This is a genomic window from Sellimonas caecigallum (genome assembly GCF_019754295.1).
Lineage (GTDB): Bacteria > Bacillota > Clostridia > Lachnospirales > Lachnospiraceae > Sellimonas > Sellimonas caecigallum.
In genome coordinates this window covers 403,700-461,370 of the sequence record NZ_VIRV01000001.1, presented here as the reverse complement: position 1 = coordinate 461,370, position 57,671 = coordinate 403,700, and the positions used below count along the sequence as shown (strand labels likewise).

Genomic DNA, 57,671 nt, shown 5'->3' with positions numbered 1-57,671 from the left:
GGAATATTCTTGAAAAATATCAGTATATCGATAAAAAAGAGCGGGCCTTTGTCACGAGGGTCGTGGAAGGAACGCTGGAACATCTGATAGAGATTGACTACATCATCGATCAGTTTTCCAAAGTAAAATCAGCAAAAATGAAACCGGTTATCTGTATGATCCTCCGGATTTCTGTCTATCAAATGAAATATATGGATCATGTTCCGGATTCCGCTGTCTGCAACGAGGCGGTCAAGCTGGCAAAGAAAAAGGGATTTCAAAGTCTGGCGGGATTTGTAAACGGAGTGCTTAGAAATATCGGGAGAAATCTTTCCAGCATTACATATCCGAAAGAGCCGAAAAGCCTCTGCTGGTCTGTTCAGTATTCCATGCCGGAGTGGATCATAGATAAATGGCTTTTGGCCTACTCTGAAGATACAGTAGAGACGATTCTGCAGGATATTCAAAGGGAAAAACCGACTTGTATCCGGTTCGATCCGGACAAGATTTCAAAAGCGGACTTAACAAACAGGCTTTTGGCCGAAGGAGTGGAAAAGGCAGAGGAACATCCGCTTTTGCCATATGCACTTCTTATATCCGGGTATGACTACCTTGGTTTTCTGGAAAGTTTTGAAGAAGGGCTTTTCTATGTGCAGGATGCAAGTTCGATGATGGCGGTGGAAAGTCTTCCTGTGAAATCGGGGGACTATATCATTGATGTGTGCGCTGCGCCTGGAGGGAAGGCGCTTCATGCGGCGGAAAAACTTGCTGGGACAGGTCATGTGGAGGCGCGTGATCTGACGGAATATAAAGTAGGGCTGCTGAAAGAAAATATCGAAAGATGCGGTATGAGAAATGTGGAGGCAGTCAGGATGGATGCTCTCGTGTATGATGAGGCATCTTGTGAAAAGGCGGATATTGTGATCGCTGATCTTCCATGTTCAGGTCTTGGAGTCCTCTCAGGGAAAAAAGATATCCGTTACAGGATGACAGAAAAGCAGACCACAGAGCTTTCACAACTTCAGAGAAAGATGCTCTCTGTCGTGAAAGACTATGTGAAGCCAGGAGGCTGTCTATTGTACAGCACATGCACGATTAACAGAGAAGAAAATGAGGAAAATACCGCATGGTTTCTTGGGGAATATCCGGAGTTTGTATTGGAAAAGGAAAAGCAGTATCTGCCGGGCATCGATCCGTGCGATGGTTTTTACCTTGCGGTACTGAAAAAACAGGAGTCTTAAAGATGGAAAAGAAAGATATCGGTTCTTATACATTGGAAGAGTTACAAAAAGAGATGGCACAAATCGGGGAAAAGCCATTCCGGGCAAAACAGATCTACGAATGGATTCACAAGAAGCTCGTCCAGTCTTTCGATGAGATGAGCAACCTTTCAAAAACACTTAGGGAAAAGCTTGACCAAAACTATGAGATCGCGCAGGTAAAACTCGTGGAGCGGCAGATTTCCCGGATAGACGGAACAAACAAATTTCTCTTTGAGTTAAGTGACGGCAATATGGTAGAAAGTGTGCTTATGAAGTATAAGCACGGAAACAGTGTCTGCATTTCGTCCCAGGTTGGATGTCGGATGGGATGCCGTTTCTGTGCATCTACCATTGGAGGGCTTGTGAGAAACCTGACTCCGTCTGAAATGTTGCGGGAAGTGTACGAGGTGCAGAAATTAAGCGGCGGACGTGTATCCAACATTGTCATTATGGGAACGGGGGAACCTCTTGACAATTACGACAATTTTGTCCGTTTTATCCGGATGGTAAGCGATGCGGACGGCCTCAATATCAGCCAGAGGAACATCACAGCGTCTACGTGCGGCATCGTGCCGAATATCCGGAGATTGGCGGAGGAACATCTGCAGATCACGCTTGCGCTTTCTCTTCACGGTTCCACACAGGAGAAGCGGAAAAAACTTATGCCGGTGGCAAATAAATACGATCTTTCAGAAGTGCTCGATGCATGTGATTTTTATTTCAGAGAAACCGGACGCAGAGTGACATTTGAGTACAGTCTTGTCCATGGAGTCAATGATACGCCGGAAGATGCAGCGGAACTTACGCGTCTTTTGAAGCATCGCAACTGCCATCTGAATCTGATTCCAGTCAATCCGATAAAGGAGCGGGATTTTCAGAAACCTGACAAAAAATCTGCCATGATTTTTCAAAATAATCTTGAAAAAAATGGGATTAATGTTACTATTAGAAGGGAAATGGGCTCTGATATTGATGGAGCCTGTGGTCAGTTGAGAATAAAACACAGACAAGAATAAGGAGATGTAAATGAAAACATTTTCAATGACTGATATTGGAAGAAGAAGGGAAATCAATCAGGATTACGTGTTTGCGACGGATCAGCCGATTGGAAATCTTCCGAATCTGCTTGTGGTGGCCGATGGTATGGGAGGACACCGGGCAGGAGATTTTGCTTCCAAATATACAGTGGAAGTTCTGGAGAAAGAAGTACGAAACAGCAAAGAGACGCACCCGGAAGCAATTATCGGAAGTGCGATTCAGACTGCAAATGAGAAACTGATACAGGAAGCAGAAAGCGACAGCAGGCTGGAAGGGATGGGGACGACACTTGTGGCTGCCACTATCATGGACCGCACTTTGTATTTCGCGAATGTGGGGGACAGCAGGCTGTATTTGATAAATAAAGAAATCCGACAGCTTTCAAGAGACCATTCCATGGTAGAAGAGATGGTAAGGCTTGGAGGACTGACAGAAGAAGAAGCAAAGCACCATCCGGATAAAAACATTATCACGCGGGCTATCGGCGTCAAGAAAAGGGTAGAGCCGGACTTTTTTGAATATCGTCTGAAAGGTGGAGATATCATTTTGATGTGCAGCGACGGGCTGACAAATATGGTAGATGACGACGAGATTTTCCAAATCGTAAAAAGTTCCCGCGATATTGTGGAAGCAGTAGAAAATTTGATACAGAGAGCAAATGAAAACGGCGGTGCAGACAACATAGGGGTAATTCTGGCAGAGCCGTATGCAGATGAGGTGAGTGTATGGTAAAAGATGGTATCGTATTAGGGGAGCGGTATGAGATCATAAGCAAACTCGGCGCCGGAGGGATGGCCGATGTCTATAAAGGCCGCGATAAGATGCTGAACCGGTATGTGGCGGTCAAAGTACTGAAGAAAGAATACCGGGAAGATGAGACATATGTAAAGAAATTTCGTTCGGAGGCACAGGCTGCGGCTGGTATCATGAATCCGAATATTGTCAATGTCTACGATGTGGGGCTGGATCGTGGACTGTACTATATGGTTATGGAACTGGTGGAAGGCATTACGCTGAAAGAATATATTGCCAAGAAGGGAAGACTGACGCCAAAAGAAGTCATCAGTATTACCCTGCAGGTATGTGCCGGCATGGAGGCGGTACATAAAGGGCATATTATTCACCGGGACATTAAACCGCAGAATATTATCATTTCCAATGAAGGGAAGGTAAAGGTTACAGACTTTGGAATTGCCAAAGCTGCAAGTTCCAATACGACAAGCTCTAACGCCATGGGATCTGTCCATTATACATCCCCGGAACAGGCAAGGGGAGGGTTTTCCGATGAGAAGAGTGATATTTATTCTATCGGTATTACCATGTATGAGATGATTACAGGACGGGTTCCGTTTGATGGGGAGACGACAGTAGCCATTGCTGTCAAACATCTCCAGGAGGAGATTGTTCCTCCTTCAGAGTATGTGGATATCCCGTATAGTCTGGAGCAGATCATCCTGAAATGTACACAGAAAAATCCAGATAAGCGTTATCCGAACGTGACGCTGCTCTCCCAGGATCTGCGCCATTCCCTATCAGATCCAGAAGGAGATTTTGTGAGAAATACGGCGGCAGCGGCAGCAGGGTCTGAGACCGTGGCTATTACCGATGCTGAGAGGCGGAAGATACAGGATCGTTATACGGGACGTTACGACGGTGAGTACGATGATGAGTATGATGATGACGAATACGATGACGAGTACGATGAACCATACGATGACCGTTATGATGATGAATATGATGATCGGTACGATGATGACGACCGGTATCATGCAAGAGGCAAAAAAGGCACAAAACCTCGCATGAGCAAGACGATGAAAATTATTATGATTTTGATTGCGGTTCTGGCTGTCTGCGCGGCGGTGTTCGGTATCGGAAAAGCGTTTGGCATATTTGGATCGGAAAGAACCCAGGTAGAAGAAAAAGAACAGGTTGATGTGCCGGATCTTTCTGGTCTTACAGAGGCACAGGCAAGGGATGCCGCTGAGAAGCGAGGATTTAAATTGAAAGTGGCAGGGGAAGAAGCATCCGATGAAGAAGAAGGAACTGTCATCGACCAGACGCCGGCATATGGAAAACAGGCTAAGAAAGGTTCTACTATCGAAGTGACGCTCAGCAAAGGCCAGGAGATGGTGGCAGTGCCGGATGTTGCAGGAGATGACATCAGCACAGCTACCCGTAAGATAGAAGATGAAGGCCTGAAAGTGGGTGGAACGGAAGAAGAATACAGTGATGAGTACGAAGAGGGCGAGGTCATCCGAACGAGTCCTTCCGCTGCACGGGAAGTGGAGAAAGGAACGGAAGTTACTCTCTACGTGAGCAAAGGGGAAAACCCATCTACCCAGACAGTGACGGTACAGAATTTTGTGGGAATGCCGGAAGATGATCTGATTTCCTGGGCGGACAGCAATGGAATTTCCGTATCCCGTTCTGAGACGTACAGCGATACGTACGAAGAAGGAATGATCATTTCCCAGTCACTAAAGAGTGGGGAAATTTCCAAAGGCACGACGATTTCGTACGTTGTCAGCAAAGGAAAGAATCCGGATGAAGGCAATAGCGGAACTGATAGCGGAGATGACAATAAGAATCCGGACAGCGGTAATTCCGGAACAGAGGATCCGGACGGCAACACGGGATCATCCTCTACGGATTCCAAAGGTATCTGGGAATCCAATATTGCAGCATGGGCATCTGAACACGGAATCAAAGATTATACGATTAAATATGAGAAAAGCTCATCCGTGGAAACAGGTAAAGTAATCCGGCATGAGACGGGAAGCGACGGAAAGACTGTCTTTTATGTGAGCAAGGGAGCTTAAGGCAGTGCCGGAAAAAATACGACAGGAGACTTTCATGCAAGGAAAAATTGTGAAAGGGATTGCCGGATTCTACTACGTTCACGTAGTAGGATCCGGTGTTTATGAATGCAAGGCCAAAGGAGCATTCCGAAAAGAAAAACGAAAACCACTTGTCGGCGACAATGTGGAAATCGACATTTTGGATGAAGAAGAAAAGACAGGGAACATCACGGAGATCCATAGGAGAAAGAACGAACTGATCCGGCCGGCTGTGGCCAACATCGACCAGGCATTAGTTGTCTTTGCTGTGACGAAACCGAAACCGCATCTGAACCTTCTGGATCGGTTTCTCGTCATGATGGAATGTAAGGAGATTCCTGTCGTTCTTTGTTTTAATAAAAAAGATCTGTCAGAAGACAGAGAGTGGAAAAAGCTGCAGTCAATCTATGAGACATGCGGCTATCCGACGATCTTTTCAAGCGCGGCAAAAGAAGAAAATATCGATATGGTACGGCAGGCTCTGCACGGAAAGACGACAGTGCTGGCAGGACCGTCGGGAGTAGGAAAGTCATCCCTCATTAACCTTCTCCATCCGGAAGCTGGCATGGAGACAGGGGATATCAGCAGGAAGATTGAGAGAGGGAAACACACGACAAGACATTCCGAACTTTTTCCGCTGGACGAATACTCTTATATTATGGATACGCCGGGATTTAGTTCCCTTTATGTCAACGATTTTGAAAAAGAGGATTTGAAGATGTATTTCCGGGAATTTGAGCCTTATGAGGGAGAGTGCCGCTTTCAGGGCTGCAGCCATATACATGAACCTGGATGCAGAGTCAAAGAGGCGCTGGAAGCAGGGAAAATCCCCGAAAGCCGTTATAAAAACTATCTGGAAATGTACAAGGAACTGGAAGAAAAAAGACGTTACTAGAGGAGGTAGACATGAAGTATATTTTGGCACCGTCTATTCTTGCAGCGGACTTCAAGTGTCTGGAAAAGCAGATGAAGATGACGGAGGAAAGTGGGGCAGAATATCTGCATTTTGATGTGATGGATGGAATGTTTGTACCTAGTATTTCTTTCGGGATGCCGGTACTGAAATCCATTCGAAACGCTACGGATCAGGTTATGGATGTCCATCTGATGATACAGGAGCCGATACGATATGTGGAAGAATTTGCAAAAGCGGGCGCAGATATCATCACAGTTCATCTGGAGGCGTGTTCAGATGTGCAAAAAACGATTGAAAAAATCCGGGACTGTGGAAAAAAAGCTGCCATATCGATTTGTCCAGAGACGCCGGCAGCAGAGCTGGCGCCGTATCTTGAAATGGTGGATATGATCCTGATCATGAGCGTACATCCGGGATTCGGAGGACAAAAATTTATTCCGGATTCCCTTCAGAAAATCCGGGATGTGAAAGCTATGGTGGAAGAGAAGAATGTAAAGACAGATATCGAAGTGGACGGCGGGATCTACACGACGAATGTGGAGGATGTGCTGGATGCAGGCGCAAATGTCATTGTGGCAGGCTCTGCAGTGTTCGGAGGCGACCCGGCTGCAAACACGAAAGCAATGATGGAGATTTTGAAAAAGTATGAGTAGGATTACGATTATCATAACTGGAGGGGATGTAAATGACGCATTTGTCTTGTCCGTGCTGAATGCCTATCCCCAGAAAAGAATCATCGGAGTAGATAAAGGGCTTGAGGTTCTTTACCGGAATAAGGTGCTTCCGGATTATATTGTAGGAGATTTTGACAGTATCAAAGAGGAAGTGATCAGATATTACAGAGATGAGACAGACGTGCCGATCCGGGAATTTAATCCGGTAAAAGACGCCTCGGACACAGAGATTGCGATCAGGCTTGCCATCACACTTGGATGTGACAAAATGATCCTTCTCGGAGCTACAGGAAACCGGCTCGACCATGTATGGGCAACAGTCCAGTCGCTGGAGATCGCAAGCTCCGCCAATGTGGAAGCAGAGATTTTGGACAGGCATAATCGGATTCGCCTCTTTGACGGAGGACAGGAGATTCATCTGAAAAAGGCAGAGGCGTTCGGCAAATATTTTTCCGTATTCCCATGGAATGGGGATGTGGAGCGTCTTACCATCAAGGGTGCGAAATACCCCCTGGAAAATCATTACCTGAAGCCTTGCGACAGCTTGTGTGTCAGCAACGAGATACAGGATGAAGAGGCGGTAATTTCCTTTGCATTCGGAAAGATCCTTTTGATGGAAACAAGAGACGAATGCGGGGAGCAGGAGACGGTGCGTTCTGCGCATGCCCTGTAATAGAACAAAAGAATGGAGAAAAATTGAGATGAAATTAGGAATTGTTGGATTACCAAATGTTGGAAAGAGTACGCTTTTTAATTCCCTTACAAAAGCAGGTGCGGAGTCGGCAAACTATCCGTTCTGTACGATCGATCCAAATGTGGGCGTCGTGACGGTGCCGGATGAAAGGCTGAATGTGCTTGCAGATATGTATCAGACAAGAAAAGTTGTGCCTGCAGTGATCGAGTTTGTGGATATTGCGGGACTTGTAAAGGGAGCGTCCAAAGGAGAAGGACTTGGAAATCAGTTTCTTGCAAATATCCGGGAAGTGGATGCCATTGTTCATGTCGTACGGTGTTTTGAAAACAGCAATATCGTCCATGTAGACGGAAGCATCGATCCGCTTAGAGACATTGAGACGATCAATCTGGAACTGATCTTTTCTGATATTGAGGTGCTGGAGCGCAGAATCAGCAAGGCAGTCCGCGCGGCTCGAAATGATAAGACTGTGGCAAAAGAACTTGACCTCATGGAACGGATCAAAGCACATCTGGAAGAAGGAAAGATGGCGGGAAGTTTCGACGATATCCGGGATGAGGAAGAGCAGGAGTGGATCGTAAGCTACAATCTGCTGACATATAAACCTGTTATTTTTGCGGCCAATGTATCAGAAGACGACCTGGCAGATGACGGAGCGTCTAATGAAGGCGTAAAAAAGGTTCGGGAATACGCAAAAGAGGCCGGGTATGAAGTCTTTGTTGTCTGTGCGGAAATCGAGCAGGAAATCGCGGAGCTGGAAGATGACGAAAAACAGATGTTCCTGGAAGACCTCGGATTAAAAGAATCCGGTCTCGAGAAACTTATCAAGGCAAGTTACAGCCTGCTTGGGCTGATCAGCTACCTGACGGCAGGGGAACCGGAAGTAAGGGCATGGACAATACGCAAAGGGACGAAAGCTCCGCAGGCAGCCGGCAAGATCCATTCGGATTTCGAACGTGGTTTTATCCGGGCTGAGGTCGTGGCATATGACGATCTCATTGCATGCGGGACAATGACAGCTGCAAAAGAAAAGGGGCTTGTCAGATCCGAGGGTAAGGAGTATGTAGTAAAAGACGGAGATGTGATTCTTTTCCGTTTCAACGTATAAAGAACAGGGGTTAGAAAGTATATGCAGAATGCGGTATTTTTTCCAAATCTCGGGATCTGGTTCGGGGATGTGCCGGTTTCCGTATCCGTATTTGGAATTTCTGTCTCATATTATGGAATCCTGATGGGGATCGCTCTTGCGGCGGGAATTGCAGTTACGTGCGTGAGGGCAGTGAAGACGAGACAAAAGGCAGAAGATTATCTGGAAATCGCCATTGCAGTCACAGCCTTCGGCGTGATTGGGGCAAGATTGTTTTACGCGGCTTTTGCCTTAGAGTATCTAAAAGATGACCCGGCCAGTTTTTTTCGCTTTTCCGAGGGAGGATTTGCCCTTTACGGCGCTTTGCTGGGAGGAGCGGGCGCTGTTTTTCTTATGTCCAGAATCAAAGGTCTCTATCCGCTTGTTGTGCTGGACACAGCTGCGCCGGGACTTGCCGTTGGGATTGCCATCGGCAGATGGGGAGACTTTTTTGCCAGAGGATCGTTTGGCGAGTACACAGACGGAATCTTTGCCATGCAGATTCCTGTCTCAGCTGTACGTGCGGCTGATGTGACGGAGATGATGCGCAATCATGTTGTGCAGATTGAGGAGACAAATTTTGTGCAGGTTCATCCGACTTTTCTGTACGAATCAGTCTGGTGTTTACTTCTTGCAGTCTGTATCTTCCTGGCATCGAAGAAGAGACAGCAGGATGGGGAGCTGTTTTTGATTTTTCTTTTGGGGTATGGCCTCGGAAGATTCTGGATTGAAGGGTTCCGGACAGATTCCCTTTTGATACCGGGTGTTGAAAGCCCTGTTTCCCAGGTTATATCTGTTTTTCTTGTCTTGTTTTCTGCCATGTATTTTATATACAAGCGTGCAGGACAGAATGGACACATCAAGCCGCGGGGAGGCGGGATGTTTGGCAGGTCGAAAAAACGATTTTTTGGCAAATAGATATCATCTCCGTGTGGTGTATGAAAAAAGGAACAAAATATCAAGGCCCCACACTGGACTTTTGAAAATATTCGGGATATAATAACTATATCTATGAATTTAGAAACATTTAAAGAACCTAAGGAGGAATAAAGAAATGGGAAGATCAATGAAAACCATGGATGGTAACCATGCTGCAGCTCATGCTTCATATGCATACACAGATGTAGCTGCTATCTATCCGATCACCCCATCATCCGTTATGGCTGAAGCTACAGATGAATGGGCTACCCAGGGAAGAAAAAATATTTTTGGACAGGAAGTACAGGTTACAGAGATGCAGTCCGAAGCAGGTGCTGCAGGTACTGTACATGGTTCCCTCGCAGCAGGTGCTCTTACAACAACATACACGGCATCTCAGGGACTTCTTCTTATGATCCCGAACTTATATAAAATCGCAGGGGAACAGCTTCCGGGAGTATTTAACGTTTCCGCACGTGCTCTTGCAAGCCATGCCCTTTCTATCTTCGGAGACCACTCAGACGTATATGCATGTCGCCAGACAGGATGTGCAATGCTTTGTGAATCCAGTGTTCAGGAAGTTATGGACTTGACACCGGTAGCACACTGTGCAGCTATCAAAGGACGTCTTCCGTTCATCAATTTCTTTGATGGATTCCGTACATCACATGAAATCCAGAAGATCGAGACATGGGATTACGAAGATCTCAAAGATCTCGTTGATATGGATGCTATCGACGCTTTCCGTAAACATGCGTTAAATCCGAATCATCCATGTGAAAGAGGATCCGCTCAGAACCCGGACGTATTCTTCCAGGCAAGAGAAGCATGCAACCCGTTCTATGATGCAATGCCGGCTATCGTTCAGGAATACATGGACAAGGTCAATGCAAAGATCGGAACAAACTATAAACTCTTCAACTACCACGGAGCAGAAGACGCAGAACACGTTATCATCGCTATGGGATCCGTTTGCGAGACAATCGATGAGACAGTAGATTATCTCCTTGCAAAAGGACAGAAAGTCGGAGTTGTAAAGGTACGTCTTTACAGACCATTCTGTGCTGAAGCACTTGTAAATGCGATTCCGGATTCTGTAAAAGTAATCTCTGTACTTGACAGAACAAAAGAACCGGGAGCACAGGGAGAACCTCTGTACCTGGATGTTGTCGCAGCATTGAAAGGAACAAAATTTGACGGCGTGAAGATCCTCACAGGACGTTACGGATTAGGTTCCAAAGATACGACACCGGCTCAGATCGTTGCCGTATATGAAAATACAGAAAAAGAAAAATTCACGATCGGTATTGTGGATGATGTTACAAATCTTTCACTTGAAGTGGGGGCTCCGCTTGTGACAACTCCGGAAGGAACGATCAACTGTAAATTCTGGGGACTTGGAGCAGACGGTACAGTCGGAGCTAACAAGAACTCCATCAAGATCATCGGAGACAATACAGATATGTATGCTCAGGCATATTTTGATTACGACTCCAAGAAATCCGGCGGTGTAACAATGTCACACCTTCGTTTCGGAAAGAAGCCGATCAAATCAACATATCTGATCAAAAAGGCAAACTTTGTTGCATGCCACAACCCGTCCTACATCAATAAATACAACATGGTTCAGGAACTGGTTGACGGAGGTACATTCCTTCTGAACTGCCCTTGGGATATGGAAGGACTGGAAAAACATCTTCCGGGACAGGTAAAAGCATTCATCGCAAACCATGACATCAAGTTTTATGTGATCGACGGTATCAAGATCGGTAAAGAGATCGGACTCGGCGGACGTATCAATACGATCCTGCAGTCTGCATTCTTCAAACTGGCAGCTATCATTCCGGAAGAAGAAGCGATCGATCTGATGAAGAAAGCAGCAAAAGCGACATATGGAAGAAAAGGCGATAAGATCGTTCAGATGAACTACGACGCTATCGATGCAGGTGCAAAACAGGTTGTACAGGTTGAAGTTCCGGAAAGCTGGAAGAACGCAGAAGACGAAGGATTATTCACACCGGAAGTCAAAGGCGGAAGAAAAGAAGTCGTAGATTTCGTTAAAAATATTCAGGCAAAAGTAAATGCACAGGAAGGAAACTCACTCCCTGTATCTGCATTTACAGAATACGTAGACGGAACAACACCGTCCGGAACAGCTGCATATGAAAAACGTGGTATTGCAGTAGATATCCCGCTGTGGCAGCCGGAAAACTGTATCCAGTGTAACCGCTGTGCATACGTATGTCCGCACGCAGTTATCCGTCCGGTAGCTCTCACAGAAGAAGAAGCTGCAAATGTACCGGAAGGAATGCAGACAATTCCGATGATTGGTATGCCGGATATGAAATTCTCTATCACAGTATCCGCTTACGACTGTACAGGATGTGGTTCCTGCGCAAATGTATGTCCAGGAAAGAAAGGCGCAAAAGCACTTGTTATGGGCAACATGGAAGAAAATGCCGGAGAACAGAACTTCTTCGATTTCGGAAGAGAAATCCCGGTAAAACCGGAAGTTGTTGCAAAATTCAAAGAAAATACAGTAAAGGGAAGTCAGTTCAAACAGCCGCTTCTTGAATTCTCAGGAGCATGTGCAGGATGTGGCGAGACACCGTACGCAAAACTTATCACACAGTTATTTGGCGACAGAATGTATATTGCCAATGCGACAGGATGTTCTTCTATCTGGGGTAACTCCTCACCGTCCACTCCATACACAGTGAACGCAGAAGGCAAAGGACCTGCATGGTCTAACTCCCTCTTTGAAGATAACGCAGAGTTCGGATATGGTATGATGCTTGCAAACAAAGCACTCAGAAATGGATTAAAGACAAAAGTAGAATCCGTTGCAGCATCCGAAGAAGCATCTGAAGAAGTAAAAGCAGCATGTCAGGAATGGCTTGATACATTCTCATGCGGAGCTACAAACGGAACAGCTACAGATAAACTTGTTGCTGCTCTTTCTGGATGCGAATGCGAAGTATGCAAAGATATCGTAAACAACAAAGATTTCCTGGCTAAGAAATCCCAGTGGATCTTCGGTGGAGACGGATGGGCATACGATATCGGATTCGGCGGACTTGACCACGTACTGGCAAGCGGACAGGATATCAATATCATGGTATTCGACACAGAAGTTTACTCCAACACAGGCGGACAGTCTTCCAAAGCTACAAAGACAGGTGCGGTAGCACAGTTTGCAGCAGGCGGAAAAGAAACGAAGAAGAAAGACCTGGCTGGTATTGCAATGAGCTACGGATATGTATACGTTGCACAGATTGCAATGGGTGCAGACTTCAACCAGACAGTTAAAGCGATTTCCGAAGCTGAAGCTTATCCGGGACCGTCACTGATCATCGCATACGCTCCGTGTATCAACCACGGTATCAAGAAAGGTATGAGCAAAGCACAGACAGAAGAACAGCTTGCAGTAGAATGCGGATACTGGAACAACTTCCGCTTCAACCCGGCTGCAGAAAATAAATTCACTCTGGACAGCAAAGCTCCTACAGGAGATTATCAGGAATTCCTGAACGGCGAAGTACGTTACAATTCTCTTGTAAGACAGAACCCGGAAAAAGCAAAAGCATTATTCGAAAAGAACGAACAGGAAGCAAAAGAGAGATACGAATATCTCAGCAAACTTGTTGCACTGTACGGAAAGACAGAATAAGAATAAATGTAAAAATGATGAGGCATGGGACTTGTTCCCATGCCTCTTTCCCTTTCCAGTTTCGAAATCTTTTGAGGTATTTTTCAAAAGAAGGAAATGATAAGGCATAAATATTGTGCTATAATTTAGAAAAACAAGAGTACTCGTTAGAAAACACAGGAGAAAAAGATGAATGCAGAAGAGATCGTAAAAAAAGATATGGAGGCACTTTACCTGGGGAATCTCAACACCGTTGAATTTGATCTGGATCTTCCGGACAAAGGGAAATATGGATCTGATATCAAGTGGCGTTCTGAACATGAAGTGTATCTGGGATCAGACGGAAAAATCAGGAGACCTTCTTATGGCATGGGGAACCGGACCTATTCTCTGTGGGGAACATTTTCCTTTGGAGCGGTATCTGCCACAAAAGAATATAAAGTATGCATCCTGGAGGATCATCCCCGTATCCGGGTAAAAGGAATAGAGCCCGTCAATTTGGAAGCGGAAGTGGGTAAAGAATTCTTTTTGCCGCCTTCTTTGATTGTGTACACCGAAGAAGGAGAAACACTCATGCACCCGGTAGTATGGGAAGGCGGAAGCAAGAGAAAATATGGACAACAAGGGAGACGGACAGAGACGGGCATTCTGGACGATCTGTCTTTCCAGGTTGAGGCACAGATAAATGTGAAGGAAAAACTGGAAAAAGAAAAGAAGGACACAAAGCCGAAAATGAGATACTTCGATCATGGGGAGGCTGTTTTGGAAGGAGACAACCGTCTGACTCAGGCACAGGATGAGATGAGCCGCTTTCTTCTTTCCAGGGACGATGATCAGATGCTCTATAACTTTCGGGAAGCGGCTGGCCTGGATACGAAAGAGGCAGAGCCAATGACAGGATGGGACGCTCCGGAGTGCAGCCTGAGAGGACATACTACCGGACATTATCTTTCTGCCCTGGCACTTTGCTATAAAGCGACGGGAGATCAAAAGACAAAGCAGAAAGCAGAATATATGATCCGGGAGCTGGAAAAATGCCAGGAAGCCATGGGAAAAATGCCAGGAATTCACGAAGGATTTCTGAGCGGATATCCGGAAGAACAGTTTGATAAACTGGAAGCTTATGTGCCGTACCCGGATATATGGGCTCCATATTACACGCTTCACAAAATCCTGGCGGGGCTTTTGGACTGCTTTGAGTTCATCGGCAGTGAAACAGCACTTGGCATTGCGAAAAAGATGGGAAAGTGGGTGTACGATCGTCTGTCCCGGCTTTCACAGGAGCAGAGGCTTAAGATGTGGAGTATCTATATTGCCGGGGAATACGGTGGAATGAACGATGTTTTGGCGAGACTTTACGCAATCACAGGAGAAACATATTATCTGGATGCCGCCCGTTTTTTTGACAATGAAAAACTATTTTTTCCAATGGAGCAGAAAATCGACGCCCTTGATAAGATGCACGCAAACCAGCACATTCCGCAGATCGTTGGGGCGATGGAAATATTTAAAGTGACAGGAGAAAAAAGATACTATGACTTATCGGAGTTTTTCTGGAATACGGTAACAAAGAGGAGGACATACGCCATCGGCGGTACAGGGGAGGGAGAAATGTTTCATTGCCCGGACTGTATCGGAAATCTGCTTTCCCATCACACAGCCGAGTCCTGTGCATCCTACAATATGCTGAAACTTACAAAAGAGCTTTATCAGTATGAAGGAAGCAAAGAGATGATGGACTACTATGAACGGACACTCTTCAACCACATCCTTGCGTCCAGAGAACATGGCGTAAGCGGGGAATCGGTATACTTTACTCCTCTGGCTCCGGGAGGGAAAAAAGTATTTGAACGGGAGAATTCCTGCTGTCATGGAACGGGTATGGAGAGCCATTTTAAATATGCGGATATGATCTATGCGGCGGAGAAGGATAATCTGATCGTGAATCTGTTTGTGGAATCCTCACTGAGGTGGGAGGAAAAAGATGTTTTTGTAAGGCAAAAGACAGACATGGATGTTCCAGGGAAAATACAGATTGAAATCGAAGCTGGAGCCGATTTTGAGATGAAAATCAGAGATCCGTACTGGAACAATGGAAAGGCAGATATCTGGATGGATGAAGCCAAATGGGCACAGTTGTGCGAAAAAGACGGATATTTCTGTCTGGATATTCCGCAGGGTGTCCATGAGATACAAATACAGTTTTTCTGCTCTATAGAGACAGAAAGCCCGCAGGATCGGGGAGATCTTGGTGTTTTCCGATACGGTCCGTATATTTTGGCGGCTGTTCAAAAGGAAAACGAGTATCTGAAATTCCGGAAGGGGGAAAGACCTGTCCGGGAGAAAGGGAGCAGATTTCGACTTCGCGGAATAGAATTTCGTCCTTTGTTTGATATAGAGGAAGAGAACTATCACGTTTACTGGAAAAAAGAAGATTGACAGGAAAGGTTTTGGATAAATTTGGAATATTTATTCAAAACCTTTTTTTGAGCTTTGAAAAACGAAATAGAAAAGAATAAAATAGATAAATTTATGAATAAATATTTAAAAAGTGACAACTTTAAACATAAAATAACTTTTCAATTACGTGAAAAAGTAGACAAAAAATGTACAAAAGTCTAGTGCAAAATAGACAAGTGTATTTTGTGTAAAAATAATAAAACAGAAAAAATAAGAAAAAATAAAAAATAAATATAGAATATTTGAAAAAAACAAAATAAGATAGACAATAATGAGGGAAAATTGAGAAAATTAAACGAAATTAATTGTCACGATATTGACAGGAGAGATAGAAAGGTGGTAATATAAATATACATTTTAGATAGGGGGGTAAAACGTGAATACACTGCAGAAAATCAGAAATTACATGGAGGAGCACGAACTGGACTCCTTTTTTGTAGCAAAACCGGCAAATGTGCGCTATATCAGTTCCTATACAGGAGAGGACTCTTATCTGTACATAACCAAATCAAAACAGTACTTTATTACGGATCCAAGATATACGGAGCAGGCGTCTAATGAATGCCCGTCTTATGAGATCGTGAATTGGCGAACACCAGGAAATACCATCGGGAAGACGGTCGGTCATCTGGGCGAATGCGAGAATATAAAAACCATCGCCTTTGAAGAAGACTATCTGACTTTCGCGTTTTATGAGTCGATTCGGAACAGTGTAAAGGCAGAAATGATTCCTACATCGAATGTGACGGAAGAATTTCGCTCTGTAAAGACAAAAGAAGAGGAAGGATATTTAAGGGCGGCGTGTGAGATTGCATCGCGGGCGTTCGAAAAGATTGTCAAAGATATCCGTGTTGGAGTTACTGAAAAAGAGCTGGCATCCAGGCTGTCCCACTATATGGTTATGGAAGGAGCAGATACAAAGCCGTACGGAGGGATACTGATTTCAGGGGCAAGGACATCTCTTCTTCATGGAATTCCGTCAAGCAAATCCATAGAATACGGAGATCTGGTTCTGATGGATTATGGCTGCCAGTATAATGGGTATCTGTCTGATATGACCCGGACGGTAGTAGTCGGAAAAGCATCCGAAGAACAGAAAAAAGTGTATGATCTTTGCAGGCAGATGACAGAAGATGTGGAAGCAGTCATCAAACCGGGAGTGACAGGCATAGAGTGTTATGAGGCATCCTTAAAAGCTATTAAGGATACGCCTTATCTGAAATATAATTACGGAGGCATCGGACATGGCATCGGACTTTTCGTCCATGAACTTCCGTTTATCGGAAGCAATTCCACCGCAGTTCTCCAGAAGGGGAACATTATGACGGTAGAACCAGGAATTTATATTCCGGGCTGGGGAGGGATCCGGATCGAAGATCAGGGACTTATCACAGAACAGGGGTATGAAAACCTGATAAGTGCTACACACGATTTGATAGAAATCTAAATCAAAAGGAGGCTTATTATGAAAAAGAAAATTTTGGCAGCATTGCTGGCAGCAGCAATGACAGTGACAATGCTTGCTGGATGCGGCGTTCCAGGAGGCGGAAAAGAAGAAGGCGAATCTTCAGAAAGCAATGAGAAAGTATTCCGTTATTCTACAAGAACGGAACCTACCAGTCTGGATCCGACGAAGAGCAACAGTATCCCAGACAATGAGATTCAGCATGCAATTACGGAAAGTCTTGTGCGGAACACCGGAGGAGAAGTATATCCGGGTGTAGCAGAGACCTGGGAAGTTTCCGAAGACGGTCTTACCTATACTTTCCATTTGAATCCGGATGCCAAATGGAGTGACGGACAGCAGATCAAAGCGCAGGATTTCGTGTACAGCTGGCAGAGACTGATGAACCCGAAAACAGCAGCTCCATACGCATTCATCGGAGAATACATAAAGAACGGTTATCAGGTTGAAAAAGGACAGATGGATCCATCTGAACTTGGGGTTGTCGCTCAGGACGATACGACGCTTGTCGTGACGCTGGAGCATCCGACAGCATACTTTTTGAGTATGATCGGAGCTCAGGCACAGTTTGCACCGCTTCGCCAGGATATCGTAGAAAAATACGGAAAAGATTTTGCGGCAGACGCAGAGAAAAATATTTATTCAGGTCCGTACAAACTGACCAGTTCCAAAAATCAAAAATGGGTATTTGAGCCAAATGAAGAGTACTGGGATGCAGATTCCATTAAACTTGACCGAGTAGAACTTAGCTATGTACAGACTCAGGATACAGCGCTTGCGATGTATGAGGACGGCGAACTTGATTATGTAGAACTTCCATCCGCAGCTGTCCCAACTTATGAAGGAAAAGACAACGTTTTCCGGAATGGAAATGTGGATTATTTTTACTTTAACTGCAGCAATCAGTATCTTTCCAACAAGAATTTAAGGCTTGCCCTTAACTATGCGCTGAACAGAAATGATTACAATGATCTTGTAAACAATGGTATTAGTGCACCAAGCGCTTCACTTGCTTTCAGCGGCCTGAAAGGTGTGGAAAAGACGTATGGAGAGGAATCCACGCTTCAGTCTTATCCGCTTGACGGAGACGAGGCAAAGGCAAAAGAATATCTGAATACAGCCTTGTCTGAACTTGGACTTTCCAATCCTTCCGACATTTCCCTTTCCATCACGACGACAGATGCGGAGACATCCAAAAAACAGGCGGAAGTATGTCAGGAAATGTGGACCAAGACGCTGGGAATCAATGTGACGATCCAGCAGGTAACATACAATGAAGTGCTTAGCAGACAGCAGAGCGGCGATTATGAGATCGCTTGGGGAGGCTGGGGATCAGACTACGATGATCCATACAGTTATCTGGAACTTTTCAAATCAGGCAGTTCTTATAACTACAGCAGATATAAAAATGATCAGGTAGATCAGCTTTTGGAAGCTTCTCAGCAGGAAGTAGACGCGAAAGCCCGTATGGATATGCTTCATCAGGCAGAACAGATTATTATTGACGACGGTGCATTCCTTCCGCAGGCAGAACGTGTAATCCATTATCTGCTGGATGATGACATGAAGGACGTAACATTCTTCTATTGCAGTGTCAACATCGATTGGGTTCACGCAGATGTAGAAAAATAATCATTCATGAAATAGAATGAAAGAATCGAAGACCGCTGCCCGGCAGCAGACTGGGCGGCGGATTCTTTCGCTTACGGTAGGAGGATGAGAAATGCTCAAGTATATTATAAAGCGTGTAATAGCAGCGGTTCTGACGATCTGGGTACTGATCACAATTGTGTTCTTTCTTGTGCGTCTGATGCCAGGTACGCCTTTTACGAGCGCAAAGCTGACGCCGGAAGTTGCGGCGAATATGGAAGCGTACTATGGGTTTGACAAACCGCTTATTGTACAGTATCTGGTGTATATGGGCAATTTGCTTCAGGGGAATTTCGGATATTCCATGAAATTTACAAACAGAACGGTCAACGATATCATCGGAGAAACATTCCCGTTTTCTGCGGATCTTGGGATCCGTGCTTTGGTACTTGCAGTATCCATTGGCCTTGTCCTGGGAATTATCTCTGCGAGAAACAGAGGAAAGAAACTGGATTTCTTCTGTGTCATCATCGCGGTGCTTGGAACAAGTATCCCGGACTTTATCATGGGTGCGGTACTCCAGTATCTTTTTGGTATCAGATGGGGACTTCTTCCGGTTGCAAAATACGAAGGGATCGAATACACGATTCTTCCGGCCTGCGCGCTGGCATTCTATACGCTGGCATCCGTCTCGCGTATCATGCGTGCAAGCATGCTGGAAGTTACGCAGCAGGATTATATTAAGACAGCCCGTTCAAAAGGGGTGTCAGATTTACGGGTAACGTACAAACATCAAATACGGAACGCCATCATGCCGGTTATGACGGTGCTTGGGCCGACAGTAGCGTCCGTACTTACAGGTACATTCGTATTGGAATCGATTTTTGCCATTCCAGGAATGGGAAAATATTACGTGGAAAGTGTTTCAAACAACGATTACTCCATGGTGCTTGGGATGACGATATTCTACGGTATTTTCCTTGTAACATGTAACTTGATTGTGGATATTTTATACGGTGTAGCCGATCCGCGTGTACGTATTGGAAAAAGGTAGGTAAGAGATATGGCAGAATTGAAAAAAGAATCATTTGTTATACGGGGAAAAGATGCTGTCCGGATGGAGAGCATCAGCAGGCCGTCTCTTTCCTTCTGGTCGGATGCGTGGAGACGACTGAGAAAAAATAAAAGTGCGTTTATCGGTCTTTGTATCGTTGTTCTGTACGCGCTCCTTGCAATCTTTGCACCTATGTTCAGCCAGTATACACAGTCGCAGATGGATGTAGATGCAAGACATGCAATGTTTTCGGCGGAACACTGGCTGGGATGCGATTCGACCGGGCGTGATATGTGGGTTCGTATCTGGATGGGGGCAAGAGTATCCTTGTCCATCGGTCTGATTTCCGCTGTACTGAATATGTGTGTGGGAGCCGTAGTCGGAGGCCTGTGCGGATTTTACGGCGGCAAACTTGACATGATCGTCATGCGTCTTGTGGATGTCCTTTATGGAATACCGAGTCTTATCATCACAATTCTTGTCATGATGGTTCTCGGAAAGGGAATTACCCCTCTTATTGTGGCAATGTGCGTTGTGGGATGGATTGGAACATGCCGTTTCGTACGAGGCGAGGTGTACCGCTTGAAGGAACAGGATTTTGTGTTGGCGGCAAAGGTTTTGGGTATTCCAGATATAAAAATTATTTTGAGACACATTATTCCGAATATTCTGGGACTGCTTGTGACGAATCTGTGTATGGCTATTCCGGGAGCGATTTTCCAGGAAGCCTTTTTAAGCTATATCGGGCTTGGTATCGTTCCGCCGGACTGCAGCTGGGGCGTTATCTGTAAAGAGGGAATTCAGTTCCTGAGATATTATCCGCATGAAATACTGGTTCCAGCCTTCTTTGTCTGCACGACGATGCTGGCGCTGAATCTTTTAGGGAACGGTCTTAGAGATGCGGTTGACCCGAAACTGCGAGGAACGGAATAGGAGGACTGAAAAATGTCAGAAAACGATAAAATACTGGAATTAAAAAATGTCGTGTACTCTTTCCGAACATACGGCGGGGAGGTAAAGGCTGTCCGAGACGTCAGCTTTGAAGTACGAAAAGGAGAAATTCTCGGTATCGTAGGAGAGTCCGGATGCGGAAAAAGCGTGACGGCACAGTGTATCATGCGTTTGAATCCGGAGCCGCCTGGATTTTTTGAGGGCGGAGAAATTTTCTTTAATGGAAAAGATATTTTGAAAATGAATAAAAAAGAGCTGCGCAACATCCGCGGACGGGATATTGGATTTGTATTTCAGGATCCGATGACATCCTTAAATCCCACTATGAGAATCGGAAAACAGATTGAAGAAGTTTTTCTCGGACGGACGGATATCTCAAAAAGTGAAGTGAAAGAAAAAGCGTTGGAAATTATGAAACTGGTAGGTATCTCAGATGTGGAAAAACGATACCGGCAGTATCCGCATGAACTTTCCGGCGGTATGAAGCAGCGTGTTATGATCGCCATTGCTCTTGTAAGCCGTCCAAGTCTGGTTATTTGCGATGAACCGACGACGTCTCTTGACGTGACGATTGAAGCACAGATACTGGATCTTTTGTTGGAACTGAGGGAAAAGCTTGGCACGTCGATTATCATGATTACCCACGATCTTGGTGTGATCGCCCGGATGTGTGACAGAGTCATTGTCATGTATGGCGGCAAAGTAGTGGAGAAAGGTACGGTCAGCGAAATATTCTATAATACGGCACATCCGTATACAAAAGGGTTAATGCAGTCCATTGCAAAACTGGACACGCAAAAGGGAGAAAAACTGAAACCAATCGAAGGGACACCTCCGGATCTGTTCTTCCCTCCGAAGGGATGCCCATTTGCGGCGCGGTGTGAGTACGCGATGGATGTGTGCAAAGACAATCCGCCTCTGGAATATCAGGTGTGCAAGGAACATGTGACAAGCTGCTGGCTGCAGCATGAGTATGCTCCGGATACGGATATCAAAAAGCAGGGCGCAGTAGCCATAGAGAAAGGAGAGGTAAAATAATGGATAAGAAAGAAAAGAAGCCTCTCGTTCAGGTTAAACATTTATGCAAATATTTTAAAGTGGGAAGACACGCCGATTTGAAAGCTGTCGATGACGTTTCCTTTGATATATACAAAGGCGAAACAGTCGGATTGGTAGGAGAGTCCGGATGCGGCAAATCAACGACTGGCCGATGTATGATCCGTCTCTATGAACCGACAAGCGGAGAGGTCATATACGACGGGAAAGATATTACGAAATTGTCAAAAGCAGAGAAGAAAGAATTCTGCCAGAAAGTGCAGATGATTTTTCAGAATCCATACGCATCGCTCAATTCCCGTATGACAGTGAAAGAGATTGTTGGGGAAGGGCTGAGACAACACGGTATGTCTGCAAAAGAAGCAGATGCCAGGGTTCAGGAACTGTTAGAGACAGTCGGACTGAATAAAGACCATATGTCCAGGTTCCCTCATGAGTTTTCGGGAGGACAGAGACAGCGCATCGGAATTGCAAGAGCGCTTTCCGTCAATCCGGATTTTATCATCTGTGATGAGCCGATTTCCGCCCTGGATGTGTCCATTCAGGCTCAGGTTATCAATATGTTAAAAGATCTTCAGGAATCAAGGGGACTGACGTATCTGTTTGTTGCCCATGATCTGAGTGTTGTAAAATATATTTCAGACCGTGTGATTGTTATGTATCTTGGAACGATAGTAGAGGAAGCGGAGACAGAAGAACTCTATGGAAATCCAAAACATCCATACACAAAGGCTCTTCTTTCAGCTATCCCGGAAGCAGATCCGGATAAGGCAAAGAACAATCGGCGAATCCCGATCAAAGGCGAGATACCAAGTCCGATCAACCCTCCGCAGTGCTGCAGGTTTGCAGAACGCTGTGAGTATGCAACGGAGAAGTGCTTTAAAGAAGTGCCAAAACTCCGGGAAGTTGCGCCAGGCCATAAAGTGGCCTGTCATCTGATGGACAAACAATAAAACAAGAAAGCAGATCCGATGATATCGGAGATGAAAAAAGAATAACAGAGTCAAAAGACACCTGCAGAAAACCTGCAGGTGTCTTTTGTGATTTCGGACGGAAATCATGAGGGCAGTCAAAGGGGAAAATCCTCCGATGGCAGGATATATCCTTTCTCCGGGTGCTGAAATGGATTTGGAACATTGACTGTCAAAAGCTTCACGATTTTATTTGTATGGTTTACCCAGTTGTGCTTTTCATTAGAATGAATCTGGATACTGTCTCCGGGATAAAGGATGTGCTGAGATGAGCCGAGCTGGATTGTGACGATTCCTTCCAGGACATAGATAAATTCTTCGCCGGAATGGCTGTACATCTCCAATTCCTCTTCGTCTGTGTTTGCCAGAGGCATAAGAAGAAAAATTCGGGGCAGAAAATCATACGCTTCGATATCGTGGCTCAAAAAACTCTGTATGATCTGTGGGCTGACCGGTATCGTTTTGCGCGAAAAACTGTGGACTACCGGATCTTCCTTCAGCCCCTCTTCCGTATCGCTGAAAAAGCTGTTGAAGCTTACCCCGAGAACGGAAGCAATTTTGTCCAGCGTATCGATTGCGATAGAAGACATACCGCGTTCCATCTGGGAAAGAAAGCCGATGGACAGATCGGTCATCTCCCCAAGCTGTTTTAAAGTTAACCCTTTCGCGGTGCGGAGAGATTTGATTTTTTCTCCAATTGCAAGATTTTGACTCATCGTCCATCCTCCTTCTTCTTTCTTGAAATACTGACAGTATAAAAGATTTTTATTTTTACGTCAAGATTGCCTGCGTCGGACCTGAATTTCATGATAGTGAAAAATATAACGATAAAAAAGGAAAATACTTCATAAAAGATAAAAAACTAACAAATTATAACAATAAAATACAAAAATAGAAAAACAAATTTTCATAAAAATGAAAAATAATATTGACAAAGGTGTGAAAAATGCTATAATAAATTCAGAAACTAGAACGCGGTCTATATAAGTTGCACAAAGAACAGGAGGTTTAGCCTTGAAAATCAGAAAGTCATTTCACACCATCGACACACATACGTGCGGGGAACCGACGAGAAATGTGATCGGAGGAGTCCCGCCTATACCGGGGAAAAGTATGGAAGAGAAAATGGAATATATGGCCGGGAAAGGAGACTGGATACGGAAGCTTTTGACATTCGAGCCAAGAGGAAACGAGGTAATGTCCGGTACGATCATTACGGAGCCTTGCAGGGAAGAAGCGGATTTTGGCGTATTGTATTTTGAAGTCGGAGGCTGGATGCCAATGTGCGGACACGACACGATCGGGGTCGGTACAGCGCTTGTGGAAGCTGGGATGGTGGAAGTAAAGGAACCTTACACTTACGTGACGCTGGATACAGCGGCAGGGCTTGTCAAACTGAAAATCGAGGTAAAAAACTGCTCAGCCGTGAATGTCACATTCGTCAATGCGCCGGCGTTTGTCCTTGCGCAAGATGCGGTTGTCGAGACGGAAAGATATGGGAAAATTCATATGGATATCGCGTATGGCGGAAATATTTACGCGATCATCCCTGCAGAACAGGTGGGGCTCCCTATTGATCCGGAACATGCATCAGAACTGGTAAAAGCGGGAAATTACCTGAAAAAAGAGATCAACCGCACCATACCGGTACAACATCCGACGCTGGCTTTCGAAAATCATGTGACTCATATTGAGTTTTATGAACCTTCCGGACAGCCGGACGGAGCGGTTCGAAATGCAGTGATTATCCCTCCGGGCGCGGTAGACCGTTCCCCTTGCGGCACAGGCACATCGGCAAAACTTGCCGTGCTGGCAGCCAAGGGACAGATAAAAAAAGGCGGGTCGTTTATCCATCAGAGTATCATTGGGGCACAGTTTTTGTGTAAATACCTGGACGACGCCGAAGTGGCAGGACGCCCGGCAGTTGTGCCGGAAGTGACCGGGAGAGCCTGGGTAACGGGAATCCATACTTTCCTGCTTGACCCGGACGATATTTTCCAGGAAGGATATCAGCTGGCTTAGCATAAGACGGAAGTGGAGAAGAAAGAAGGAGACGTCATGGAAGACAGAAGAGTGAGAGAGCATCCCATTCTGGGGATACAGGAAGAGAATTTTGTGGAAATCACAGTGGACGGGCAGACGCTTCGTGCAAAAGAAGGGGAGACGATCGCGGCGGCGCTGCTTGCAAATGGGATTCAGATCCACCGGTATACAGCAAAAAAACATGAGCCAAGAGGTATTTTCTGCGGTATCGGACAATGCACAGACTGTGTTATGACGGTAGATGGAAATCCGAATGTACGGACATGTATAACGCCGGTAAGGGCGGGGATGACGATTGAGACACAGCAGGGTTACGGAAAGCGAGGAACCGGAAGATGAAACGAGAAGTGGTAATTATAGGAGGAGGACCGGCAGGGCTTGCGGCAGCCATCGAGGCGGAAAGTCGCGGGTGCGACGTCCTTCTGGTAGATGAAAACCGGCGGGCAGGCGGGCAGCTGTTTAAACAGCTTCACAAATTTTTCGGATCAAAAGCTCACAGCGCCGGGGTGCGGGGAATAGATATCGGAAGGCAGCTTTTGCAGAAAACGGAAGAATTGAATGTGGAAGTATGGCTCAACAGTCCGTGCATCGGGATTTTCAGCGATAAACGGGCAGCCATTTTGCACAACGGTGTAACTGAGGTTGTGGAGGCAGAAAAACTGTTGATCTGTACCGGGGGAGCAGAAAACCCGCTTCGGTTCCCAGGTTGGACGCTGCCTGGAGTGATGGGGGCAGGAGCCGCACAGACGATGGTCAATGTGGGGAGAGTACTGCCTGGAAAGAGGATTTTGATGGTGGGTTCCGGAAATGTAGGGGTGATTGTGGCTTATCAGCTGATGCAGGCCGGAGCGGATGTTGTGGGAATTGTGGAAGGGATGCCGAAGATCGGCGCCTATGGAGTGCATGCGGCGAAAATACGTCGGGCCGGAATCCCGTTTTATCTTGGATATACGATCAAAGAGGCCAAAGGGACGGATAAAGTAGAGAAAGCTGTCATTGCACAGTTTCAGGGCGGAAAGATTGTGGAAGGGACGGAACTGGAAACAGATGTGGATGTGATTTGCGTGGCAGTCGGGCTTCGGCCGCTTTCCGAGCTGGCTCAGATGGCGGGCGTACGTCATGGGTTCGTCCCGGAACTGGGTGGATTTATGCCGCTGCACGATGAGAATATGGAATCCAGTGTACCTGGAATTTATGTGGCTGGAGATACGGCCGGAGTGGAAGAGGCAAGTACGGCAATGGATGAAGGAAGGCTGGCAGCCGCGGCAGCAGCACAGGCACTGGGACATTTTCCGGATGAAGAGGCAGAAAAGAGAAAACAGGAAATACGGGATCGCCTGGAATCTCTTCGCCAGGGACCGTTTGGAGAGAGAAGAATGGCGGCGAAAGAACGGATTGTCGGGAAAGGAGTTTGACATATGGGCACAGAAAAAGGGATTATCTATGATGGCTATCCATCTGCGGAGGAAATACGGCAGGCAAACGGATGGCCGGAAGAAGAGCGTTGGGAAAAAGGACCGGTAGCGGTTGTCGAATGTGTGCAGCAGATCCCGTGCAATCCTTGTGAGGGAGCATGTCCGTTTCATGCCATTCAGATTGGGAACCCTATTACAAATACACCGCGTGTCGATACGGAAAAGTGCGTGGGCTGCGGGATGTGCGTAGCGGCGTGTCCGGGTCTTGCGATTTTCGTGGTGGACAAGTCTCTCGGAAACGGGCTTGCAGCAGTCAGTTTTCCGTTCGAGTACGTGCCGCTTCCACAAAAAGGCGACCAGGTGGATGCGCTCAGCAGGGCAGGGGAGTTTGTCTGCAAAGCAGAAGTCATAAAAGTCATGAACCCGGAGAGAAACGATCACACGCCGGTTATCACATTGGCTGTTCCAAAAGAATATGCCGATCAGGTCCGGACGATGAGAAGGCTGCGGCTTCCGGAGAAGGGAGAAGGATTTCACAAGGCAGAAAAGGACGAGATTCTGGATGATGATGTGATTGTCTGCCGGTGCGAGGAGATCACAGCCGGAGAGATTCGAAAAGCGATCCGTGAGTACAAGGCGACAACGGTCACGGAAGTGAAACGAAGAGTCCGCGCCGGCATGGGACTTTGCCAGGGGAGAACATGCGGAAAGATCGTTGCCAGGATGATCGCGGAAGAAACCGGGAAACCGATGAGTGAGATACTGGGAAGTACGGACAGACCGCCGGTGCGCCCGGTAAGCTTTGGGGAATTGGCGGCAGATAAGGAGGAAAGCGATGATGAGCGGGACAATGTATAAGACGTTTGATGTGGCGGTAATCGGAGCAGGATCCATCGGTTCCTCGGTTGCGTATTTCAACGCCAAAAAAGGGGCTCAAGTCGTTCTGATTGATGCGGGCGATATTGCGCAGTCTACGAGCAGCCGCAGCGACGGAAATGTGCTTGTATGTGACAAACAGCCGGGATTTGACGCTATATTTGCAAAGGCAAGCCAGGATATGTTCCCGGAGCTTTCCAGGGAACTGGACTATGATCTGGAGTGGAAGCAAAAGGGAAGCCTGTTCCTCACTGAGACGGAAGAGGAATTTGAGATTGCCTCAAAATTTTGCCAGGACATGAAGGAGTGCGGGATCTCCATGCGTATGATGGATCAAAAAGAGATCCAGGACGATGAACCCCTGCTGGCAAAAGATATCTATGGAGGGTTGGAGACGATATCCGACGGTTCTGTCTATCCAATCGGGCTGGCTTACGGGCTGGCGTTAGGAGCGGAAAAGAAGGGAGCCATCCTCTCTCTTCATAATCGCGTAACGAATATTGAAAAACAGGAGGATGCGTTCCGGATCGAAACGGAAAACGGTACGATCCTCGCCAGGAATGTTGTGGACGCCTGCGGCGTGTGGGCTCCGGCCATCGGGGCCATGGTAGGACTTCCGATTCCCATCCGGCCAAGGCAAGGGCAGATTCTTGTGTCGGAACAGACTTTCCAGGTGGCCAGGAGAAAGGTACACGAGTTTGGCTACATGCTCACGAAATTTCAGTCTGGAAGCTACAGAAGGCCGGTCTCTGAACGGGTAGAAAAACATGGAGTTGCGTTTGTGTTTGAGCCGACGGCATCCCACAATTTTCTCATTGGTTCTTCCAGGGCTTTTGCCGGGGAAGACATTTCCTCGGAGATTGAAGTCATGAAGGCCATGGCGGAACGTGCCATCCGATTCTTTCCGGTTATAGCAGACATCAAAGTGATCCGTTCCTACAGCGGACTGCGGCCGTATACGCCGGATCACATGCCGATTGTGTCCGGGACCCCGGTGGAAGGATTCTATATTGCAGCCGGGCACGAAGGAGATGGGATCGGGCTTGCCCCTATCACAGGAAAAGTCATGGCAGATATGATTGCGGGAGAAGCGCCGTTTATGGATCTGTCCCCGCTTCGCTACGACAGATTTTTTTCAAAAGAAGAAAGATAAAAAACAGTCCATTTCGTATATCAGGAGGTAAGATATGAATCCATTATTTTGCGGAGTATACGCAGTTGCCGTCACACCATTCCAGAAAGACGGTACCTTTGATTATGAGTCAGCCAAAAAAAATCTGGATTGGCTGATCGAAAACGGAGTCCAGGGCGTCTGTATTCTCGGAGCCACCGGAGAGTATCAGAGCATTTCGGATGAAGAACACATGGAGTATGTAAAAGAGATTGTTCCTTATATCAAGGATCGCACAAGTGTGATCGTGGGAGCATCCAGAGAAAGGCCGGAGGATGTTGTAAAACTTGTAAAAAATATCAAGGCATGCGGAGCCCACGCGGCCATGGTGCTCCCTTCTTTCTACTGCCACCCTGCCCAGGATGAGATTGTGGAACATTACCGTTATATAGAAGAACAGACCGAGTTCCCGATCGTGGCATACAATAACCCGGGATCTGCCGGGATCGAGATCGGGCAGGAAGCGTTCAGAAAAATCCTGGCCCTTCCTTACACAGCCATCGTAAAAGAATCCAGCGGGACGATGCAGAAACTGACGGAAGTACTCCTGGATGCGCCGAAAGAAGTGTCCGTCTTCTGCGGATGCGACAATCTGGCGTATGAAAGCTTTGCGGACGGCGCATGCGGATGGATCTCCATGCTGGCAAACGTTGCGCCAAGGCAATGTGTGGAACTGTATCGGTCGGTATGCCTGGAAAAAGACCTGGAAAAAGGGATGCAGATTTACAAGGAGATCCTCCCTGCTCTCAACGTCCTTGAGTCTTTCCCGAAACCGGTACAGGCTTTGAAATATGGGCTTGGTAAAAAGGGACTGAACGGTGGTTTTGTGAGAAGGCCAAGGATGGAACTTACCGGGGAAGAGAAGTCCTATGTGGAAAGAGCAATGCAGTTTGAAAAACTCAGATAAATGCAGGAAAGGAGAAAACAGATATGGAAATCCGCAAATTATTTATTGACGGGGAATGGGTAGACTCCCAAAGCGACGCGTATATTGAGATTGAAAATCCTGCTACCCATGAGATCATCGCGAAAGTGCCAAGAGGAAACGAAAAAGATGTGGATCGGGCGGTAGAGGCAGCCCGCAAGGCGTTTGAAACATGGCAGTATACGCCTCTTGAGACAAGGCTGGATCTGATGGGAAAGGTTGTGGAAGGGCTGAAAAGCCGCAGGCAGGAACTGATCGAAACCATCACAAAAGAGCTGGGCTCTCCGTACAAAGTTTCGGCGGAAGTACACACAGATCCTTTCCTTTTGGAGGCGTCCCATTATGTGAAAGTGGCCTCAGAATTTACATATGAGCAGAGAAGGCAGACATCAGTTGTGAGAAGAGAACCAGTAGGGGTAGTGGGAGGACTTACACCGTGGAATTTCCCTCTGGAACAGATTGAAAAGAAAGTGGTGCCGGCACTTCTGGCAGGAAACTGCGTTGTGCTGAAACCAAGCCAGTTCACTCCTCTTACGGCTTACATTCTGACGGAAGAGATTGAGAAAGCGGGATATCCGCATGGGGTGTTCAATCTTGTGACCGGGCGCGGAGGAGAAGTCGGGAATGCGCTGGCTTCCCATAAAGATGTGGATATGATCTCCTTTACCGGATCCACAGATGCCGGAAGAGAAGTGGCGAGAAAGGCTCTCGTGAACATCAAAAAGCTGGCGCTGGAACTGGGAGGAAAATCTGCAGCCATCCTTCTGAAAGGCGGAGACTGGGAGGGCGGTATTCGGACGGTTCTCGACACCGTTGTCCCAAATGCAGGGCAGACGTGCAATGCGCTTACCAGGCTTCTTGTGCCGGAAGATGAGCTTTCCAGGGCGGAAGCAATCATTTTGAACGAGCTGAAGGATTACACATACGGACCGTCTGACGACTGGACGGTGTCACAGGGACCTCTTTCCTCAAGAAAACAGTTTGACAGGGTAAGAAAATATATTGAACTTGGCCTTGAAGAGGGGGCACGGATGATTGCCGGAACAATCCCGGAAGACAATGGCAGTTATTATGTGGAACCGGTCGTATTCAGCGACGTGAAGCGAGATATGCGGATTGCCCAGGAGGAAATCTTTGGACCGGTACTTGTGGTATTGCCGTACCGGACGGTGGAAGAGGCGGTGGAAATCGCCAACGACAGCATATACGGGCTTGCAGGAGCGGTGTTTGGAACAGAGGAAGAGGCAAACAAGGTAGCCCGCCAGATGAAGACCGGAACGGTCTATGTCAACGCCGGACAGTGGGACGTGGCATCCCCGTTTGGAGGATATAAACAGTCTGGTCTCGGAAGGGAAGGCGGCGTAGAAGGCTATGAAGAATTCCTGGAAGTGAAAACAATCTATGACAGATAAAACAAAAAGAAGGGTGCATCCAGGCGGATGTGCCCTTCCTTTTTGCTTTATCTGTCACTTGTCTCTTTCAGGGAGAAATCCTTCAAAAATAAAATAGTCAAAGGTTCGCTCGCAGGCGTACAGTTCCCGGACGGATTTTACAGTCCAGGCAAAACACGGAATCCCAAAGAGCACCCGGCACAAGGTCAGGGAAATCGCAGCTTTTGCGTGGTGATCGTAGGCGATGAAATCCGGCTTGGTAAGGAAATTCAGGAGCAGATGGCGTGGAAAATAGTACACAGGATGGAATTTCCCGTCATCCCTATGAAAATTCATCGCCAGCTGTCCACGACAGATGTCCGGACGGAATTTCCGGTACCACAAAAGTGCCAGAGGGTGGAATGATTCGATACAGTAAGTTCCCGGGTACGTGTCCAGAATCTGTGCGGTTTTCCTGCAGACAGCGCTCCCAATCTTTTTATACTTGATTTCCACGATCAGCGGTACTTTCCCGTCCACAATTTTCAGAACATCTTTCAACAGAGGGATTCTTTGGTCGGTCCCAAGGACGGGAAAGCGGCACAGCTCCTCGTATGTGCATTCATCCACATCTTTTTCGATGCCGCAGATCCTCTTTAAGTCGAAGTCATGGGCTACGACAACCTGACCATCTTTCGTAAGCTGGACATCCATTTCGATCCCATAACCATGGTCCGCCGCAGCCTGGAATGCTGCCAGCGTATTCTCAGGGATCCCATTCTCAATATTGTGGAGCCCCCGGTGCGCAAAATAAAGTCCCGGCATTCTCTTTGCCCGCCCAATGAGCCGCGGTGTAATGGAAAAGAGATAGGCAAGGCCAAGTGCAGCAGCGTGTGTCAAGACAGAAAAATTTTTTCTATTCATAACCTTCCTCCTGAGTGTAAAAAATCTTATGACAAAACATCCTGCAAGCAATGTGTACGGATGAATTCCTCTGCTATCATCATAGCACAAAATCAGAATGATGGTGCGAATTGTTTATAGATTTTTCATTGGAGATTCCAGGGGGGCTCTGTTATACTATACAGAGGGGAATCAGCATTCCCGTGTTTAGAAAAAGCCAACAAAGGTTTTGAGGAAAAAGAGGTGTAAGTCAATGAATGAGAACTTGAAAACTTCTGATCTGGCTCTGGAACTTGGCCGTGGATTGGAAAACAGCGCGGAATTTACAGCATTGATGAACAAATATAAATGTGCGATCATGGAAGTGGAGACAAAGCTTAACGTATTGAATGCGGAGTTCTCCCTGAACTATGACCGCAATCCTTTTGAATCTATCGAGACAAGGCTGAAATCTCCGGAGAGTATCCTGGAAAAGATGCAGCGCAAAGGATTTGAGCTGACGTTGACCAGCATCGAAGAGAATCTGTTTGATGTGGCTGGGATCCGGGTCGTATGTGCGTTTCAGGAAGATATCTATAAGCTGGCAGAGCTTTTGACAAAGCAGGATGATATCCGCCTTTTGCGGACAAAAGACTATATCAAGCATCCGAAGGACAACGGATACCGAAGTCTCCACCTGATACTGGAAGTGCCGATCTTTCTGGCAGACGGCAAGAAATATATGAAAGTGGAGGTGCAGTTCCGCACGATAGCCATGGATTTCTGGGCAAGTGTGGATCACAAGCTGCGGTATAAAAAAGTGATCGAAAATGAAGAACAGATCATTACAAAGCTAAAACGGTGTGCCAATGTCATCTCACGTCTGGATCAGGAAATGCAGGATATACGCAATATGATCGAGAAAAGTGAAGCGGAAAGTTCCGTGCATAGAGAAGACCAAAAAAGCGGCATACTAGATGATAAAGAAAAGAAAAAAGCGGTATAGCGCAGGAACGACAGAAGGAGTGAGCGTATGGACGGAAAAAGATTAGAAGCATATGAAGTGCTGGAACAGAAACGACTGGAAGGCATTCAGTCGGACGGAACGCTTTTGCGTCACAAAAAGAGCGGAGCAAGGCTCGTACTTATCGAAAATGATGATGAAAACAAAGTATTTACAGTGGGATTCCGGACACCGCCGGAGGACAGCACAGGACTTCCACATATTCTGGAACACTCCGTGTTGTGCGGATCGAGAAATTTTCCGGCTAAGGATCCGTTCGTTGAGCTGGTAAAGGGATCACTCAATACATTTTTAAATGCCATGACCTATCCGGACAAGACGGTGTATCCGGTGGCAAGCTGCAATGACAAAGATTTTCAGAATCTGATGCATGTATATATGGATGCCGTTTTTTATCCGAATATCTATGAGAACGACAAAACATTCCGCCAGGAAGGATGGAGTTATGAGCTGGAGAGTGAAGATGCAGAACTAAAATACAATGGAGTTGTGTACAATGAGATGAAAGGTGCATTTTCATCTCCGGAAGGTGTTCTGGACCGTATGGTGCTGAATTCACTTTTCCCGGATACAGCGTACTCAAACGAGTCCGGAGGAGACCCGGATGAGATCCCGTCCCTCAGCTATGAACAGTTCCTGGCTTTCCACAAAAAGTATTACCATCCTTCCAACAGCTATATCTATCTGTACGGAAATATGGATATGGAAGAGAAGCTTGCATGGCTGGATGAGATGTATCTGAGCAAGTTTGAAAAAGAAGAGATCGACTCGGCTATCAGGATGCAGAAGCCATTTGAAAAAACAGTAGAATGGGACCGTGAATACTCGATTTCCAATACAGAGTCTGAGGAAAATAATACGTATCTGTCTTACAATAAAGTGGTGGGAACAAGCCTTGACAGAGAGTTGTATATGGCGTTTTCCGTACTTGATTATGCACTTTTATCCGCCCCGGGAGCACCTCTTAAAAAGGCACTTTTGGATGCAGGCATCGGCTACGATGTGACAGGCTCCTACGATAACGGCATATATCAGCCGATTTTTTCCGTGATCGCAAAGAATGCAGAGCTGTCGCAGAAAGAAGAGTTTGTCCGTGTCATTGAAGATACGCTTCGGAAGATTGCAGAGGAAGGCATGGATGAGAAGGCCCTGACAGCAGGGATTAATTACCATGAATTCCGTTACCATGAAGCGGATTTTGGGAACTATCCGAAAGGGCTGATGTACGGCCTTCAGATTTTCGACAGCTGGCTTTACGATGACAGCAAGCCGTTTATCCACATCGAAGCGTTGGATACCTTTGCATTTTTGAAAAAACAGATATCTACCGGTTATTACGAAACACTCATTCGGGAGTATCTGCTCGACAATCCGCACGCATCCATCGTCACGATCAGTCCGAAAAAAGGGCTGACTGCAAAACATGACAAGGAACTGGCTGAAAAATTGAAAGCATACAAGGAAAGCTTGTCTGAGGAGGAGCTCGCAAAACTTGTGAGAGATACAAAAGAGCTCAGGGAATATCAGGAAGAACCTACTCCTGCCGAAATCCTGGAGAAGATTCCGGTGTTGGAAGTAAGCGATATTTCAGAGGAAATCGCTCCGATCTTCAACGAAGAACTTAAAGCAGGGGATGTGCCGTTTATTTACCATGAAATCGAGACAAACGGTATCGGATATCTGGATATTCTCTTTGATCTCAGAACGTTGACGCAGGAAGAAATCCCTTATGTAGGGCTTCTTCAGGCGGTGCTCGGTATCATTGATACGGAACACTATGAGTACGGAGAACTTTTCAACGAGATCAATATGCGCACCGGCGGAATTGAGACTTCTCTTGAGATGTATGCGGATGTGACGAAAGTAAAAGAAAAAGAATACCGGCCGACATTTGAGATAAAGGCAAAATCACTGTACGAAGGGCTTCCGTTTGCCTGCTCCATGATGAAAGAAATTTTGATGCATTCTGTTCTGACAGATGAAAAACGTTTGAAAGAGATCGTGGATATGCTGAAGTCCAGACTGCAGATGAAATTCCTCTCCGCCGGACACACAAGCGCAGCGCTTCGGGCAATGTCCTATAATTCGCCGCTTGCAAGGTTCAAAGATATGACAAACGGAATCGAGTACTACGAGACTGTGAGCAGGATTGCGGATCATTTTGAGAAAGAAAAAGAAAAACTGACAGCCTGTCTGACGCATCTTGTAAAAAAGATATTCCGCAGGGAAAATATGATGGTAAGCTACACAGCTTCCAGGGAAAGCCTTGATCCGGTACTTCGCGAGATGGAGGAGTTTGCGGGTGCACTCTGCACGGATGAGGTGGAAAAGGGTGGATTTACCCTTGTTTGTGAGAAGAAAAACGAAGGGTTTATGACATCTTCCAAAGTACAGTATGCTGCAATGGCGGGCAATTTTATCGAAGCAGGACAGCAGTATACGGGGGCGCTCCAGATTCTGAAAGTGATCATGGGGTATGAATATCTCTGGCAGAATATCCGTGTTAAAGGCGGCGCGTACGGCTGTATGAGTAGTTTCAACCGGCTGGGAGAAGGATACTTTGTGTCCTACCGGGATCCTCATCTGAAAAATACGCTGGATATCTATAGAGGAGTGACGGAATACCTTCGGAATTTCTCAGTAAGCGACCGAGATATGACAAAATTCATCATAGGAACCATCAGCAATATGGACCAGCCGATGACACCAGCCATAAAAGGAGACCGTTCCATGAATCTGTATATGAACAGAGTATCTGCCCAGACGATCAAAGAAGAACGTCTTCAGGTGCTGCATGCAACACAGGAAGATATCCGTGCGCTGGCAGATATTGTGGAGAAAGTGATCGATGCAGAGCAGATCTGCGTCATTGGAAACGAAGAGAAAGTAGAAAAAGAACAGGCTGTATTTAAAGAAGTGAAAGCATTGTTCTAACAATAAAGGAGAAGAGACGTTGACGGACGAAAGACAATATAAATCAGGTTTTGTAACATTGATCGGAAGGCCGAATGTCGGGAAATCCACGCTGATGAACCGGCTGATCGGACAGAAGATCGCCATCACATCCAACAAGCCTCAGACGACGAGGAACCGCATACAGACCGTTCTTACGACGGATGAGGGGCAGATTGTTTTTGTGGATACACCGGGTATCCACAAGGCAAAAAATAAACTGGGGGAATACATGGTCAATATTGCGGAAAGGACCCTCAATGAGGTAGACGTCGTGCTTTGGCTTGTGGAGCCTACGACCTTTATCGGGGCGGGAGAACAGCACATCGCCAAACAGCTGAAAAAAGTCCATACCCCGGTTGTACTTGTCATCAATAAGGTGGATAAAGTCAAAAGAGAGGATCTGCTTCCGTGTATCGCCGCGTACAAGGATGTCTACGACTTTGCAGAGATTGTCCCGGTGTGTGCAAGGAGCGGAGAAAATACGGATGAACTGGTAAAAGTCATCATGCAGTACCTTCCGTACGGACCACAGTTTTACGATGAGGATACGGTCACAGACCAGCCGGAACGGCAGATTGTGGCGGAGCTGATCCGTGAGAAAGCACTTCACAGCCTGAATGAAGAGATTCCGCATGGAATCGCGGTTGTGATTGACCGGATGAAATTCAGACAAAGCCCAAAAGGAACGATAGCGGACATCGATGCGACGATCATCTGTGAGAGGGATTCCCACAAGGGGATCATCATCGGGAAACAGGGCAGTATGCTGAAAAAAATCGGCAGTACTGCACGGTATGAGATCGAGAGACTTTTGGACTGCAAAGCAAACTTAAAGTTATGGGTCAAAGTAAAAAAAGACTGGCGTGACAGCGAGTTTTTGATGAGAAATTTTGGATACCGGGAAGAAGAATAAGGACAGAGAGAATCGGAAACCCTACATCCATATACGGATGAAGAGGTGATACGATGAAAGAAACATACTGGGCACGGTTCGAAGAAACCGGGAAGGTGGAAGATTATCTGACTTATAGACGGATGAAAGGAGAGATCCTGGAAGACAGTCGGTATCGCAGCAGGAAGGATGAAAAAGGTGAATCAGACGATTACCGTGACAGGGATGATCCTGTCAGCCATACCGATCGGGGAATACGATAAAAGGATTGTGATTCTGTCCAGGGAACGGGGAAAGATTTCTGCATTTGCCAGGGGAGCAAGAAAACCGGGCAGTATGTTGATGGGAACAACCAATCCTTTTGTGTTCGGTACATTTTCCTTGTATGAGGGGAGATCCTCCTACACACTGAAGCAGACAGATATCCAGAATTATTTTGGAGAGCTCCTCACGGATATTGAGGCGGCATATTATGGATTTTATTTTCTGGAGTTTGCGGATTACTGCACAAGGGAAAATAACGATGAGACAGAGATTCTAAAACTCTTATACCAGACGATGCGAATCGTTGTGAAACGGAGTATTCCGCTGCAGCTCATCCGCTACATATTCGAGCTGAAGATCATCAGTCTCGGAGGAGAAGCACCGAGAGTGTTTGAGTGCAGCGGATGTGGAAAAACAGAGGATATTTTCTGGTTCAGCGCAAGAAAGGGAGGACTTCTGTGCGGAGGATGTCAGGGAAAGGCGGAGGATGCGATACCCATCCAGAAGTCGACAGTATATGCCCTGCAGTTTATTGTGGCAACTCCGGTTGAAAAACTGTATACGTTTACCGTGAGCGGCGAAGTGCTCTCCCAGCTAAGCCAGGTATCCCGCCGCTATATGGATGTGTATGTGGGCCACCACTTCAAATCAATGGATATGCTGAAGCTGGTTTAAAGTGACTTTGCATCCTTTATACCGTGTAAAAGCTTGCAAAACAGCAGGTTTTCCCTTATAATGAAAACAATTTAGGAAAGAATGTGAGGTAGAGGACGATGGTAGAAAAAACAATGGAAAAAATCGTGGCTCTTGCAAAGTCAAGAGGATTTGTATATCCTGGGTCTGAAATTTACGGCGGTCTTGCAAATACATGGGACTATGGAAATCTTGGAGTGGAACTGAAAAACAATGTAAAGAAGGCATGGTGGAAGAAGTTCGTCCAGGAAAACAAGTACAACGTAGGTGTAGACTGTGCGATCCTGATGAATCCGCAGACATGGGTTGCATCCGGCCATCTTGGAAACTTCAGCGATCCGCTTATGGACTGTAAGGAATGTAAAGAACGGTTCCGTGCAGATAAGATGATCGAGGATTTCGCAAAAGAACACAATATTGAACTTACGGAGAGTGTGGATGCATGGTCCCATCAGAAGATGATGGATTTTATCAATGAGCATGAAATCCCGTGTCCAAGCTGCGGCAAGCACAATTTTACAGAAATCCGTGAATTTAACCTGATGTTCAAGACTTTCCAAGGTGTGACAGAAGATGCAAAGAACGTGGTATATCTTCGCCCGGAAACAGCACAGGGGATTTTTGTAAACTTTAAGAATGTACAGAGGACATCCAGAAAGAAAATACCGTTTGGTATTGCTCAGATCGGAAAATCTTTCCGAAATGAGATCACTCCGGGAAACTTTACATTCCGTACACGTGAATTTGAGCAGATGGAGCTGGAATTCTTCTGTGAACCGGGAACAGACCTTGAGTGGTTCCAGTACTGGAAAGATTATTGTATCGGATGGCTCAAAGGGCTTGGAATGAAAGACGACGAGCTTCGCGCACGTGACCATGAGAAAGAAGAACTTTCCCATTACAGCCGTGCAACTACGGACCTTGAGTTCCTCTTCCCGTTCGGATGGGGCGAACTTTGGGGAATTGCTGACCGTACAGATTTTGACCTTACACAGCATCAGAATGTATCCAAACAGGATATGACATATTTTGATGATGAAAAGAAGGAAAAATATCTGCCGTATGTCATCGAGCCGTCACTTGGAGCGGATCGTGTCGTTCTCGCATTTTTATGTGCGGCATACGATGAAGAAGAGCTGGAAGGCGGAGATGTGAGAACAGTCCTTCATTTCCATCCGGCACTTGCACCTGTAAAGATCGGTGTACTTCCGTTGTCCAAGAAGCTCAATGAAGGCGCAGAGAAAATTTGTGAAGAACTCAGCAAATATTATAACTGCGAATTCGATGACCGCGGAAATATTGGAAAACGTTACCGGAGACAGGATGAGATCGGTACACCGTACTGTGTGACATACGATTTTGAATCCGAAGAAGACGGAGCAGTGACGGTGCGTGACCGTGACACAATGAAACAAGAAAGAGTCAAGATTGAAGATTTGAAAGCATATTTCGAAAAGAAATTTGAATATTAAAAAGCAGGCCGGAAGTGACAACGCTTTCGGCCTCCTTTGGTTTTAGGAGAGAAAAATGTACCCGGAAATTCATTATAAAAGAGACGGACAACAGATAACAGTGTGCGGATGTTACGGACAGGATCCGGAAGTTCGCCTTCCGGATAGGATAGAAGGTCTCCCGGTTACGGCTATCGCCGCGTACGCTTTTGCACAGACGGAAGAAGAGAAGGGACTTTCGGTCTTTCGGGATGACGCCTGTTTCCGGACAGAGAAAGAAGAACGCCTTTGCGGCGGACGGGTCACAAGTGTGGCGCTCCCGGATTGGACTGAAAGGATCGGAAATTATGCTTTCTACCGCTGTTTTCGGCTGAAAGAACTGGAGTTTACAGATTCTCTCGTGGATATCGGCGGCGGTGCGTTTACCGGATGCCAGCTGGAGCGAATACGGATTTCGTGCAGGAACTCCCAGAAGACATGTCTGAAACAAATTCTGGAAGAACAGCGCTTTTTGCTGGACGTCAGAATCCGGTACGAAAGTCCGGACGGCAAGACACAGACGGCTCATCTCATCTTTCCGGAACACTATGAGGAAGCGGTGGAAAATACACCTGCAAGGATCGTATCTACGCAGTACCATGGTTCCGGAGGAGATTACCGGCAGTGTATCTACAACAGAGAAATCCGTTATGAGGAATATGACGCGCTGTTTGAGAAGGCAAAAATCCAGGAGACAAAGGAGACGGCTGTAAAGATTGCGGTTGCAAGAGTGACGGAACCATACAGGCTTGGCCAACGTGCAAAGGAAGATTACGCTGCTTTTATCAGAGAAGAATGCAGGACAGCCATGAAGATCATTTTAAGTGACGAAGATGAAGACGTTCTCCGCATTCTTTTGCAGGAAAGAGTCTTTCAGGAGATGGAGATGAAAGAGATGCTGGATGAGACGGCAAAGGCAGGACATACGGAATTCACGGCGATCTTGATGGAGGCAAAGAGAAAGATTGCTCACGGTACGAAAAAGAAATCGTTTGATTTGTAGAGGAGGATCAGGATGGAGACAAACGAAACACAGCAGGGAGAATTTTCGGTTCAGGTCGAGGCGATCGGAAAAGAGATCCTGTATGTTGCTAGAAATGAGCTGTATCTCAAGATGCGGTTCATGGATGTGGCGTTCAGCAGCCTTCGTTTCAGTATGGATCCGGAGATCCAAAATATCGGGACAGACGGGGAGATGATCTGGTTTCATCCGGCTTGGCTTGGAGGTGCATACCGGGAAGATCGGCGGATCGTATGCAGGGCATATCTCCACATGGTACTTCACTGTCTCTTCGGCCACCTGTTTGTGAGAGGAAGACGGGAACGGGAATTTTGGGATCTATCCTGCAATATTGCGGTGGAGTCCATCATTGACAGTCTTTCTTATCCGTGCGTGAGGATGCCTATGTCTTATCTTAGAAAGGAAATTTACCGAAGGATCAGACAGGAGACAAAAGTCATGACGGCCCAGAAGATCTATGCTGTTATCACGGCATGGGGAATGACGGAGACGGAGCGAGTGCAGATGTTTGAAGAATTTGCGGCAGATTCGCATCTGTTTTGGCCCTCCCCGGATAAGCAGAAAAAGACGCCGAATGAGACGGAGAACAGCTGGAAAGAAAAAAGCCAGCAGATGGAACTGAACCTGGATACCTTTGCCAACGATCAGGCAAAAGGAGCGGGAAGCCTTCTTGAACAGCTCCGCATCGAAAACAGAAAACGATACGATTATCGGGACTTCCTCCGCAAATTTTCGGTGTGGAAAGAAGAGATCGGAATCGACCAGGATGCGTTTGACTATGGATTTTACAGCTACGGACTTTCACTTTACGGCAATATGCCGCTGATTGAACCTCAGGAGACAAAGGAAGTCAAAAAGATCGAAGAGTTTGTCATTGTCATTGATACATCGATGTCGTGTTCCGGAGAACTTGTAAAGAAATTTCTGGAAGAGACGTACGATGTGCTAAGCCAGAACAACAGTTTCTTTCGGAAAGTCCATATCCATATCCTGCAGTGTGACGAGAGAGTACAGGAGGATGTGAAGATTGAAAAAGAAGAAGACTTAAAAAACTATATGGACAATCTGGAACTTCGGGGAGGCGGTGGGACGGATTTCCGACCGGCGTTTGCTCATATTGAAGAGATGGAAGAACAGCATATTTTCCGAAATCTCAGGGGTGTCATCTATTTTACGGACGGACAGGGGATTTATCCTTCCAGGAGGCCGTCTTTTGATACCGCTTTTGTGTTTTTGGAGGAAGAGGGAAAAGATATTCACGTGCCTGCATGGGCGGTAAAGCTTGTGTTGGAGGAAAGCATATTTATGGACGAGGAAAGGAACGAACAGGATGAATATTAAAAGAGCGAAACAGGAAATCAAAGACTCTATCGAAGCTTATCTGCAAAAGGATGAGACAGGGCACTATCTCATCCCTTCAGTAAGACAGAGACCGATTCTTCTGATGGGGCCTCCAGGTATCGGAAAGACACAGATCATGGAGCAGATTGCCAGAGAATGTGGGATTGGACTCGTCTCCTACACCATTACCCACCACACAAGACAGAGTGCAGTAGGGCTTCCCTTTATTCGGGAAAAGGAGTACGGAGGCAGGATGTATTCTGTGACAGAATATACGATGAGCGAAATAATCGCGTCGGTGTACGAAAAAATGGAAGAGACCGGACTAGAAGAAGGAATCTTGTTCCTCGATGAGATCAACTGCGTGTCGGAGACATTGGCACCTACGATGCTTCAGTTCCTCCAGTGTAAGATGTTCGGAAATCACAAGATACCAGATGGGTGGATCATTGTTGCCGCCGGTAACCCTCCGGAATATAACAAGTCGGTCCGGGAGTTCGACATTGTGACGCTGGACCGTCTGAAACGTATGGATATCGAGGAAAATTATGACGTGTGGAGAGAGTATGCTTACCAGGCTCAGATCGCGCCTGTCATCCTGGCGTATCTGGAGATACGAAAAGGCCACTTTTACCGCATTGAAAATACGGTGGACGGGATGCAGTTTGTGACCGCCCGAGGCTGGGAAGACCTGTCTGAACTTTTGAAAGCATATGAGCGTCTCGGGAAGAGGGCAGATCGGGACGTCGTTCATCAATATCTGCAGAACTGGGAGGTGGCAAAAGAATTTGCCAATTACCTGGAACTTTATGAGAAATACAAAAAAGACTATGGACTTGAGAAAATTGTGGCGGGAGTTTACAGCGAGGATGTCTTTGAAAAGCTTCAGTATGCTGCCTTTGATGAGAGATTCAGCATCGTTGGGATGTTGAACGGGAAGCTTTCAGAATATTTTCGGAACTACACGACACAAGATCGGTTAACTGAACTGATTTTCGAAAAGCTGAAAGTATACAAGGAAAACCGGAATCTGGATGAGACTATTGAGACTTTTGGACGCCAGATCAGGGAAAAGAAACGGGCGCAGCATCTGACAAGGAACCAGGAATATCTGGAAGAGAGTGCGCTGGAAATCCTGGAGACATACCGACAGAAATGGAAACTTCAGAATGTGGCCGATGACCGCTGTTTTGAAGAGGAATTTGCCTTTATAAAAGAACGGTTCGAAGAGCAGGTCGAAAAGAGAGAAGAGACTGCACATCAGACAGAGGAGGCATTGGAAAATGTTTTCTGCTTTTTGGAACAGGTATTTGGAGAAAGCCAGGAAATGGCCGCTTTTGTGACGGAGCTGAACACAAACGGGGACAGTATTCGCTACTTAAGAGAGAATGACTGCCCGTATTATTATAAATACAATAAGGGACTGCTGTTTGACGAGCGGCGGAAAGAAATTTTAAGTAAGATGGAAAAGATAGAAAAAACATGCTAAACTGCTGTAAAAAAAATGAAAAATAGAGTATACTTAGAGGGAATACTGTCATTGAAAAGGAGGAGATAAAAATGGACAGAAGAAATGTATGGAAAACATACACCCAGGCAGACTTGAAAAAAGCAGAAGAAATCAGTGCAAGATACAAAAAATGCCTGGACGGAGGTAAGACGGAACGGGAGTGTGTAGAGATTGCAACCCGCATGGCGGAGGAAGCAGGATACCGCCCGCTTGAAACATATAAAAAAGAAGGACAGGCTTTAAAGGCCGGCGACAAGGTTTATACCTCTTTCATGGGTAAGATGATCCTTCTCTTCCAGATCGGAAGCGAACCGCTGGAAAACGGAATGAACATCCTGGGCGCTCACATTGATTCCCCACGTATCGATGTAAAGCAAAATCCAGTTTATGAATCGGACGATATGGCATATCTTGATACACATTATTATGGAGGAATCAAGAAGTATCAGTGGCTTGCATCCCCACTTGCCCTTCATGGAGTCATCGTCAAAAAGGATGGCACAAAAGTCTGCGTGAATATCGGAGAAAATGAAAATGATCCGGTATTTGTCATCACAGACCTGCTCGTACATCTGTCAGCACAGCAGATGGAACAGAAGGCAAGCGCTGTTGTGGAAGGGGAAAACCTGGATCTTTTGATCGGATCCCATCCGCTCACTGAGGCAGAAGGTCTTGAAAAAGAAGACAAAGAGGCTGTAAAAGCAAACGTACTCAAAATCCTCAAAGAGACATACGATATCACGGAAGAAGATTTTACATCCGCAGAGCTTGAAATCGTGCCGGCAGGAAAAGCAAGAGACTGTGGTATCGACAGGAGTATGGTTCTGGCTTACGGACAGGATGACAGAATCTGCGCATTTACATCCCTTTTTGCGATGCTTGACAATCCGCAGATCAGCCGGACAGCCTGCTGCATCCTCGTTGACAAAGAAGAGATCGGAAGTGTGGGGGCTACCGGTATGCATTCCAGATTCTTTGAAAACACAGTGGCAGAGCTTGTGGCAATGACATCAGGGGAATCTGAGCTGAAAGTAAGAAGAGCTCTCCAGAATTCCAAAATGCTCTCTTCAGATGTAAGTGCTGCTTACGATCCGATGTTCGCATCTGCATTTGAAAAACGCAGTTCTGCATTCTTCGGAAGAGGACTTGTGTTCAACAAATTCACAGGAAGCCGCGGAAAGAATGGATCTAACGATGCCAACGCAGAATATATCGCACAGATCCGCAAAGTCATGGACGAAGCGGAAGTCGGATATCAGTACGCAGAACTGGGTAAAGTAGACGTAGGCGGAGGCGGAACGATCGCTTACATCATGGCACAGTATGGAATGGAAGTCATCGACAGCGGTGTGGCCGTACTTTGCATGCACGCACAGTACGAAATCGCAAGCAAAGCCGATATCTACGAGGCTGTAAAAGGATATAAGGCATTTATCGAGCACATCGGGTAGAAAATCCGATAAATTTCTTGACGAACTATGTTAAACCATTTACAATATTAGCAGTGGGAAACCGCAAAACAGTAATAGTGGCGCAGGATGATACGGCTTGATTTCAGATAAGAACGAAAGTCGTGCTTTTTCGCGTCGTATATTACAAAATAATATTAGGAGGACATATAAACATGGCTACAAAATGGGTGTATATGTTTACAGAAGGTAACGCTACAATGAGAAACCTTCTTGGTGGTAAAGGTGCCAACCTTGCAGAAATGACAAGTCTTGGACTTCCGGTACCGCAGGGCTTCACAGTGACAACAGAAGCTTGTACACAGTACTATGAAGATGGCAGACAGATCAATGAAGAAATCATGAGCCAGATCATGGAAGCAATCGAAAAACTGGAAGGCATCACAGGAAAGAAATTCGGAGATAAAGAAAATCCGCTTCTTGTATCTGTTCGTTCCGGAGCAAGAGCTTCCATGCCGGGTATGATGGACACAATCCTGAACCTTGGTTTAAATGAAGACGTAGTTAACGTTCTGGCAGAAAAATCCGGAAACCCGAGATGGGCATGGGATTGCTACAGAAGATTTATCCAGATGTACTCTGACGTAGTAATGGAAGTAGGTAAGAAATACTTCGAAGAACTCATCGACAAGATGAAAGCAGACAGAGGAGTTACACAGGACGTAGAACTTACAGCAGAAGATTTACACGAACTTGCTGAACAGTTCAAAGCTGAATATAAAGAAAAAATCGGCGCAGATTTCCCGACAGATCCGAAGGAACAGTTAATGGGAGCTGTAAAAGCCGTATTCCGTTCTTGGGACAACCCGCGTGCGAACGTATATCGCCGTGACAACGATATCCCGTATTCATGGGGAACAGCTGTCAACGTACAGATGATGGCATTTGGTAACATGGGAGATGACTGTGGTACAGGTGTTGCATTCACACGTGACCCAGCTACAGGAGAAAACGGACTCTTCGGAGAATTCCTTACAAATGCACAGGGCGAAGACGTTGTTGCTGGTGTTCGTACTCCGATGCACATTTCCGAAATGGAACAGAAGTTCCCGGAAGCATTCGCACAGTTCAAAGAAGTGTGCAAGACTCTGGAAACACACTACAGAGATATGCAGGATATGGAATTTACTGTAGAAAACGGTAAACTCTACATGCTTCAGACACGTAACGGTAAGAGAACAGCTCAGGCTGCTCTTAAGATCGCATGTGACCTGGTTGATGAAGGAATGAGAACAGAAGAAGAAGCTGTGGCTATGATCGATCCTCGTAACCTTGACACACTGCTTCATCCGCAGTTTGACGCAGCTGCATTAAAAGCTGCTACACCGGCGGCAAAAGCACTTGGAGCATCTCCGGGAGCTGCTTGCGGTAAGATCGTCTTCACAGCAGAAGATGCAAAAGAATGGGCTGCAAGAGGAGAAAAAGTCGTTCTTGTACGTCTTGAAACATCTCCGGAAGACATCGAAGGTATGAAAGCTTCTCAGGGTATCCTGACAGTTCGTGGTGGTATGACATCTCACGCTGCCGTTGTTGCACGTGGTATGGGTACATGCTGTGTATCCGGATGCGGCGATATCGCTATGGACGAAGAAAACAAGAAATTCACACTTGCCGGAAAAGAATACCATGAAGGAGATATCATCTCCATCGACGGTTCTACAGGTAACATCTATGACGGAGCAATCCCGACAGTAGATGCTCAGATCGCTGGAGAATTCGGAAGAATCATGGAATGGGCAGATAAATATCGTAAATTAGGAGTAAGAACAAACGCTGATACACCGGCTGACGCTAAGAAAGCACGTGAACTCGGCGCTGAAGGTATCGGACTTTGCCGTACAGAGCATATGTTCTTCGAAGGCAACAGAATCGATGCATTCCGTGAAATGATCTGCTCCGAAACAGTAGAAGAAAGAGAAGCAGCTCTGGAAAAAATCCTTCCGGAACAGCAGGGAGACTTCGAAAAACTTTACGAAGCTCTTGAAGGATGCCCGGTTACAATCCGTTTCCTGGATCCGCCGCTTCATGAATTCGTTCCGACAGACGAAGAAGACATCAAGAAACTTGCTGATGCTCAGGGCAAGACTGTAGAACAGATCAAGACAATCATCGCATCCTTACACGAATTCAACCCGATGATGGGACATCGTGGATGCCGTCTGGCTGTCACATATCCGGAAATCGCAAAAATGCAGACAAGAGCGGTTATCCGCGCTGCAATCAACGTGAAGAAGAATCATCCGGATTGGAACGTATGCCCGGAAATCATGATTCCGCTCGTTGGAGAAGAAAAAGAATTAAAATATGTAAAGAAATTTGTTACTGAAACAGCAGATGCTGAAATCGCTGCAGCAGGTGTAGAACTGAAGTACGAAGTTGGTACAATGATCGAAATCCCGAGAGCAGCTCTTACAGCAGATGACATCGCAAAAGATGCTGAATTCTTCTGCTTTGGTACAAACGACCTTACACAGATGACATTCGGATTCTCCCGTGACGATTCTGGTAAATTCCTTGACGCATACTATGACGCTAAGATCTTCGAAAACGATCCGTTCGCAAAACTGGATCAGACAGGCGTTGGTAAGCTTATGGAAACAGCAATCAAATTAGGAAAATCCACACGTCCAGACTTACATGTAGGTATCTGTGGAGAGCATGGTGGAGATCCAAGCTCCGTAGAATTCTGCCACAAGATTGGCTTAGACTACGTATCCTGCTCACCGTTCCGTGTGCCGATCGCAAGACTTGCAGCAGCACAGGCAGCTATCAACAATAAATAATAGATTACAATTATCGATTTAAAGATATTGTTTGTAAAAATCTATATTTAGCACTCAAAAAGGGAAGCGCAATGCTTCCCTTTTTTGTGTTTATGGGGGCATTTATCATAGCCGAAGCAACTTGTATTTATCAATAAGAAAGAATATTGAATGGTTAGAAAAAATGGGGCAATTTAAATAACAATACAAAAAAGGAAAAAGTTTTAAAGAAAATTATCAAAGAATAGCTAATGGAAGCTACTCGAATAATGGCGGCGACGTTACGACAAATGACGGATCGGAGAACAATCCAGGTCAGATGGGAGGCGGTATGGCACCCCAGGGAGGAATGGGAAGAAATCACGGCGGTCGGTAATGTAGGGAGGTTCTAACCTTTTGGTATATACTGCCAAACGAAACGGCACTTCTTTAAGGCAAAGGCGTGTTCTATAATCAAGGTAAAGAAAACCAGGAGGTAAGAAGCGATGAAGAAAAGCAGAGTGTTGGCCGGTCTGCTCACTGTTGTGGTATTGCTGGCAGGATGTGGGAAAAATAGTCCGGACTCTGATGTGGAATCAGAAGCCTTGGTATCAGAGAAATCTCAGACAATAGTGCAGGAGGGAAACAATGTGGTAACAAGCGGAAGCCTTCCGGAAGAACTGGCAAAGATTCCGGAGGATTATTTCCGGGAAGCGGATCAACAAGGGACACTGGTAGAGCTTGACTACGATACGTACGAATCTATGACATATGACGAAGAAAGAGAAGTGCTCCATAAGAGAGCGATCGTCTATCTGCCATACGGCTATACAGAGGATCTGTCATACAATGTCTTTTATTTGATGCATGGCGGATGGGAAGATTCAGCCGATGATCGTAGTCTGCCCGACTTACAACAATGAGAGCCAGGAGGACAGTTCAGACTATTCTCTGGCAATCCAGCTGACAGACAATTATCATAATGAATTGGTTAACGACCTGATACCGGCAGTGGAAGGGACTTATAGTACTTATGCTCAAGATACTACTCAGGAAGGACTTCGTGCGTCACGGGATCACAGGGCGTTTTGCGGATTTTCCATGGGATCAGTAGCCACATGGAGGACATTCCAGTATTGTCTGGACTACTTCCGTTATTTTATGCCTTCCAGCGGAAGCCTGTCGTTTGATGGGGAAGATATGGCATCTATCGTCAGGGATTCCGGACATGAGTGGAACGACTTCTTTATTTTTGCTGCATCTGGAACGGATGATTTTGCCTACTCCTCATTCAAAAATCAGATTGAAGCGATGGCAGATGTGAATGACGGAACATTTCGGTATGCGGATAATGAAAGAGAAGGAAACCTTTATTTTCTGGAAGAGGAAAATGGCACCCACAGCGGAGAATACGCAATGCAGTATTTTTATAATGGACTGTGTTGGATTTGGAAGTGATATGCTGCACACGAAGGCAAAGACTGATCCTAAATATAGGATATGAAAATAAAAAATCGCCAGAACCGGCATTTTGCCGGAACTGGCGGTTTTTCATTATGGACTTATTTTACAGCCCTGATTCGGTTATCCTGCGAATGGTGCGCCATATATGAACATATTGCCGGAAATTCCGTTGTAGGAGATGCTGTCTGAGTAATCGGATGCGCGGAACAGTTTGTCGAGACCGTACACTTCAAGATGGTGGTTTGCTGGAAGTTCTACCTCGTTTTGCTCCACGGTGTAGCGGAAATAGAGATGGTAGTCTTTTCCTTTATATTCGTAATATCCGTTGCCATTATAGTGAGCGATATGTTCCCGGAAGATAAGAGCTTCTTTGAAAAAGTTTTCCGGATCTGGATTCGGAAAGGCTTTTGTAAGATAGAACCGGAAGTTAGCGGCGTCGTAATTGGTAACGTGGATTACGATGTAATCGCTGCAGTCAGGGTTACGGGAAATCCTGTAAGTGCCGTCTTTTGGAGGAAGCGGACTTGCGATTGTTCCGATGTAGTCTCCTGTTTCTTTGGTGGAAGGAGTGTCCTGCACTGTTTCTTTTTTGGTGTCAGTTTTTGTAGTATTCGCGGTGCTGTTCGGGGTAGTCGATTGTTCTTTTGCGGTATCTTTTTGTTCTGCTTTGTTTTCATTTGCTTCTTTCACGACATTCTCTTTTTCCAGATCTGTCGTTTCTTCATTTTCTTTCTTGTCAAGATCCAGCCGGACTGTTTTTATCTTTTCTTCCTCCGCTTTTTTTTCTTCTGTTTTTTTACCACAGCCGGAAAGGATACAAGAAAGTACAAGTACTGTTATGATAAAAAGTTTCTTCATATCGATCCCTCCTTCAGTGAGATGCCTGTTTATCTCTTCCTGGTTTCAGTATAGCGTATCCAAAAGATAAAAGTCAAAAAATAATGCTACATTTAATTTTAAAGTTAGAAATTATTAACTATAAATATAAATATTCAGAAACAAAAGGCGTTTGTTTCCGAAATATTAAAAGAAGGTTGACGAGATATGTCAAAAGATAAAAATAAAAAGGAGGAGGGGGCGAATTTTTCCTGAAAAATAAAGTCATAATATTGCGGCAAAACAACTTAAATGATATAATAATTTAGAATAAAGTAGGGAAGATGACAGAAATATTTGCGGGTAAAAGAGCAAACCGAAAATTGCGGGACAGAAAAAAGAGAGGGGGTAGTGTCCCGGAAACAGGAAAGGAGTGAGATGGATGAAACAGTTCCATTATATCATTACTGATAAAGCAGGAATCCACGCAAGACCGGCCGGGGTTCTCGTGAAAAAAGCAAAGAATTTTGAATCGTCGATTGAAGTCAGAAAAGATGTGAGGAAGGCAGATGCAAAAAAACTGTTGGAATTGATGGGGCTTGGCATTCGATTCAATGACGAGATCATCGTTGAGGTATCCGGAACAGACGAAGAAGCGGCATGTGATGAGATCAGAAGAACGCTGAAAGAAGTATTATAGATAAAAAAGAACAGAAGGTGTAAAAATGGGAAGTATTTGGCATGATATCAGTGAAGAAAGGATTTTTCCTACAGATTTTATTTCTGTAATCGAAATATCAAAAGGAAGTAAGAAAAAATATGAACTGGATAAGGAAACCGGGATGATCATCTTGGACCGTGTCCTTTACACATCCACACATTACCCGATGAATTATGGGTTTATTCCGAGAACACTCGGGGATGACGGAGATCCGCTGGATGTGCTCGTGATGTGTTCAGAACCGTTGGAACCACTTACTTTGGTACGCTGTTATCCAATCGGCGTCATGAAGATGACAGATGGAGGAGCGGGCGATGAAAAGGTCATCGCGATCCCATGGGCAGATCCAACTTATGAAATGTACACAGATATCTCGGAACTGCCTCAGCATATTTTTGATGAAATCCGACATTTCTTTACTGTCTACAAAGATCTGGAAGGGAAGAAGACGGCGGTAAACGAGTTTGAAGGAGCGCTCGGGGCAGTAAAAGTTATTGAAGAGTGTATTGAACGGTACAAAGAAAAGTTTGTAAACCCAAAAGAGTAGGCGCCGAAGACAGATACATAGAAAAAATAAAGTGAATTCAGGTGGTGCTATGTCAGACAGAAAGAAAAATCCTCTGAGAAAGAGTTTTGGATACGCCTTTTCTGGGATTTATACCGGGATCAGAAAAGAGAGGAATATGAAAATCCATTGCGTGGCTGCGTGTCTTGTCACTGCTGCGGGTCTGATCGTCGGGCTGACAATCACAGAATGGTGTATCTGCATCATACTTTTTGGAGCGGTCATGGCATTGGAGCTTGTGAATACGGCCGTGGAAGCGGTAGTTGATCTGGTAACGGAAGAGAAAAAACCTCTTGCAAAGATAGCAAAAGATACGGCGGCAGGTGCGGTGCTGATCATGGCAATTGCAGCAGCTGCTGCAGGACTTTTCATCTTTGTCCCGCATGTAATGGAATGGATATTCTAACGGGACAAAAGAAAGGAGATAAAAGATATGGATGGTCTTGGAGAAAACTTAAAGAAAGTCGTTCTTGCAGGGATAGGGGCAGTCGCTGTGACGGCGGAAAAATCTAAAGAACTGCTGGATGAAATGATCAAAAAAGGCGAGTTGACAGTGGAGCAGGGCAAAGTGCTCAACGAAGAACTCAAGCATAACATTAAAAAGACAGTAAAAGAAAAGGTTAACGTTTCTGTAAAACCTTCCTCTCCGGAAGAGCTCACGGAACTTCTCGGCAAAATGACGCCGGAACAAAGGGAGGAGCTTAAGACACTCCTGAAAGAGCTTGAGGAGCAAAAAGCCGAGAGAGAAGAGCCTGAAGAGAAAACGGAACAAGAACCAGACAAGCAGCAAGATGAAGAAGGACATAGATGAGTACACAAACATCTGACAAGTACGGAAAAAGGCTGAGAGAAATCACAGCTGTTCTCCACAAACATGAAATTACGCGCGGGGTAACGCCGGAAAAACTCCGCATGATCCTGGAAGAACTGGGACCTACATATATCAAACTCGGGCAGATCGCATCGATGCATTCGGATATTCTGCCGAGAAGATACTGCGAGGAACTGATGCGGCTTCGCTCAGAAGTAGCTCCAATGGAATTTGAGCAGGTAGTCGAAGTGCTGGAAGACTCCTACGGATGTCCTTATACGGAAATTTTTGAGGAAATCGAGAAGGATCCGCTGGGCTCTGCATCCATTGCCCAGGTTCACAAGGCTGTCCTGAAATCAGGCGAGCTTGTCGTTGTAAAAGTGCAAAGACAGGGAATCTACGACGTCATGTCAAGAGATATCGGCCTTTTGCACAAGGCGGTCAAGGTGCTGCCTACAGGCAGGATGAAAGGGCTTGTGGATCTTGATATGGTCCTGGATGAACTGTGGACGGTAACGCAGGAAGAGATGAATTTTCTTGTGGAAGCGGCTAATATGGAAGAGTTTTCCAGGAAAAATGAACAGATTGCGTTTATAGGTACGCCGAAGTTGTACAAGGAATACACGACCACCCATGTATTGGTTATGGAATATATCGACGGTTTTGCCATCGATGATAAGGAAAGCCTTCTGGAAAACGGTTATGATTTAAAGGAAATCGGGACAAAGCTTGTAGATAACTATATCAAGCAGGTCATGGAAGACGGATTTTTTCACGCCGATCCTCATCCGGGCAATGTGAAGATCCGGGATGGAAAGATTATATGGATCGATATGGGAATGATGGGGAGGCTCACAGAGAGGGACAAGGATTTGGTGGCGGAAGCCGTCAAAGGTGTGGCGGCAAACGATGTGGGACTGATCCTGGAAGTCGTCATGGCTCTTGGAGAATTTCGGGGCAAACCGGATCAAAGCCAGCTTTATAAAGATATCGGCGATTTGCTCTCCAAGTATGGGACAACGGATATCGGAAACATAGATATCGCGGATGTTATCCAGGATCTGATGGAAGTGATGAAAAATAATAAAATTACCATGCCGCATGGGCTTACGATGCTTGCACGGGGGCTTACCCACATGGAAGGCGTCATCGCAGAGATCTGTCCGGATATCAATATGGTGTGGATAGCGGCTGCCAGGATGGAGAATCCGTTATATCTGCAAAAAAACTGGAAAAAGGCTTTGAAAAAGAGCGGCAGGAGCATGTACCGTTCTTTTCAGAAGGCGCTTGATCTTCCGGCTCTGGCGGCGGATATCCTGCACGGTTTTCTGAAAGGACAAAATCGGATCAATCTGGATCTCCACGCTACCGAGGATTTAAACGAGATGCTGACAAGCCTTGTGAAAAAGCTCGTTATGGGTTTCCTTGTGACTGCGCTTCTGATTAGCTCAAGCATTATCTGTACGACGGATATGGAGCCGAAAGTGTGGGGGATACCGGCCCTTGGGGCTTTTGGGTATATTTTGGCGCTCGGGATTGCGCTTTTCATTTTTTTGAGTCATTTTAAGTTCAAAAAGTAGGAGATAAAGGGATGTGCCAGTGCACATCCTTTTTAAGGAATCTGTTTGTATTTATTGTGATATACGGAAAAATCGTATATACTATTATACATGTATGTCCTTCGGAAAAATGGACAGAAAGAAAGGAAAAGAAAGATGAGTCAAGAAAATAAACAGAGTATTCCAGGTAAAGAAAAATTAGCGGTAATGGCAAAAATGCAGAGAGCGGCCATCGTTTACAGTCTCTTGTCTGTGTGCACGAGAATGCCGTATGTGATCTGTGATCCGGAGACATTTGACGATCAAATCCTTTTGTATCTGGATATGGACAAGGCAAAGGAAATGGCGACAGAACTAAAAGAGAAAAATGAGCCGGTGCAGATTTTAAAAATCGATAAAAACCAGCTGCTGGTATTTTTCTCCAATCTGTATACCATGGGAGTAAATTCGGTTATCATAGACGACGGAAGCCAGAAGACACGGTTTCAGCTGGAAGAGATCGTACATAGGGTAGATGAACAGGAGATCCCGGAAGGACAGTTCCGCATTGAAAATCCACAGTTTCATCTTACAGCTCTGTATTTGATGCAAAAGATGGTGCATGCCTCGGAAGAAGGTGCACAGGAGGAGATAAACGAACTCCGTGAGGAAGCTATGGCACACTTTAAAAAAGGCCGTTATATCGTTGCCTTTGAAGAAAAAAAAGGCGCGCCGCTTCTGACAGCAAAAAACGGGGATCAGTATCAGCCAATTTTTACAGACCTGTTGGAATTTCAGAAATTTAACAGGGAAAAGAAATTTAAGACAGCAGTCGTGGAGGCAAGCAAGGTAGTAGAGATTATTCCGAAAAACGTGAAGGGAGTTGCGGTAAATCCATTTGGAGTCAATCTTCAGCTTCAGATCAACCGGAAACAAAAAGAAGAGCAGTAGTGTAAGCAGTCCAAAGCTCTGCCAGTAATGCAAAAATCGTCAAATTAGTAGTATATTAAAATGAAAATATCAAGAAAGTATGATATAATATAGAAAAATATACTGAAAACGGAAAAGACGAATAAAAAGGAGGCAGAGAAATGTTAAAAGGGAAAGTTGCAGTTGTAACAGGAGGCACAAGAGGAATCGGATTTGCTACAGTAAAAAAATTCCTGGAGAACGGTGCAAAGGTTGTACTTTTCGGTTCCAGAGAAGAGACGGTCAAGAAAGCAGTGGATAGCCTCAAAACGGAAAATCCGAACTGGACTGTAGAAGGGGCATGGCCGGATCTTGGAGATGCGGATCAGGTGGCGGATGCAATCGGAAAAGTAAAGGAAAAATTTGGAAAGATCGATGTTCTTGTCAACAACGCAGGGATTTCACAGAGTACGAGAATAGAAGATTATGATCCGGCAGATTTTGACAAGATTATGAACCTGAATGTGAAGGCGTTGTTCTACACGATCCAGCCGACAGTGAAGATCATGAAAGAACAAGGCGGAGGCTGTATTTTAAATACAAGTTCCATGGTCAGCATCAGTGGACAGCCGTCTGGTGTCGGATATCCGACAAGTAAGTTTGCGGTAAACGGAATGACAATTTCCCTCGCAAGGGAATTGGGACCGAGCAATATCAGGGTCAATGCGGTGGCGCCGGGTATCACAAAGACGGATATGGTGGCTGCATTGCCGGATGCCATGATTCAGCCGCTGATTCAGACGATCCCGCTTCGGCGGATCGGCGAACCGGAAGATATCGCGAATGCATTTCTTTTCCTGGCCAGTGATCTTGCGTCCTATATCTCGGGAGCAGTGCTTTCTGTGGACGGTGCTACAAGAGTTTAGAGCAACAGTGTAAGGAAGGGCAGTTGGCAGGCGGATAGAAGAGATCCGCACGAGTGGACAAAAGGAGATGATAGCATGACCAACAGTACCATCATTACAATAGGAAGACAGTTCGGAAGCGGAGGGCATGAGATCGGAAACCGTCTTTCGGAAAGGCTTGACATTCCGCTTTATGACAATAATCTAATCTCCATGGCTGCACGGGAACTTTCTATCAGCCAGGAAGCTGCGGCGAAAGTTGACGAGACGATACTTGGGAAATTTCTTTCGGCATATGTTGTGAACATGAAAGATTACACAGTGTTTATCAATGAAAACAGCGATGGAGTACCATTGAGCGACAAAGTTTATGAAGCGCAGTCTGCCATCATCACTAAGCTGGCGGCAAGAGGTCCGTGCATTTTTGTAGGACGATGTGCGGATTATATATTGGGAGATTACAGTAACTGCATCCACACGTTTATCTGCGCATACAAAGAAGACCGGATCCGCAGAATTATGAAGATCTACGGTTTGAATGAAAAACAGGCCTGGGATAAGATCAAAAAGATGGACCGGGAGAGAAAAACTTACTACGAGGCACATACAGGACGGGAGTGGGGAAGTATTTCTGCCCATGGAATGCTTTTTAACGCAAGCCTGCTTGGAGTTGGCGGTGTTGTCGATGCAATGGAAGCCATCTACAGAAAATGGGAGAGCCGTGAAAAATAAACTTGAACGGATAATAGAAACTGAGGGTCATAAACACCCTCAGTTTTATGTTTCAGAAGCCAAATTCCGCCGGAAAAGTTGACTTTGCAAGTGGTTTGGAGATATAATCATACCGTCAATATGGGAATAAATAATAGAAAAGGGCAGTGAAATATGAGTAAAATGAGTCGGAAAGAAAGAGAGGCCTATGAAAGGGCGATGGAGCGGAGAAAGCGAATGAATCGTCAGACAGGGCCGAATCGAAGAAGACCAGATCCGTCATCAAGGGGAGATGGAAGACGGGTTAGGAGAAGGTATGAGGAAGAACGGTACACATACGATGATTATGATCAGCCGTACGGACGTTATGATACATATGAGGAGGAAGAGTACAGACCTCGCAGGAGAAGAATGCCGGAGGATCTGGATTTCCGCTATGAAAAGAGAAGAAAAAGACCAGAGAGGACTGCACCTTCAGGCCGGGGCGAAAGATATCAAAAGCCGGTAAGAAGGAAAAAAGCAGGACGACTGATCCTTCTGATCCAGCTTTTTGCAACGGTATTGTTTCTGTTATCAGCAGTATATCTCGGTATGTTTCCGTGGTTATATCTTGGGATTGCATCCATAGTCCTTTTGCTTCTGGCGCTTGGTGTTTACCGGATGCAGAACGGCTTCCGCCCAAAACGTTTCCTTGGGACGCTGTTAGGGCTAGCGCTTAGCGCGATCCTTGTGGCGAGCTCTTTTTTCATGTATGAGGTGCGATCTGCACTTGGCAAGATCACAGATGGAAATGAGGCTCCGGAACTCACAGAAAAGGCGGCGGGGATCGATGTCTCTCAGGAACCATTCAGTGTATATATCAGTGGTATCGATGTGTACGGGGAAATCACGCAGCAGAGCAGAAGTGATGTGAACATCATCGCTACAGTAAACCCGAAAACAAAAGAAGTGCTTCTTGTTACGACGCCGCGTGATTACTATGTGGAGATTCCGGGTGTGTCCGAAGGTCAGAAAGACAAATTGACCCATGCAGGAAATTATGGAATAGGAACTTCCATCGCCACACTGGAGAATTTATATGAAGTAGATATTCCTTTCTATGTGCGAGTGAACTTTACATCGTTGATCCAGATGGTAGATACCCTTGGAGGGATTGACGTGAAATCAGAGCTGGAGTTTGACACCGGGGAAGAGTCCGGACTTGTCATGCACGTAGAGAAAGGACTCAATCATTTTAACGGGCAGGAGGCGCTGGCTTTTGTAAGGGAGCGGCATGCCCTGGAAGATGGGGATAACCAGAGAGGAAAGAACCAGCAGGCAGTCATCGAGGCAATGATCAAAAAGGCCATGTCTCCATCGATTTTGATCAAAGGACCAAAACTGATCGATCAGGTAAGCGGAAATACGGAGACAAATATGACGACAAAACAGCTCCAGGAACTTGTACGAGCCCAGCTGACAGGACTGAACGGATGGAATGTGACATCTGTGGCGGCAGAGGGTACGTCGGCAAGAAAATATTGCTACTCTTATTCCGGAGGCACCTTATATGTGACGATACCGGACGAAGCTTCTGTAGCCGATATCCGGGATAAGATCAATGCCGTGGAGGAGGGGAAATAAAAGGAGAGTGAAGCTGTGCAGATAGCAGAACTTAGAATCCGAAATTTTAGATCCATACAGGAACTGCATCTTTCAGGAATTGAAAATGCGCTGATCCTTGTAGGACAGAACAGTACGGGAAAAACAGCTGTTCTGGATGCGATACGGGCGGTAAGCGGTATTTATGAAATCCGAAAAGAAGATTATCAGGAAGATTATCCGAATATTGAGATTGCTGTCACACTGAAGATAGAAGAGGAAGATCTGAAAATACTGCACGATCATGGATGTATAAGCGGGTATCGAAGATACGAAGCATGGTTTAAGGATTTTTGTGCGAAGCTGCCGTCTTTCCACAATGGCCTGCTCTCTTTTGAGTATGTGGCAAACAGAGAAGGAAAAATCCGTTACAGTGACGGTATTCAGAAAAATAATCCGTATCTCCGGGAAGTATTCCCCAAAGTGTACGATATCGGAACAGATCGAAGCCTGGAGCATTTTCAGGAAGATCTCTTGATGATGCAGGAGGATGAGCTTTTAAAGCAGATGCGGTCAGGGTGCTGTATGTTTGATCGGGCAAAGATGTGCAATCACTGTTTTTCCTGCATCGGGCTGATTAACAAGAAAACAACGGAAGAACTAAACGCATTCGAGGCGGCCAAACTTTTGGAATACAAACTTTACAATCTCAATCTCGACACCTTTTCCCAGAAAGTAAATGCAACTTTTCAAAAAAACGGCGGAAAGGACAGGATTCGTTACTCCATGAGCCGTGATATGGAAAAAATGCTCAGCGTGACAGCGGAAATATGCAATGACGGGCAGAAACAGCCCCGCCCGGTCCATACAATGGGGAAAGGGATGCGAAGCATCTACATGCTTTCACTTTTGGAAACCTATAAGGAAG

At 45.9% G+C, this 57,671-nt stretch carries 50 protein-coding genes (2 of these 50 running past the window's edge); 47 read left to right on the top strand and 3 right to left on the bottom strand.

Annotation, left to right across the window (positions count from 1 at the left end):
- The 17 genes from rsmB to FLB61_RS02055 form a co-directional block, all read left to right on the top strand.
- A protein-coding gene (gene rsmB / locus FLB61_RS02135; protein ID WP_221919266.1) for a 16S rRNA (cytosine(967)-C(5))-methyltransferase RsmB crosses the window boundary here: on the top strand, positions 1-1,220 show its 3' portion. The gene continues 88 nt to the left of window position 1, outside the view; the window shows 1,220 of its 1,308 coding nt (coding positions 89-1,308); its start codon lies off the left edge, out of view; the stop codon is at positions 1,218-1,220.
- Between the two features lie 2 nt (positions 1,221-1,222).
- Positions 1,223-2,257, top strand: a complete 1,035-nt coding sequence (gene rlmN / locus FLB61_RS02130; protein ID WP_087211566.1) for a dual-specificity RNA methyltransferase RlmN — start codon at positions 1,223-1,225, stop codon at positions 2,255-2,257.
- A 10-nt stretch (positions 2,258-2,267) separates the two neighbouring features.
- Positions 2,268-3,011, top strand: a complete 744-nt coding sequence (locus FLB61_RS02125) for a Stp1/IreP family PP2C-type Ser/Thr phosphatase (protein ID WP_087201890.1) — start codon at positions 2,268-2,270, stop codon at positions 3,009-3,011.
- Positions 3,005-5,098, top strand: coding sequence for a Stk1 family PASTA domain-containing Ser/Thr kinase (pknB, locus tag FLB61_RS02120; protein ID WP_221919265.1), 2,094 nt, complete (start codon positions 3,005-3,007; stop codon positions 5,096-5,098). Before FLB61_RS02125 ends, pknB begins: the two co-directional genes overlap by 7 nt.
- A gap of 34 nt (positions 5,099-5,132) precedes the next feature.
- Positions 5,133-6,011, top strand: coding sequence for a ribosome small subunit-dependent GTPase A (gene rsgA, locus FLB61_RS02115; protein WP_221919264.1), 879 nt, complete (start codon positions 5,133-5,135; stop codon positions 6,009-6,011).
- Positions 6,012-6,022: 11 nt separating this feature from the next.
- Positions 6,023-6,685: a ribulose-phosphate 3-epimerase gene (gene rpe, locus FLB61_RS02110; RefSeq protein WP_087201884.1), complete on the top strand. Its 663-nt coding sequence runs from the start codon at positions 6,023-6,025 to the stop codon at positions 6,683-6,685.
- Entirely contained in the window at positions 6,678-7,379 is a 702-nt protein-coding gene (locus tag FLB61_RS02105) for a thiamine diphosphokinase (RefSeq protein ID WP_087201882.1), read from the top strand. The genes rpe and FLB61_RS02105 overlap by 8 nt, the downstream gene beginning before the upstream one ends.
- A gap of 28 nt (positions 7,380-7,407) precedes the next feature.
- A complete protein-coding gene (gene ychF, locus FLB61_RS02100) occupies positions 7,408-8,508 on the top strand; it encodes a redox-regulated ATPase YchF (protein ID WP_087201950.1) in 1,101 nt (366 codons plus the stop codon).
- Between the two features lie 21 nt (positions 8,509-8,529).
- A complete protein-coding gene (gene lgt / locus FLB61_RS02095; protein ID WP_221919263.1) occupies positions 8,530-9,444 on the top strand; it encodes a prolipoprotein diacylglyceryl transferase in 915 nt (304 codons plus the stop codon).
- A 136-nt stretch (positions 9,445-9,580) separates the two neighbouring features.
- Complete coding sequence (gene nifJ, locus FLB61_RS02090; protein ID WP_087201878.1) at positions 9,581-13,114, top strand: pyruvate:ferredoxin (flavodoxin) oxidoreductase; 3,534 nt, start codon at positions 9,581-9,583, stop codon at positions 13,112-13,114.
- 168 nt (positions 13,115-13,282) lie between these two features.
- Positions 13,283-15,532, top strand: a complete 2,250-nt coding sequence (locus FLB61_RS02085; protein WP_221919262.1) for a beta-L-arabinofuranosidase domain-containing protein — start codon at positions 13,283-13,285, stop codon at positions 15,530-15,532.
- A 397-nt stretch (positions 15,533-15,929) separates the two neighbouring features.
- A complete protein-coding gene (locus FLB61_RS02080; protein WP_221919261.1) occupies positions 15,930-17,000 on the top strand; it encodes a M24 family metallopeptidase in 1,071 nt (356 codons plus the stop codon).
- 18 nt (positions 17,001-17,018) lie between these two features.
- Positions 17,019-18,650: a peptide ABC transporter substrate-binding protein gene (locus tag FLB61_RS02075; RefSeq protein ID WP_087201871.1), complete on the top strand. Its 1,632-nt coding sequence runs from the start codon at positions 17,019-17,021 to the stop codon at positions 18,648-18,650.
- 91 nt (positions 18,651-18,741) lie between these two features.
- On the top strand, positions 18,742-19,662 hold the full coding sequence (locus FLB61_RS02070; protein WP_087201869.1) for an ABC transporter permease: 921 nt from the start codon (positions 18,742-18,744) through the stop codon (positions 19,660-19,662).
- 9 nt (positions 19,663-19,671) lie between these two features.
- The gene (locus FLB61_RS02065) at positions 19,672-20,595 is read left to right on the top strand and encodes an ABC transporter permease (protein WP_087201867.1); all 924 of its coding nucleotides are present in this window, start codon (positions 19,672-19,674) and stop codon (positions 20,593-20,595) included.
- A 12-nt stretch (positions 20,596-20,607) separates the two neighbouring features.
- On the top strand, positions 20,608-21,651 hold the full coding sequence (locus FLB61_RS02060; protein ID WP_221919260.1) for an ABC transporter ATP-binding protein: 1,044 nt from the start codon (positions 20,608-20,610) through the stop codon (positions 21,649-21,651).
- Complete coding sequence (locus FLB61_RS02055) at positions 21,651-22,622, top strand: ABC transporter ATP-binding protein (protein WP_087201863.1); 972 nt, start codon at positions 21,651-21,653, stop codon at positions 22,620-22,622. The genes FLB61_RS02060 and FLB61_RS02055 overlap by 1 nt, the downstream gene beginning before the upstream one ends.
- Positions 22,623-22,738: 116 nt before the next feature.
- On the opposite strand, the gene FLB61_RS02050 is transcribed toward FLB61_RS02055, so the two are convergent.
- Entirely contained in the window at positions 22,739-23,356 is a 618-nt protein-coding gene (locus FLB61_RS02050; RefSeq protein WP_087201861.1) for a helix-turn-helix domain-containing protein, read from the bottom strand.
- A 298-nt stretch (positions 23,357-23,654) separates the two neighbouring features.
- Between FLB61_RS02050 and FLB61_RS02045 the strand changes: the two genes are divergently transcribed.
- Genes FLB61_RS02045 through FLB61_RS02015 form a run of 7 tightly spaced genes read left to right on the top strand, consistent with a single transcriptional unit; the run spans position 23,655 to position 30,482 of the window.
- Entirely contained in the window at positions 23,655-24,662 is a 1,008-nt protein-coding gene (locus FLB61_RS02045) for a proline racemase family protein (protein WP_087201859.1), read from the top strand.
- Positions 24,663-24,698: 36 nt separating this feature from the next.
- A complete protein-coding gene (locus tag FLB61_RS02040) occupies positions 24,699-25,022 on the top strand; it encodes a (2Fe-2S)-binding protein (protein ID WP_087201948.1) in 324 nt (107 codons plus the stop codon).
- Positions 25,019-26,098, top strand: coding sequence for an NAD(P)/FAD-dependent oxidoreductase (locus FLB61_RS02035; RefSeq protein WP_221919259.1), 1,080 nt, complete (start codon positions 25,019-25,021; stop codon positions 26,096-26,098). Before FLB61_RS02040 ends, FLB61_RS02035 begins: the two co-directional genes overlap by 4 nt.
- Before the next feature lie 3 nt (positions 26,099-26,101).
- A complete protein-coding gene (locus FLB61_RS13175) occupies positions 26,102-26,956 on the top strand; it encodes a (2Fe-2S)-binding protein (protein WP_087201855.1) in 855 nt (284 codons plus the stop codon).
- Positions 26,934-28,127: an NAD(P)/FAD-dependent oxidoreductase gene (locus FLB61_RS02025; protein ID WP_087201853.1), complete on the top strand. Its 1,194-nt coding sequence runs from the start codon at positions 26,934-26,936 to the stop codon at positions 28,125-28,127. Before FLB61_RS13175 ends, FLB61_RS02025 begins: the two co-directional genes overlap by 23 nt.
- A gap of 34 nt (positions 28,128-28,161) precedes the next feature.
- The gene (locus tag FLB61_RS02020) at positions 28,162-29,052 is read left to right on the top strand and encodes a dihydrodipicolinate synthase family protein (protein WP_087201851.1); all 891 of its coding nucleotides are present in this window, start codon (positions 28,162-28,164) and stop codon (positions 29,050-29,052) included.
- Positions 29,053-29,075: 23 nt separating this feature from the next.
- Positions 29,076-30,482 (top strand): aldehyde dehydrogenase family protein, encoded by a 1,407-nt coding sequence (locus FLB61_RS02015; protein WP_087201849.1) that lies wholly within the window; start codon positions 29,076-29,078, stop codon positions 30,480-30,482.
- A 54-nt stretch (positions 30,483-30,536) separates the two neighbouring features.
- On the opposite strand, the gene FLB61_RS02010 is transcribed toward FLB61_RS02015, so the two are convergent.
- Entirely contained in the window at positions 30,537-31,364 is an 828-nt protein-coding gene (locus FLB61_RS02010; protein ID WP_087201847.1) for a glycerophosphodiester phosphodiesterase family protein, read from the bottom strand.
- A 232-nt stretch (positions 31,365-31,596) separates the two neighbouring features.
- Here FLB61_RS02010 and FLB61_RS02005 point away from each other — a divergent pair, with 232 nt between their 5' ends.
- The 13 genes from FLB61_RS02005 to FLB61_RS01945 all read left to right on the top strand — a co-directional run bounded on the left by FLB61_RS02005 (position 31,597) and on the right by FLB61_RS01945 (position 48,180).
- Complete coding sequence (locus FLB61_RS02005; protein WP_087201845.1) at positions 31,597-32,328, top strand: GTP pyrophosphokinase; 732 nt, start codon at positions 31,597-31,599, stop codon at positions 32,326-32,328.
- Between the two features lie 27 nt (positions 32,329-32,355).
- Positions 32,356-35,280 (top strand): insulinase family protein, encoded by a 2,925-nt coding sequence (locus FLB61_RS02000; protein WP_221919258.1) that lies wholly within the window; start codon positions 32,356-32,358, stop codon positions 35,278-35,280.
- 19 nt (positions 35,281-35,299) lie between these two features.
- Positions 35,300-36,214, top strand: coding sequence for a GTPase Era (gene era, locus FLB61_RS01995; protein ID WP_087211592.1), 915 nt, complete (start codon positions 35,300-35,302; stop codon positions 36,212-36,214).
- Positions 36,215-36,267: 53 nt separating this feature from the next.
- Complete coding sequence (locus tag FLB61_RS01990; RefSeq protein ID WP_144018254.1) at positions 36,268-36,456, top strand: hypothetical protein; 189 nt, start codon at positions 36,268-36,270, stop codon at positions 36,454-36,456.
- Positions 36,392-37,132, top strand: coding sequence for a DNA repair protein RecO (gene recO / locus FLB61_RS01985; protein ID WP_221919257.1), 741 nt, complete (start codon positions 36,392-36,394; stop codon positions 37,130-37,132). The genes FLB61_RS01990 and recO overlap by 65 nt, the downstream gene beginning before the upstream one ends.
- A 98-nt stretch (positions 37,133-37,230) precedes the next feature.
- Entirely contained in the window at positions 37,231-38,622 is a 1,392-nt protein-coding gene (locus tag FLB61_RS01980; RefSeq protein WP_087211595.1) for a glycine--tRNA ligase, read from the top strand.
- Positions 38,623-38,677: 55 nt separating this feature from the next.
- Positions 38,678-39,643: a leucine-rich repeat protein gene (locus tag FLB61_RS01975; RefSeq protein ID WP_221919256.1), complete on the top strand. Its 966-nt coding sequence runs from the start codon at positions 38,678-38,680 to the stop codon at positions 39,641-39,643.
- 12 nt (positions 39,644-39,655) lie between these two features.
- Positions 39,656-41,002, top strand: a complete 1,347-nt coding sequence (locus FLB61_RS01970) for a vWA domain-containing protein (RefSeq protein WP_221919255.1) — start codon at positions 39,656-39,658, stop codon at positions 41,000-41,002.
- Positions 40,992-42,491 carry an ATP-binding protein gene (locus FLB61_RS01965; RefSeq protein WP_221919254.1) on the top strand — a complete coding sequence of 500 codons (1,500 nt, stop codon included), beginning with the start codon at positions 40,992-40,994 and terminating at the stop codon, positions 42,489-42,491. The genes FLB61_RS01970 and FLB61_RS01965 overlap by 11 nt, the downstream gene beginning before the upstream one ends.
- 71 nt (positions 42,492-42,562) lie before the next feature.
- Positions 42,563-43,963: an aminopeptidase gene (locus FLB61_RS01960; RefSeq protein WP_221919253.1), complete on the top strand. Its 1,401-nt coding sequence runs from the start codon at positions 42,563-42,565 to the stop codon at positions 43,961-43,963.
- Between the two features lie 173 nt (positions 43,964-44,136).
- Complete coding sequence (gene ppdK / locus FLB61_RS01955) at positions 44,137-46,764, top strand: pyruvate, phosphate dikinase (protein ID WP_221919252.1); 2,628 nt, start codon at positions 44,137-44,139, stop codon at positions 46,762-46,764.
- Positions 46,765-47,228: 464 nt separating this feature from the next.
- Complete coding sequence (locus FLB61_RS01950) at positions 47,229-47,645, top strand: hypothetical protein (RefSeq protein WP_221919251.1); 417 nt, start codon at positions 47,229-47,231, stop codon at positions 47,643-47,645.
- The gene (locus FLB61_RS01945) at positions 47,614-48,180 is read left to right on the top strand and encodes an alpha/beta hydrolase (RefSeq protein ID WP_221919250.1); all 567 of its coding nucleotides are present in this window, start codon (positions 47,614-47,616) and stop codon (positions 48,178-48,180) included. The genes FLB61_RS01950 and FLB61_RS01945 overlap by 32 nt, the downstream gene beginning before the upstream one ends.
- Positions 48,181-48,306: 126 nt before the next feature.
- On the opposite strand, the gene FLB61_RS01940 is transcribed toward FLB61_RS01945, so the two are convergent.
- A complete protein-coding gene (locus FLB61_RS01940) occupies positions 48,307-49,044 on the bottom strand; it encodes a hypothetical protein (protein ID WP_221919249.1) in 738 nt (245 codons plus the stop codon).
- A gap of 400 nt (positions 49,045-49,444) precedes the next feature.
- Here FLB61_RS01940 and FLB61_RS01935 point away from each other — a divergent pair, with 400 nt between their 5' ends.
- The 10 genes from FLB61_RS01935 to FLB61_RS01890 all read left to right on the top strand — a co-directional run.
- Positions 49,445-49,702 carry an HPr family phosphocarrier protein gene (locus FLB61_RS01935; RefSeq protein ID WP_087201819.1) on the top strand — a complete coding sequence of 86 codons (258 nt, stop codon included), beginning with the start codon at positions 49,445-49,447 and terminating at the stop codon, positions 49,700-49,702.
- 25 nt (positions 49,703-49,727) lie between these two features.
- Complete coding sequence (locus tag FLB61_RS01930; RefSeq protein WP_087201817.1) at positions 49,728-50,270, top strand: inorganic diphosphatase; 543 nt, start codon at positions 49,728-49,730, stop codon at positions 50,268-50,270.
- Positions 50,271-50,319: 49 nt separating this feature from the next.
- On the top strand, positions 50,320-50,694 hold the full coding sequence (locus tag FLB61_RS01925; protein ID WP_087201815.1) for a diacylglycerol kinase family protein: 375 nt from the start codon (positions 50,320-50,322) through the stop codon (positions 50,692-50,694).
- Between the two features lie 27 nt (positions 50,695-50,721).
- Positions 50,722-51,099 carry a phasin family protein gene (locus FLB61_RS01920; RefSeq protein WP_087212460.1) on the top strand — a complete coding sequence of 126 codons (378 nt, stop codon included), beginning with the start codon at positions 50,722-50,724 and terminating at the stop codon, positions 51,097-51,099.
- Positions 51,096-52,679, top strand: a complete 1,584-nt coding sequence (locus FLB61_RS01915) for an ABC1 kinase family protein (RefSeq protein ID WP_087212462.1) — start codon at positions 51,096-51,098, stop codon at positions 52,677-52,679. Before FLB61_RS01920 ends, FLB61_RS01915 begins: the two co-directional genes overlap by 4 nt.
- Positions 52,680-52,814: 135 nt before the next feature.
- Positions 52,815-53,588, top strand: a complete 774-nt coding sequence (locus FLB61_RS01910; protein WP_221919248.1) for an SseB family protein — start codon at positions 52,815-52,817, stop codon at positions 53,586-53,588.
- Positions 53,589-53,728: 140 nt separating this feature from the next.
- Entirely contained in the window at positions 53,729-54,472 is a 744-nt protein-coding gene (locus FLB61_RS01905) for an SDR family NAD(P)-dependent oxidoreductase (protein WP_087213392.1), read from the top strand.
- A gap of 75 nt (positions 54,473-54,547) precedes the next feature.
- Complete coding sequence (locus FLB61_RS01900; protein ID WP_087200061.1) at positions 54,548-55,183, top strand: cytidylate kinase-like family protein; 636 nt, start codon at positions 54,548-54,550, stop codon at positions 55,181-55,183.
- Between the two features lie 216 nt (positions 55,184-55,399).
- Positions 55,400-56,785, top strand: a complete 1,386-nt coding sequence (locus tag FLB61_RS01895; protein ID WP_246599057.1) for an LCP family protein — start codon at positions 55,400-55,402, stop codon at positions 56,783-56,785.
- Positions 56,786-56,800: 15 nt separating this feature from the next.
- Positions 56,801-57,671, top strand: the beginning of a protein-coding gene (locus FLB61_RS01890) for an ATP-dependent nuclease (RefSeq protein ID WP_221919247.1). Its footprint extends 980 nt past the window's final position; 871 of the gene's 1,851 nt are visible here — the first part of the coding sequence; it begins with the start codon at positions 56,801-56,803; the stop codon falls past the right edge of the window.

Coding starts and splice junctions, on each gene's coding strand:
- FLB61_RS01950 (WP_221919251.1), top strand. CDS start 47,229: ATGAAGAAAAGCAGAGTGTTGGCCGGTCTGCTCACTGTTGTGGTATTG.
- FLB61_RS02075 (WP_087201871.1), top strand. CDS start 17,019: ATGAAAAAGAAAATTTTGGCAGCATTGCTGGCAGCAGCAATGACAGTG.
- FLB61_RS01920 (WP_087212460.1), top strand. CDS start 50,722: ATGGATGGTCTTGGAGAAAACTTAAAGAAAGTCGTTCTTGCAGGGATA.
- FLB61_RS01910 (WP_221919248.1), top strand. CDS start 52,815: ATGAGTCAAGAAAATAAACAGAGTATTCCAGGTAAAGAAAAATTAGCG.
- FLB61_RS01990 (WP_144018254.1), top strand. CDS start 36,268: ATGAAAGAAACATACTGGGCACGGTTCGAAGAAACCGGGAAGGTGGAA.
- FLB61_RS02010 (WP_087201847.1), bottom strand. CDS start 31,364: ATGAATAGAAAAAATTTTTCTGTCTTGACACACGCTGCTGCACTTGGC.
- FLB61_RS01905 (WP_087213392.1), top strand. CDS start 53,729: ATGTTAAAAGGGAAAGTTGCAGTTGTAACAGGAGGCACAAGAGGAATC.
- FLB61_RS02070 (WP_087201869.1), top strand. CDS start 18,742: ATGCTCAAGTATATTATAAAGCGTGTAATAGCAGCGGTTCTGACGATC.
- FLB61_RS01940 (WP_221919249.1), bottom strand. CDS start 49,044: ATGAAGAAACTTTTTATCATAACAGTACTTGTACTTTCTTGTATCCTT.
- ppdK (WP_221919252.1), top strand. CDS start 44,137: ATGGCTACAAAATGGGTGTATATGTTTACAGAAGGTAACGCTACAATG.
- FLB61_RS01900 (WP_087200061.1), top strand. CDS start 54,548: ATGACCAACAGTACCATCATTACAATAGGAAGACAGTTCGGAAGCGGA.
- FLB61_RS02085 (WP_221919262.1), top strand. CDS start 13,283: ATGAATGCAGAAGAGATCGTAAAAAAAGATATGGAGGCACTTTACCTG.
- FLB61_RS02060 (WP_221919260.1), top strand. CDS start 20,608: ATGTCAGAAAACGATAAAATACTGGAATTAAAAAATGTCGTGTACTCT.
- FLB61_RS01935 (WP_087201819.1), top strand. CDS start 49,445: ATGAAACAGTTCCATTATATCATTACTGATAAAGCAGGAATCCACGCA.
- FLB61_RS02025 (WP_087201853.1), top strand. CDS start 26,934: ATGATGAGCGGGACAATGTATAAGACGTTTGATGTGGCGGTAATCGGA.
- FLB61_RS02000 (WP_221919258.1), top strand. CDS start 32,356: ATGGACGGAAAAAGATTAGAAGCATATGAAGTGCTGGAACAGAAACGA.
- FLB61_RS01975 (WP_221919256.1), top strand. CDS start 38,678: ATGTACCCGGAAATTCATTATAAAAGAGACGGACAACAGATAACAGTG.
- FLB61_RS01945 (WP_221919250.1), top strand. CDS start 47,614: ATGATCGTAGTCTGCCCGACTTACAACAATGAGAGCCAGGAGGACAGT.
- pknB (WP_221919265.1), top strand. CDS start 3,005: ATGGTAAAAGATGGTATCGTATTAGGGGAGCGGTATGAGATCATAAGC.
- rlmN (WP_087211566.1), top strand. CDS start 1,223: ATGGAAAAGAAAGATATCGGTTCTTATACATTGGAAGAGTTACAAAAA.
- FLB61_RS02035 (WP_221919259.1), top strand. CDS start 25,019: ATGAAACGAGAAGTGGTAATTATAGGAGGAGGACCGGCAGGGCTTGCG.
- nifJ (WP_087201878.1), top strand. CDS start 9,581: ATGGGAAGATCAATGAAAACCATGGATGGTAACCATGCTGCAGCTCAT.
- FLB61_RS01960 (WP_221919253.1), top strand. CDS start 42,563: ATGGACAGAAGAAATGTATGGAAAACATACACCCAGGCAGACTTGAAA.
- rpe (WP_087201884.1), top strand. CDS start 6,023: ATGAAGTATATTTTGGCACCGTCTATTCTTGCAGCGGACTTCAAGTGT.
- ychF (WP_087201950.1), top strand. CDS start 7,408: ATGAAATTAGGAATTGTTGGATTACCAAATGTTGGAAAGAGTACGCTT.
- FLB61_RS02055 (WP_087201863.1), top strand. CDS start 21,651: ATGGATAAGAAAGAAAAGAAGCCTCTCGTTCAGGTTAAACATTTATGC.
- FLB61_RS02015 (WP_087201849.1), top strand. CDS start 29,076: ATGGAAATCCGCAAATTATTTATTGACGGGGAATGGGTAGACTCCCAA.
- FLB61_RS02040 (WP_087201948.1), top strand. CDS start 24,699: ATGGAAGACAGAAGAGTGAGAGAGCATCCCATTCTGGGGATACAGGAA.
- FLB61_RS02125 (WP_087201890.1), top strand. CDS start 2,268: ATGAAAACATTTTCAATGACTGATATTGGAAGAAGAAGGGAAATCAAT.
- FLB61_RS01925 (WP_087201815.1), top strand. CDS start 50,320: ATGTCAGACAGAAAGAAAAATCCTCTGAGAAAGAGTTTTGGATACGCC.
- FLB61_RS01915 (WP_087212462.1), top strand. CDS start 51,096: ATGAGTACACAAACATCTGACAAGTACGGAAAAAGGCTGAGAGAAATC.
- FLB61_RS02105 (WP_087201882.1), top strand. CDS start 6,678: ATGAGTAGGATTACGATTATCATAACTGGAGGGGATGTAAATGACGCA.
- FLB61_RS01930 (WP_087201817.1), top strand. CDS start 49,728: ATGGGAAGTATTTGGCATGATATCAGTGAAGAAAGGATTTTTCCTACA.
- lgt (WP_221919263.1), top strand. CDS start 8,530: ATGCAGAATGCGGTATTTTTTCCAAATCTCGGGATCTGGTTCGGGGAT.
- FLB61_RS02050 (WP_087201861.1), bottom strand. CDS start 23,356: ATGAGTCAAAATCTTGCAATTGGAGAAAAAATCAAATCTCTCCGCACC.
- FLB61_RS02020 (WP_087201851.1), top strand. CDS start 28,162: ATGAATCCATTATTTTGCGGAGTATACGCAGTTGCCGTCACACCATTC.
- FLB61_RS01965 (WP_221919254.1), top strand. CDS start 40,992: ATGAATATTAAAAGAGCGAAACAGGAAATCAAAGACTCTATCGAAGCT.
- FLB61_RS13175 (WP_087201855.1), top strand. CDS start 26,102: ATGGGCACAGAAAAAGGGATTATCTATGATGGCTATCCATCTGCGGAG.
- FLB61_RS02005 (WP_087201845.1), top strand. CDS start 31,597: ATGAATGAGAACTTGAAAACTTCTGATCTGGCTCTGGAACTTGGCCGT.
- FLB61_RS01895 (WP_246599057.1), top strand. CDS start 55,400: ATGAATCGTCAGACAGGGCCGAATCGAAGAAGACCAGATCCGTCATCA.
- FLB61_RS01980 (WP_087211595.1), top strand. CDS start 37,231: ATGGTAGAAAAAACAATGGAAAAAATCGTGGCTCTTGCAAAGTCAAGA.
- rsgA (WP_221919264.1), top strand. CDS start 5,133: ATGCAAGGAAAAATTGTGAAAGGGATTGCCGGATTCTACTACGTTCAC.
- FLB61_RS02065 (WP_087201867.1), top strand. CDS start 19,672: ATGGCAGAATTGAAAAAAGAATCATTTGTTATACGGGGAAAAGATGCT.
- FLB61_RS01970 (WP_221919255.1), top strand. CDS start 39,656: ATGGAGACAAACGAAACACAGCAGGGAGAATTTTCGGTTCAGGTCGAG.